At 42.0% G+C, this 56230-nt stretch carries 66 protein-coding genes and 2 pseudogenes (1 of these 68 running past the window's edge); 26 read left to right on the forward strand and 42 right to left on the reverse strand.

The features are described 5' to 3' along the window. Window positions 1–111: the 5' end (the start) of a RadC family protein gene (locus GL182_RS13160; protein ID WP_163380164.1), read on the reverse strand. Its footprint begins 543 nt before the window's first position; only the first 111 of its 654 coding nucleotides appear in the window; it begins with the start codon at window positions 109–111; its stop codon lies beyond the left edge, outside the window. Window positions 112–553: 442 nt separating this feature from the next. Here GL182_RS13160 and GL182_RS24290 point away from each other — a divergent pair, with 442 nt between their 5' ends. The 9 genes from GL182_RS24290 (at window position 554) to GL182_RS13195 (ending at window position 6048) form a co-directional block, all read left to right on the forward strand. After that, on the forward strand, window positions 554–853 hold the full coding sequence (locus tag GL182_RS24290; protein ID WP_240469827.1) for a hypothetical protein: 300 nt from the start codon (window positions 554–556) through the stop codon (window positions 851–853). A 584-nt stretch (window positions 854–1437) separates the two neighbouring features. Then, the gene (locus GL182_RS24295; RefSeq protein WP_240469828.1) at window positions 1438–1605 is read left to right on the forward strand and encodes a hypothetical protein; all 168 of its coding nucleotides are present in this window, start codon (window positions 1438–1440) and stop codon (window positions 1603–1605) included. A 36-nt stretch (window positions 1606–1641) separates the two neighbouring features. Continuing rightward, entirely contained in the window at window positions 1642–2091 is a 450-nt protein-coding gene (locus tag GL182_RS24300; RefSeq protein ID WP_240469829.1) for a transposase, read from the forward strand. A 142-nt stretch (window positions 2092–2233) separates the two neighbouring features. Next, a complete protein-coding gene (locus GL182_RS13170) occupies window positions 2234–2665 on the forward strand; it encodes a hypothetical protein (RefSeq protein ID WP_163380165.1) in 432 nt (143 codons plus the stop codon). A 16-nt stretch (window positions 2666–2681) separates the two neighbouring features. After that, entirely contained in the window at window positions 2682–3215 is a 534-nt protein-coding gene (locus tag GL182_RS13175) for a JmjC domain-containing protein (RefSeq protein WP_163380166.1), read from the forward strand. After that, complete coding sequence (locus GL182_RS13180; RefSeq protein ID WP_163380167.1) at window positions 3212–3676, forward strand: 7-cyano-7-deazaguanine synthase; 465 nt, start codon at window positions 3212–3214, stop codon at window positions 3674–3676. Before GL182_RS13175 ends, GL182_RS13180 begins: the two co-directional genes overlap by 4 nt. 12 nt (window positions 3677–3688) lie before the next feature. Beyond that, the gene (locus tag GL182_RS13185; protein ID WP_163380168.1) at window positions 3689–4651 is read left to right on the forward strand and encodes a hypothetical protein; all 963 of its coding nucleotides are present in this window, start codon (window positions 3689–3691) and stop codon (window positions 4649–4651) included. After that, window positions 4632–5279 carry a PIG-L family deacetylase gene (locus GL182_RS13190; RefSeq protein WP_163380169.1) on the forward strand — a complete coding sequence of 216 codons (648 nt, stop codon included), beginning with the start codon at window positions 4632–4634 and terminating at the stop codon, window positions 5277–5279. Before GL182_RS13185 ends, GL182_RS13190 begins: the two co-directional genes overlap by 20 nt. 109 nt (window positions 5280–5388) lie before the next feature. Beyond that, window positions 5389–6048, forward strand: a complete 660-nt coding sequence (locus GL182_RS13195) for an FkbM family methyltransferase (RefSeq protein ID WP_163380170.1) — start codon at window positions 5389–5391, stop codon at window positions 6046–6048. Here GL182_RS13195 and GL182_RS13200 read toward each other — a convergent pair whose 3' ends face one another. Next, window positions 6049–7182 (reverse strand): hypothetical protein, encoded by a 1134-nt coding sequence (locus GL182_RS13200; RefSeq protein ID WP_163380171.1) that lies wholly within the window; start codon window positions 7180–7182, stop codon window positions 6049–6051. A 98-nt stretch (window positions 7183–7280) separates the two neighbouring features. On the opposite strand from GL182_RS13200, the gene GL182_RS13205 reads away from it, so the two are divergent. Beyond that, window positions 7281–7586: a hypothetical protein gene (locus tag GL182_RS13205; RefSeq protein ID WP_163380117.1), complete on the forward strand. Its 306-nt coding sequence runs from the start codon at window positions 7281–7283 to the stop codon at window positions 7584–7586. Here GL182_RS13205 and GL182_RS13210 read toward each other — a convergent pair. Continuing rightward, a pseudogene (locus tag GL182_RS13210) lies at window positions 7516–7731 on the reverse strand (transposase); the annotation flags it as partial. The gene GL182_RS13205 and the pseudogene GL182_RS13210 overlap by 71 nt on opposite strands. Here GL182_RS13210 and GL182_RS24305 point away from each other — a divergent pair. Beyond that, window positions 7718–7831 (forward strand): ATP-binding protein, encoded by a 114-nt coding sequence (locus GL182_RS24305; RefSeq protein ID WP_240469830.1) that lies wholly within the window; start codon window positions 7718–7720, stop codon window positions 7829–7831. The pseudogene GL182_RS13210 and the gene GL182_RS24305 sit on opposite strands and share 14 nt — an antisense overlap. Window positions 7832–7889: 58 nt before the next feature. Here the strand turns inward: GL182_RS24305 and GL182_RS13220 are convergent, their stop codons facing one another. Beyond that, complete coding sequence (locus GL182_RS13220; protein WP_163380440.1) at window positions 7890–8681, reverse strand: IS4 family transposase; 792 nt, start codon at window positions 8679–8681, stop codon at window positions 7890–7892. A gap of 806 nt (window positions 8682–9487) precedes the next feature. On the opposite strand from GL182_RS13220, the gene GL182_RS24145 reads away from it, so the two are divergent. The 5 genes from GL182_RS24145 to GL182_RS13235 all read left to right on the forward strand — a co-directional run bounded on the left by GL182_RS24145 (window position 9488) and on the right by GL182_RS13235 (window position 12396). After that, window positions 9488–9829 (forward strand): IS110 family transposase, encoded by a 342-nt coding sequence (locus GL182_RS24145; protein ID WP_240469842.1) that lies wholly within the window; start codon window positions 9488–9490, stop codon window positions 9827–9829. A 12-nt stretch (window positions 9830–9841) separates the two neighbouring features. Next, window positions 9842–10213, forward strand: a complete 372-nt coding sequence (locus GL182_RS24150; protein WP_205603653.1) for a transposase — start codon at window positions 9842–9844, stop codon at window positions 10211–10213. Further along, complete coding sequence (locus GL182_RS24495; protein ID WP_410492715.1) at window positions 10150–10335, forward strand: hypothetical protein; 186 nt, start codon at window positions 10150–10152, stop codon at window positions 10333–10335. Before GL182_RS24150 ends, GL182_RS24495 begins: the two co-directional genes overlap by 64 nt. 382 nt (window positions 10336–10717) lie before the next feature. Further along, entirely contained in the window at window positions 10718–11302 is a 585-nt protein-coding gene (locus GL182_RS13230) for a hypothetical protein (protein ID WP_163380173.1), read from the forward strand. Between the two features lie 11 nt (window positions 11303–11313). Then, window positions 11314–12396, forward strand: a complete 1083-nt coding sequence (locus GL182_RS13235) for a papain-like cysteine protease family protein (RefSeq protein ID WP_163380174.1) — start codon at window positions 11314–11316, stop codon at window positions 12394–12396. Between the two features lie 753 nt (window positions 12397–13149). Here GL182_RS13235 and GL182_RS13240 read toward each other — a convergent pair. The 25 genes from GL182_RS13240 to GL182_RS13360 all read right to left on the reverse strand — a co-directional run bounded on the left by GL182_RS13240 (window position 13150) and on the right by GL182_RS13360 (window position 32815). Beyond that, entirely contained in the window at window positions 13150–13641 is a 492-nt protein-coding gene (locus GL182_RS13240; RefSeq protein WP_163380175.1) for a hypothetical protein, read from the reverse strand. A 76-nt stretch (window positions 13642–13717) separates the two neighbouring features. Next, on the reverse strand, window positions 13718–14362 hold the full coding sequence (locus GL182_RS13245; protein WP_163380176.1) for a hypothetical protein: 645 nt from the start codon (window positions 14360–14362) through the stop codon (window positions 13718–13720). Then, a complete protein-coding gene (locus tag GL182_RS13250; RefSeq protein WP_240469831.1) occupies window positions 14337–15245 on the reverse strand; it encodes a DUF4099 domain-containing protein in 909 nt (302 codons plus the stop codon). The genes GL182_RS13245 and GL182_RS13250 overlap by 26 nt, the downstream gene beginning before the upstream one ends. Continuing rightward, window positions 15242–16249 (reverse strand): ArdC family protein, encoded by a 1008-nt coding sequence (locus GL182_RS13255; RefSeq protein ID WP_163380177.1) that lies wholly within the window; start codon window positions 16247–16249, stop codon window positions 15242–15244. Before GL182_RS13255 ends, GL182_RS13250 begins: the two co-directional genes overlap by 4 nt. Next, the gene (locus GL182_RS13260) at window positions 16239–16418 is read right to left on the reverse strand and encodes a hypothetical protein (RefSeq protein WP_163380178.1); all 180 of its coding nucleotides are present in this window, start codon (window positions 16416–16418) and stop codon (window positions 16239–16241) included. The genes GL182_RS13255 and GL182_RS13260 overlap by 11 nt, the downstream gene beginning before the upstream one ends. A gap of 32 nt (window positions 16419–16450) precedes the next feature. After that, window positions 16451–18433 (reverse strand): type IV secretion system DNA-binding domain-containing protein, encoded by a 1983-nt coding sequence (locus GL182_RS13265; protein WP_163380179.1) that lies wholly within the window; start codon window positions 18431–18433, stop codon window positions 16451–16453. After that, the gene (locus GL182_RS13270) at window positions 18434–18898 is read right to left on the reverse strand and encodes a hypothetical protein (protein WP_163380180.1); all 465 of its coding nucleotides are present in this window, start codon (window positions 18896–18898) and stop codon (window positions 18434–18436) included. A gap of 219 nt (window positions 18899–19117) precedes the next feature. Beyond that, window positions 19118–19960, reverse strand: coding sequence for a conjugative transposon protein TraN (gene traN / locus GL182_RS13275; protein ID WP_163380181.1), 843 nt, complete (start codon window positions 19958–19960; stop codon window positions 19118–19120). 1 nt (window position 19961) lies between these two features. Next, the gene (gene traM / locus GL182_RS13280; RefSeq protein WP_240469832.1) at window positions 19962–21173 is read right to left on the reverse strand and encodes a conjugative transposon protein TraM; all 1212 of its coding nucleotides are present in this window, start codon (window positions 21171–21173) and stop codon (window positions 19962–19964) included. Next, window positions 21160–21603 (reverse strand): hypothetical protein, encoded by a 444-nt coding sequence (locus GL182_RS13285; protein ID WP_163380182.1) that lies wholly within the window; start codon window positions 21601–21603, stop codon window positions 21160–21162. The genes traM and GL182_RS13285 overlap by 14 nt, the downstream gene beginning before the upstream one ends. Beyond that, window positions 21581–22192, reverse strand: coding sequence for a conjugative transposon protein TraK (traK, locus tag GL182_RS13290; RefSeq protein WP_163380183.1), 612 nt, complete (start codon window positions 22190–22192; stop codon window positions 21581–21583). Before traK ends, GL182_RS13285 begins: the two co-directional genes overlap by 23 nt. A 12-nt stretch (window positions 22193–22204) precedes the next feature. Beyond that, on the reverse strand, window positions 22205–23380 hold the full coding sequence (locus GL182_RS13295; RefSeq protein WP_163380184.1) for a plasmid transfer protein: 1176 nt from the start codon (window positions 23378–23380) through the stop codon (window positions 22205–22207). After that, window positions 23377–24174, reverse strand: a complete 798-nt coding sequence (locus tag GL182_RS13300) for a hypothetical protein (RefSeq protein ID WP_240469833.1) — start codon at window positions 24172–24174, stop codon at window positions 23377–23379. The genes GL182_RS13295 and GL182_RS13300 overlap by 4 nt, the downstream gene beginning before the upstream one ends. After that, complete coding sequence (locus tag GL182_RS13305; protein WP_163380185.1) at window positions 24171–24830, reverse strand: hypothetical protein; 660 nt, start codon at window positions 24828–24830, stop codon at window positions 24171–24173. The genes GL182_RS13300 and GL182_RS13305 overlap by 4 nt, the downstream gene beginning before the upstream one ends. Further along, on the reverse strand, window positions 24827–25474 hold the full coding sequence (locus tag GL182_RS13310) for a hypothetical protein (RefSeq protein ID WP_163380186.1): 648 nt from the start codon (window positions 25472–25474) through the stop codon (window positions 24827–24829). Before GL182_RS13310 ends, GL182_RS13305 begins: the two co-directional genes overlap by 4 nt. 3 nt (window positions 25475–25477) lie before the next feature. Beyond that, window positions 25478–26140, reverse strand: a complete 663-nt coding sequence (locus GL182_RS13315; RefSeq protein ID WP_240469834.1) for a hypothetical protein — start codon at window positions 26138–26140, stop codon at window positions 25478–25480. Between the two features lie 9 nt (window positions 26141–26149). Then, window positions 26150–28648, reverse strand: coding sequence for a TraG family conjugative transposon ATPase (locus GL182_RS13320; protein WP_163380187.1), 2499 nt, complete (start codon window positions 28646–28648; stop codon window positions 26150–26152). Further along, window positions 28620–28931, reverse strand: a complete 312-nt coding sequence (locus GL182_RS13325; protein ID WP_163380188.1) for a DUF4133 domain-containing protein — start codon at window positions 28929–28931, stop codon at window positions 28620–28622. The genes GL182_RS13320 and GL182_RS13325 overlap by 29 nt, the downstream gene beginning before the upstream one ends. After that, complete coding sequence (locus tag GL182_RS13330) at window positions 28931–29236, reverse strand: DUF4134 domain-containing protein (RefSeq protein WP_163380189.1); 306 nt, start codon at window positions 29234–29236, stop codon at window positions 28931–28933. Before GL182_RS13330 ends, GL182_RS13325 begins: the two co-directional genes overlap by 1 nt. 54 nt (window positions 29237–29290) lie before the next feature. Continuing rightward, window positions 29291–29611: a DUF4134 family protein gene (locus GL182_RS13335; RefSeq protein ID WP_163380190.1), complete on the reverse strand. Its 321-nt coding sequence runs from the start codon at window positions 29609–29611 to the stop codon at window positions 29291–29293. Window position 29612: 1 nt separating this feature from the next. Further along, window positions 29613–29963, reverse strand: a complete 351-nt coding sequence (locus tag GL182_RS13340; RefSeq protein ID WP_163380191.1) for a hypothetical protein — start codon at window positions 29961–29963, stop codon at window positions 29613–29615. Window position 29964: 1 nt separating this feature from the next. Beyond that, a complete protein-coding gene (locus GL182_RS13345) occupies window positions 29965–30225 on the reverse strand; it encodes a hypothetical protein (protein ID WP_240469835.1) in 261 nt (86 codons plus the stop codon). A 59-nt stretch (window positions 30226–30284) separates the two neighbouring features. Continuing rightward, the gene (locus tag GL182_RS13350; protein ID WP_163380193.1) at window positions 30285–30920 is read right to left on the reverse strand and encodes a ParA family protein; all 636 of its coding nucleotides are present in this window, start codon (window positions 30918–30920) and stop codon (window positions 30285–30287) included. 12 nt (window positions 30921–30932) lie between these two features. Then, entirely contained in the window at window positions 30933–32435 is a 1503-nt protein-coding gene (locus tag GL182_RS13355) for a relaxase/mobilization nuclease domain-containing protein (RefSeq protein WP_163380194.1), read from the reverse strand. Beyond that, complete coding sequence (locus GL182_RS13360) at window positions 32435–32815, reverse strand: plasmid mobilization protein (RefSeq protein ID WP_163380195.1); 381 nt, start codon at window positions 32813–32815, stop codon at window positions 32435–32437. Before GL182_RS13360 ends, GL182_RS13355 begins: the two co-directional genes overlap by 1 nt. Window positions 32816–33164: 349 nt before the next feature. On the opposite strand from GL182_RS13360, the gene GL182_RS13365 reads away from it, so the two are divergent. Beyond that, window positions 33165–33746 (forward strand): hypothetical protein, encoded by a 582-nt coding sequence (locus GL182_RS13365; protein WP_163380196.1) that lies wholly within the window; start codon window positions 33165–33167, stop codon window positions 33744–33746. Between the two features lie 622 nt (window positions 33747–34368). Then, window positions 34369–34914, forward strand: coding sequence for a RusA family crossover junction endodeoxyribonuclease (locus GL182_RS13370; protein ID WP_163380197.1), 546 nt, complete (start codon window positions 34369–34371; stop codon window positions 34912–34914). 891 nt (window positions 34915–35805) lie between these two features. On the opposite strand, the gene GL182_RS13375 is transcribed toward GL182_RS13370, so the two are convergent. The 4 genes from GL182_RS13375 to GL182_RS13390 all read right to left on the reverse strand — a co-directional run bounded on the left by GL182_RS13375 (window position 35806) and on the right by GL182_RS13390 (window position 38840). Beyond that, complete coding sequence (locus GL182_RS13375) at window positions 35806–36237, reverse strand: hypothetical protein (RefSeq protein WP_205603654.1); 432 nt, start codon at window positions 36235–36237, stop codon at window positions 35806–35808. Further along, complete coding sequence (locus GL182_RS13380; RefSeq protein WP_163380198.1) at window positions 36218–37453, reverse strand: nucleotidyltransferase; 1236 nt, start codon at window positions 37451–37453, stop codon at window positions 36218–36220. Before GL182_RS13380 ends, GL182_RS13375 begins: the two co-directional genes overlap by 20 nt. Before the next feature lie 5 nt (window positions 37454–37458). Further along, complete coding sequence (locus GL182_RS13385) at window positions 37459–38595, reverse strand: SAVED domain-containing protein (protein ID WP_205603655.1); 1137 nt, start codon at window positions 38593–38595, stop codon at window positions 37459–37461. Window positions 38596–38672: 77 nt separating this feature from the next. Beyond that, window positions 38673–38840 (reverse strand): hypothetical protein, encoded by a 168-nt coding sequence (locus tag GL182_RS13390; RefSeq protein WP_163380199.1) that lies wholly within the window; start codon window positions 38838–38840, stop codon window positions 38673–38675. 362 nt (window positions 38841–39202) lie between these two features. Between GL182_RS13390 and GL182_RS13395 the strand changes: the two genes are divergently transcribed. The 7 genes from GL182_RS13395 to GL182_RS13425 all read left to right on the forward strand — a co-directional run bounded on the left by GL182_RS13395 (window position 39203) and on the right by GL182_RS13425 (window position 47400). Beyond that, window positions 39203–39781, forward strand: coding sequence for a hypothetical protein (locus GL182_RS13395; RefSeq protein WP_163380200.1), 579 nt, complete (start codon window positions 39203–39205; stop codon window positions 39779–39781). 6 nt (window positions 39782–39787) lie between these two features. Further along, complete coding sequence (locus GL182_RS13400; protein WP_163380201.1) at window positions 39788–40204, forward strand: hypothetical protein; 417 nt, start codon at window positions 39788–39790, stop codon at window positions 40202–40204. Next, on the forward strand, window positions 40204–41010 hold the full coding sequence (locus GL182_RS13405; RefSeq protein WP_163380202.1) for an ImmA/IrrE family metallo-endopeptidase: 807 nt from the start codon (window positions 40204–40206) through the stop codon (window positions 41008–41010). Before GL182_RS13400 ends, GL182_RS13405 begins: the two co-directional genes overlap by 1 nt. A gap of 809 nt (window positions 41011–41819) precedes the next feature. Beyond that, window positions 41820–42455 (forward strand): hypothetical protein, encoded by a 636-nt coding sequence (locus GL182_RS13410; RefSeq protein WP_163380203.1) that lies wholly within the window; start codon window positions 41820–41822, stop codon window positions 42453–42455. A 1-nt stretch (window position 42456) separates the two neighbouring features. Then, window positions 42457–42984 carry a VanZ family protein gene (locus tag GL182_RS13415; protein ID WP_163380204.1) on the forward strand — a complete coding sequence of 176 codons (528 nt, stop codon included), beginning with the start codon at window positions 42457–42459 and terminating at the stop codon, window positions 42982–42984. A 370-nt stretch (window positions 42985–43354) separates the two neighbouring features. Further along, window positions 43355–43915, forward strand: coding sequence for a hypothetical protein (locus tag GL182_RS13420; protein ID WP_163380205.1), 561 nt, complete (start codon window positions 43355–43357; stop codon window positions 43913–43915). A gap of 467 nt (window positions 43916–44382) precedes the next feature. After that, entirely contained in the window at window positions 44383–47400 is a 3018-nt protein-coding gene (locus tag GL182_RS13425; protein WP_163380206.1) for a DEAD/DEAH box helicase, read from the forward strand. An 83-nt stretch (window positions 47401–47483) separates the two neighbouring features. On the opposite strand, the gene GL182_RS13430 is transcribed toward GL182_RS13425, so the two are convergent. From GL182_RS13430 to GL182_RS13470, 9 genes and pseudogenes are all read right to left on the reverse strand, one after another. Continuing rightward, window positions 47484–48242, reverse strand: a complete 759-nt coding sequence (locus tag GL182_RS13430) for a nucleotidyl transferase AbiEii/AbiGii toxin family protein (RefSeq protein WP_163380207.1) — start codon at window positions 48240–48242, stop codon at window positions 47484–47486. Further along, the gene (locus GL182_RS13435; RefSeq protein ID WP_163380208.1) at window positions 48239–48526 is read right to left on the reverse strand and encodes a DUF6922 domain-containing protein; all 288 of its coding nucleotides are present in this window, start codon (window positions 48524–48526) and stop codon (window positions 48239–48241) included. The genes GL182_RS13430 and GL182_RS13435 overlap by 4 nt, the downstream gene beginning before the upstream one ends. 131 nt (window positions 48527–48657) lie before the next feature. After that, window positions 48658–49578, reverse strand: a complete 921-nt coding sequence (locus GL182_RS13440) for a helix-turn-helix transcriptional regulator (RefSeq protein ID WP_163380209.1) — start codon at window positions 49576–49578, stop codon at window positions 48658–48660. Between the two features lie 5 nt (window positions 49579–49583). Next, on the reverse strand, window positions 49584–50147 hold the full coding sequence (locus GL182_RS13445) for a GNAT family N-acetyltransferase (protein ID WP_163380210.1): 564 nt from the start codon (window positions 50145–50147) through the stop codon (window positions 49584–49586). 648 nt (window positions 50148–50795) lie between these two features. Beyond that, window positions 50796–51671 (reverse strand): toprim domain-containing protein, encoded by an 876-nt coding sequence (locus tag GL182_RS13450; RefSeq protein WP_163380211.1) that lies wholly within the window; start codon window positions 51669–51671, stop codon window positions 50796–50798. 208 nt (window positions 51672–51879) lie between these two features. Further along, a complete protein-coding gene (locus GL182_RS13455) occupies window positions 51880–53085 on the reverse strand; it encodes a VapE domain-containing protein (protein WP_163380212.1) in 1206 nt (401 codons plus the stop codon). 116 nt (window positions 53086–53201) lie between these two features. Further along, complete coding sequence (locus GL182_RS13460; protein ID WP_163380213.1) at window positions 53202–53483, reverse strand: helix-turn-helix domain-containing protein; 282 nt, start codon at window positions 53481–53483, stop codon at window positions 53202–53204. A gap of 366 nt (window positions 53484–53849) precedes the next feature. Then, window positions 53850–54428 (reverse strand): hypothetical protein, encoded by a 579-nt coding sequence (locus GL182_RS13465; RefSeq protein ID WP_205603657.1) that lies wholly within the window; start codon window positions 54426–54428, stop codon window positions 53850–53852. A gap of 8 nt (window positions 54429–54436) precedes the next feature. Further along, window positions 54437–55285, reverse strand: a pseudogene (locus GL182_RS13470) (RHS repeat domain-containing protein); the annotation flags it as partial. A 247-nt stretch (window positions 55286–55532) separates the two neighbouring features. Between GL182_RS13470 and GL182_RS13475 the strand changes: the two are divergent. Next, window positions 55533–55754 (forward strand): hypothetical protein, encoded by a 222-nt coding sequence (locus GL182_RS13475; RefSeq protein ID WP_163380215.1) that lies wholly within the window; start codon window positions 55533–55535, stop codon window positions 55752–55754. Window positions 55755–56230 lie beyond the last annotated feature (476 nt).

A 56230-nucleotide genomic window follows, 5' to 3' on the forward strand; every position in this document is an offset into this window, starting at 1 on the left:
GTCCACCGGAATATTGGCAATGGCAGCGATGATATGATAGTCTGTCATGGCGGATTTTCCCTGGTTGTAAAGCATCTCGGTGGGTTCTGATAATAAATTGAATCGTTTCATAATGTACTTACCGACTTTAAAACTCCTGGCACTGGAGGGCTAAAGGAATGATAAGCCCATCCCATGGGGAGTTTTTCACTAAGCACAAGGAGGAACGGAATAAATCATCTCTGTCGGTCACCTCCTATTATGCCGTAGTTCCTTGGTATATCTCAGACAGTCAATTCGGATGCATGTGAAAAAATAGCCCATAAATTGGTGAGTCATTGATTTGGTCAATTTATATGTATTGGACTAATCTATGGGTCAGATTTGATTTGAGACAAAAACTAAAAACTGAGGATTCAAAACACCGAAAAAAACCTCCCCTGTCATAAACGAGGGGAGTATTAACCAGGGATAAATACCTATTCTAGGGCCTGCAGATAAAGTGTAAATTGGCTAAAGGATTGGTAATATGAAGGATTTTTCGGAAAGTAATGGGGTACGAGTGCAAGTAATTATGCGAAAGACCCTCGAAAGGCGTGCACCGCGCAGTGAATATACCAGCCCCAGACAGCTTTCTCTCAGCTGGTTTGAGACTCCTTTTTACAATTTGCTTGATCCCAACAACCGCTGCGTATTTCTTTGTACGCAGATTCCAGGGGATAATCTGGTAAGCCTTTTCTACAGGCATAACCCCGCAAAACAGAGTAGTAGACCTGCGTTAAACCTCAGGGTATTGATAGGATCTTTGATCATCAAGCATATTCTTAATCTTGATGACTGGCAAGCGGTCGCCCAAATTACGGAAAACATGTAACTCCAATACTTTTTGGGCGACTGTTCCTATTTCAAAGTAGCTCCCTTCGACGCATCATTGTTTGTCGACATCAGAAAGCGTCTCGGACAGGTGCTCATCGGGGAGATGAATGAAAGGATTCAGGATTTTCCATAGAAAGGGACGTCAAAAGGAAGGAAAAGAAAGGTAAGGGAGGAAAGAACAAATGCGGAGGCCCTCCCGACGGGGAGACGCAAATCAAGTGGGAGCTTATCTATGATTCGACAGTCTGCCCACAGAATATCGCTTATCCTACCGGTCACGGGCTGCTAAATAAAGCCTGGGAGATCACCGAAGAGCTCATAGATGTTCTTCACGGGAAACAGCCGCTGGGAAAAAAGCCGATGACTTATGGGGAAACTGCCAGGAAAGCCTTCCTAAAGGTAGCCCAGAATAAGAACCCATCGAAAAAAACAATCCGAAAAGGGATAAAGTCAAAGCTCCAATACCTAAGGAGAAACTTCAAAACAATTGAAAAACAGCTGGACCGATTTGAGGATTTTCCGCTCGATCATAAACCCCAGCGGAAGTATTAGATCATTTGGACGCTATACAGCCAGCAGTTGATGATGTTTGAAAGCAGGAGCCATCAGGTGGACGATCGGATAGTCAGTATCCACGAACCCCATGCGCGTCCTATCGTGCGGGGAAAAGCGGGGGCAAAAACCGAGTGCGGGGCCAAGATCCATATTAGTATAGTGGACGGTTATTCATTTCTGGACACGGTATCCTAGGACGCTTTCAACGAAGGAAGGCACCTCAGCGATTATGTGGAAAGGTACAGGGAAAGGTTCGGGTTCTATTCGGCCCTGGTTCTGCCGGACAAACTGTACTGCAGCCGAGAGAAACGGAAATGGCTGAAGGAAAAGGGAATCAAGCTGGCGGCCAAACCCTTGGGCAGACCATCGGTGAAGGTACTGGAAAACTACGTAAGTTCCGGCAAGAGGAACCCGGAAGAAGGGAAGTTCGGGCAGGCAAAGAACGGCTTCGGGATAAATCAAATCAGAGCCCGGCTCAGAACTACCAGCCAATCGTGGATCGCCTCCATTATATTAGTGCTAAACCTGGTCAAATTGGCCGGGGACGCACTCCCATGGCTGAGTTTTTCAGCATGGCAACACCTTAAATCCGTACTTACGCAGGCCTTAGAGTCCGTTTTGAGACCTCGGGAACCAAAAAACCAGCTCAGATTACCTTCTGGGGTGGTTCTCGAACATTGAACTGGTTGAGTTTTTCAGCAAGCCCCAAATAAGACTTCAGGTAGCTAAACAAGAAATTATTGTAAAATCATTAAGTTTTTTATAAAATAGTTGGGTTTATATTTGAAAATAAAGTAAATTCAACTAACAAATTTTAAATCATATGGTCAAAGGAAAGTCAGAACACATAAAAAGTTGGAAATTAATCACATTTGAAGATGCTCATATACAAGGTTCAGGAGATAGTTTTTACAGTTCTTTAATTGTAGATGGGATATCTCCTTATCTAAACCTCGAAGTTGATCTCATTCCTTTGGTGTATTCAAAAACTCCTGAATATTGGGGAATAGAGGTTGTCGGATGTTTAAGAAAGTACGCTCTGCCCGGAATACTCCCCTTTGAGAAGGTTTTAACGCTTGATTTTCCTATTGGTACTAAAGGGATTGAGATCATTGGAGCAAATGGACAGGTTGAAAGAATTGATTGTTCATTTGAAGTAAGATTCAATCCGGATGGTGGAGATAAGGTTCTTATTGTCAGTGATAGGCAAATTTCAATCAAAAACAAAAAAGATACGGACGGGGATAAAAAGTAAATTTGGGCATTCAATTTTGAAGGAAACAGACTTTGACCTAGATGTAAGGAATCTGGTCCCATATATTGAGAATATTGATTTGGACTATGTATTCCAAAGATGTAGAGATATCAATAAGGATCAGCTTCGTTTGGTAAAAAATGGAAGGATTTTAGAATATAAGTTACAAGACCTGAACCTCACTTGGATTACAAATCATAAAGTAACCATAGTATTAGATGCTATTGATACTGAAGACACTGTTCTTTGTAAATTGAGGGCTCTGTTAGAAAATTTACTAGAAAGGACGGTACACTTAAACTTGTATTTTACACCTCCCAACTGCCAAGGTTTTAGCGTTCATAGTGATCAGCATGACGTTTTGATTGTTCAGCTTTCTGGGGAAAAGTATTGGTGCATTTATCCTAAAGACATTGAAAGCGGATCATTTGATCAATCATTTCCTTTTCGACTGAAAAAATATGAGTTCCTCAGAATTAGCAAATCAGTAATACATGGGGCGTTCACAAAAGCAGAACATTCCCTACATCTAACAATTGGAATACATTGAGTGCAAGAAAATCACTAAATAAAACTTCTATACTAGTCTGTTTTTCTGGTGGTGTGGATTCTGTTTTAATGCTTTCAAAAGCATTACAAGAGTTTGAGGTAGTAGAATGTCTAACTATTTCATATCCTGAAAGGTCGTTTAATGAAATTGAAATTCTTGAGGAGTTTCGATATAAATATCCGCTGAGATGGATCGAAGTAAATTTAGTAGTCGAACCCACTTACCAAACAATGCTCTCTTTAGCCATTGATATTTGCGCAGAGCGAGGCATTGACAATATTGGGATAGGAGTAATTAAAGATGATTTGAAGTCTAGTTACGGACAAGTCTATACAGGAACTAAAGAGTTTTTTAGACAAATCATTAAGGTGTCCAGGTTGGAAAAGCAAAAAAAGATTGAATTATGGCTGCCATTGCTTAATTACACGAAAGAAGATGTTCTGAGAGAGACCAATAATTAAAATCAATAATGAATGACCTTAGATGCAATTGTCATTATATCGAATGGAGATTCTGTTAAGTGCAATAATCAATTATCTACTTTACCATCAACTTTACGTAATTCTTCTCGGATTGTAATAGTGAACGATGGCAGTAGCTCAATCGAAATCAATAAATCCATTGACCTGTTTGATTTGACTATTGTAAATGATGAATTATGGGAATTACTTAGGGAGCAGAACTTAGATTTTTTGCCAGATTGTTCTAAAAAACTGAGAATAGGTACTGGAACGTGGAATACACCTGTTGCAAGAAGTGTTGCTCAATTAATTTGTAAAATATTTCAATTAGAGAAAATACTTTTTCTTGACGATGATTACATATTTAAAGGTGAAGAAAAGAACCTATTAGAGCTCATCTCCTCTGGTTTGTCAAGAAATATTCCGACTCTTCTACTTTCCAATGGCCATTTGGACAACTCATCCTTGAAGAGGTTCAAAAATAAAATTTCTAAAGTACCAAATAAATATGATGATTATTATGATGGAATAGGAGGCTCAATCTTAATACCCAAATTTAATAAGCCTTTCTATTTTCCAAAACTCTATGGCGAAGATATTTTTTGGATACACTCCTTCGAAGACTTTTTTGCATCAAAATCGAGTTTCTACCATAATTCAACAAAAACTGACTTCTCTAGAATGTTATTTGAGGAGACCGACATAGTCTGCTTCCATGTATTTGATTTTTACTCGAATCATCATGACTTATCATCGCTACCTTTAATAGGTATTAGACGCGATATTAAACGCATTCTTGCATATCGTTTATCCAAATTATCAAGTGTAGCACAAAACGTATCTGCTACAATTGATAAAGAATTTTTGGAAACCTGTAAAACAAACTTGAATGGACAAAATATCGATGATCTGGCTCATAAAGTAATCACCGAATTGACCAACAATAAAGAATGGAATGAGTTTTTTTCTAACTAGCAATAAGATTTTGATTCTTTCTCCTCATATAGATGATGCGTGTCTATCAGCAGGTGGTTTTATTTCCAGATTCAGTAAAGAAAAGGATATCCATATATTAAATATTTTCTCAAAAAGCTCCTTTACACATTTCGGTGTAAATGAATTATCCTTAAACACCAGAATTAGAAAAAGGGAAGAAAAAAATGCTTATCGCCAATTAAAAGTTAACATTTACTTAACAGAAATAGAGGATTGGTTCACATCGGATTTATTGAAAGTTGAAAGAGATCCGATTCTTATCAAGAATAAGATTATCGACTTTATTCAAAATTTGAAACCGGACACTATTCTCTTACCTTCCGATATGTCCTGTGATGATCCAGATCATCAATTTGTGCATTCAATAAAGGATCTTATTTATCCCTTAGCCAAAATCTACTTGTATAACAATCAGCCATACCTATCAAAAGTAGAACAAGGTTTGTACAAAATGACAGGGTACAAAAAAACAATCAAAGTATTGTATGATTTCAGTGTGAAGAGAAATATGTTGCTTGCTTACAAGACTCAATTGCTAAAAAATGAAATAGACGGAGTGATTCAATTTGACAAGAATAATGGGGGGGAATTATTCTATGAAGTTTAAGGATCGACACAAAAATGTTTCAAGATATTTCACCAACGTGGATGATTACATGAGTTTATACTATTGTAACGACTGTGAGAATTCTGAAGTCTTAAGTTTGAAGAGCAAGATGCACAGATCACCATTCTCTTTAAGAAAAAGAAAAAATAAAACGGCTATAGGTGATATTGACATCTTGGATGAAGTATTGATATCTGACTGTTATCACCTGAATGATTTGAAATTTGATAATGAGATTAATGTACTTGATATCGGAGCTAATATAGGTGCCTTTGCCTGGTCTATACAATCAATTTTTGATATTGCTAATCTTATTTGTATAGAGCCTGACGAATCGTTCGATTATTTAGTTGAAAATTCCAAGCCGAAGCAGGTAGAAAAAGTATTTTGCTTAAAAGGCGCTTGTGGTTTTAAGAAACACGGTTACTACACTGCGAATATAAATAATTCAGGGGGAGGTAAATGTTCTAGCATTTACACCTTTGGCGCAGAAAAGGTAAAAAGCATAAATCTTAAAAAGGTACTTCAACATCTAAAAATAAATGATTTGCATGTGGTTAAAATTGACACCGAAGGCATGGAAGTCCCAATTTTGCTTGAGTTGCTGAATATTGACTTACGTATAAGAAATGTCTTAATTGAAACACATTCTGACGAGGAACATGAACTGGTATTATCCTTGATCAAAAAATTTGGTCATAAAGAAATATATTTGTTAAATGAGGTAAAAAGCTCTGAAGGTCATTTTAGAATTCTACATTCTCGGTAACTAGCTCTGCGCATTAAGTAAAAATGAATAGCTTTTACGGTGCTTAACTATTGGGTTCAAATTTAATGTCTCCCTGGTATTCAATAGATATTCTGAAATATAAATTAGCTTTTTTTCCCATTGGGATGACGACAGTTTTGAGCCTTCGTATTTGAGAAATGGATTTCTATTATGAAAATCTATCATTTCCTTGGTTGTGTAAACGTGTGCTGGCGAATAATACTCGGAAGCGAAGAATAAACTAATCGCTGGCGTCTTAGATGCCACATTTTTCTCAACTTGAACGTCGTGCACAACTTCTAGGGGCATGAAATATGCGCCTCCTTCCTCGATTAAAACTCGATGTTCTAAGGTTTTTAAATAGCATTTATTCTTGTTAGTGTGAGGCGGCCAAACACCGTCAACATGTTCAAATCCAAAACCCTTATAGGTGGAAATGGATGAAGAGGCGCTATCTTCATTTTTGCATGGGTAATAAGTACTTTGGTGAACCCTCCCTTTTAGAACAATTGACACAAAATCAAACGGGTGAGAATGTGGGGGTTCAGTAATAATGTTACTTGGAAGATTTCCTTTTACTTTAAATGGTATCGCACTTGAATTAGGCTGCCAAACATGGATGTTAATTCCCCAAACACCCACGGGATATCCCATTTGACGCTGTAACTTCTTTGATTTTATTCCGTAATAGGGTAGAGGTGCAGATGACGTATAAAAAATCTGACAATTACCACACCAACCATACATTGAGTGAAGTGTATCATCTTTTAGTCTATTTATTAACTCTGAATCACCAGATCGATTATCTTGTGAGGCAATTACCAATGCTTCTAAATATTTTGTGATTATCTGGGGGCGACTAAATACTCTAAGGAAAGAGTTCATAAGTTGTAATCGACGGAATGATGGTGGGGTCATTCTTATAGGCTCAACTATGACTCTTAAATCAGATATTGGCGATCCAATGTCTCCTCGATTCCATTTATCTAAACAGGAATGAATTTTTTCCTCAATACCACTATCAATATGCTCTTGGGCAAGTTGAATTATTGCGTCCGATAAACAAAACCTTTGGTCGATTATGTGTGAATCTTTAGGCCTTGTAGGCACAATCGAAAACTGAAGATCATTCATGCTTTGTGAATTTTGCCATTCATTAAATCGTATTACAATTCCTTACTTTTCGGTCACAATACTGATTGAGATAAAAATAGTACTTTTTTACTGAATAATTGCTTTATGAAATTAAGTTTATTGAAAATAAAGGTACTGATGAACTGATTTCATTGGCTCCTACTAGGTTTCTTAATTTGGTCAAAACCCAACATGTGGCAAACCACTTCACAAAACTAACAGATGCAGAATTTGAAGTTCAGAAAAACCGTTTTATCCAATCTATTGATGCCAAGCTGATAATACATTGTGAGCATCTTATTATCGGGAATGAAAATGAAGAAATTTATTTGATTACCGAAGACACTTCTGCAGCTTTTTTGGAAAAAAAGAATAAGCAATCAAGCCTGATATCAAGTTTGTAATGAAATTATTAAAAGAACGATGCGTAGAATGATCAATCTGGCACATGTTTTTCAGTAGGTCATTTACCGTTTCAATTACAGCTCTTTTTCGTAGCAAGATCTTATCCTATAGCTCCACCAGGGTGTTTTTCATGTTGTTTCTAACGGCTGCCCAGGTCGACAGGATCACCCATAAAGCCCACCTTGTAAATCTGAATGGGGAATCCTACCTGTTGAGGGAAACCAAGCAGATTATGGGCAAATGAAAGAACAAACAGCCGGGCACCGCCGGTATACTTTTCAGTTGAAATAAACATTTGTACATCAATTTCCGTTTCTTTTTACTGGACCTTCTTTTTTTTCAAGCTGCTCATTAGTAGCTATACCGGCAAGTGCTAGCATGTTCATGGCCAGGATATGGGCATAAAATTCTTGATAGATTCCCTGCGGCTTTCTACATCCGAACTGCTCTACTTTAATCTTAGGCTTCAAATTTTTTATCCCTTCCTCAACTCCCCATCTCATGCCATAAAGTTCTACAAGCTCTTCATTTTTAAATGATTCCATATCCTGTAGACTGCTTACCAGCAGTTCGGTTTCACCTGAGTCAAGAACGGCTTTGGTTACCCTTACCCGTATCGTTTCCGATGTTTTGGCTGTTTCCCTTTCCGATCTGCTAGGGACCCATTCGGTGATAAAATCCATCCTGCTATCGGCCATTACCGCTTTTGCAAAATTGGAAATCCCGGTGGACATCCGGATGCAGAAGTGTCTTCCTTCGCAGGTCATTTTGTGTGCAATGTGAAAGGTTCCAAAATTCCTATCCAGCACCAGCAGATCATCCGGCCTGGGTGGAATTTTCAACAGGCAGTCATTGAGTAGGCCGGATTCGCCCGTACTCATTCTTCCGAGTCTTGTTTGTAGCGTGAGGCCGGTAAGTACGTCATAGACAGGACGTATCCTAGCCAGTGAGGTCTTTGAACAATTGGATTGAAGCCGAAAATATCCCCTTATCTGCTTGGATGCTGGCAAATTTAGCGTACTTCCATCGCCACCAAAGACCCTGTACCCCTTCCATCTGGCAGTGGTGAACGTGTCATAATCTTTTGAACTGATAGCACAGAGATCAGAGAAAAATTACCATTCAATTTTATAGCGGGCCTGTGAGAAAGAACTCCCGGTGACTTCTCGTTTCTCCAGCTTTGAAAGGACATCTTCGGTATCAGAACCGCCGGATTCTTTGAACAGTTTGAGCACTGAAAGTGCTACAGTTTGGAAGTCGAGCGGGAAAGACCTGTAAAAATGAGCAGCATCCGAACAGTAAATGGACTGATTTTCAGTTGAATGGAATTTTTCAAAGATTATTTTTCGGACAATCGCAAGATATATCCGTCGTGTTTTGGTTGGTATTTTGTGCCTCCGTAGCTATATGTTTAAAACGACATAATTTACCTAAAATAGGCCGGCTTTCATAAGGAAAATCGGCTTATTTTGTCTCCTGAGGCCATTTTTTTCTTAACTTAATAGCATTGAACTCCTATGTTAGCAAACTCAATAAATTAGTATTGTAAAGTGAAAAAAGAATCGGAGCGAATAATCGAACAATTAGCTTATAGAGCATATTCTACCTGAGGTATTGCCACTTCTTTTTTTATCTCTTAGATTTTGGATAGAATGTAAGGAACGGTTAATGTTTGACCATATTTAGAATATCCAACCAGGAGACAAAACGAAGAGGGATAATTCGCTTTATGTTTTTGTTCACCATAAAGCCAAAGAAAGTGAAGATTTTAAAACAAGTACTATGAGTAGATGTATCCCAAAAGGAGTTAGAGGTAAGCTTGGGCAGGTTAAGGGAGGATTTAAGTATTGGACTGTATGCACACTGCGTATACGGCAACAAGAAAAGCGGATTTGCAGCATTGAACAAATGGATAAAAAAGCATACTGACCCTTGTTTCCCTTTCCCTATAGTCATGGAAACCAAGGGCTTGTACCACCAGAAGTTCGCGTGTTATATGCAAGAAATGGACTATGATGTAAGTATCGTCCTTCCCAATAAAATCAGCAATCATAAGCGTACCCTGGATGTCAAAACAGTGACAGACAGGACCTGCTCTGAGGCAAAAGCATGTTTTGGGCTTGAGCGCAAGTTGGATAACTGGCAAAAACCAGATGATACCTTCAGGAGTCTGCAACAACTGACCAGGGAGCGTGACCAGATTGTCGATGAACCGACAATGGTGAAGAACGGACAATGGTGAAGAACCGTCTGCATGCAGAATAAAGTGAATCATACCCTAAAAAACAGTATAGGAAGGATTAGGAAACTAATCAAGTTTCTCAACAAGGAGGAGCAGGAAATTAAAAAAGAAATCAACGGGATCCCGTCTAGCTGGCCGCATATAAAACAAGAGGTAAAGAGGATTTGCACGATCCCTGGAGTGGGGGTATTGACCGCCGTGATCCTTTTGGCAGAAACAAATGGTTTTGAAATGATAAGGAACAAAAAGCAGTTGACCAGCTTTGCAGAAACGGGCTTCAAAAGAAGTTATCCGGTACATCGGTCAAAGTCAAGCCCAAGATATCAAAAAAAGGGAACAGGCATATCAGGAAATCCCTGCACCTCCCAGCTCTGTCGGCTGTAAAGTATAATCCCATTAATAAAGACCTCTACGCAAGATTGGTGGGCAGTGGACATGGAATCAAAATGAAGGGTCTAATGGCTGTACAAAAAAAGATATTAGAATTAGAATTAGAATTAGAATAAGCATACGTTCTATTCAAGAATAAGACAGAGTACTGCCATGATTATGAAAAAGAGAAGAGAGAAGAGAGATGCCCTAGAATAGACACTCTCTTCAGAAACTGGCTCATGACCGATTTATGAAACAAAATTTACCAAAAAGAAAATTTGCACAAAAAGAAATAGATGTTTAATATTTTGACATTCTTTGTGGCAATGACTAAAAAAACTCAAAATTCATTGAATAGAATTTGGTTTGTAACATAGAATCTCAGGTTATTATATTTATATTAGCTTCAGAGAAGTAGAAGCTCATCAATAGATCAACTGAGTACCTTCAGGTTGGTTATTAGAAAAAGGGCTTTTATCGGTTCAAAAAGGCTTTTAAAAACGTATCCTAATCCTCATGAAAAAACTTTTTATTTTTCTAATGATTTGCATTATCATGTCATCATGCGAATCACAAAAATCGCTGACAATCGATAACAAAAACTTACCCAGTCTTCAGGATGTTGTAAGCGAAGTACAGCGACAGTATGAACAGGCGTTGAAGCAACTCGAAAATGAAGGAATAACTAACGTGGAAATTACAAATGCCGATCTGACTCTGAAAATTGCAAAGGCATCTACCGTAGACGCTGAAATTAAAGTGCTCATCTTCAAAATCGGAAAAGAAAGAACCCAAAGCAAGTCAACGAGTGTCACCTATACACTTACTAAAAAGGAAAACAAAGCGGGTTCTGGTAAAATCAAATTTACAGATACTGATATAAAGGATGTAATTATAAGCGCGGCCAAGGAATTTAATTCGCTTGAAGTTTCATTAGGTCACCTTGTAAAGGAGGAATTTGAAATAGATATAGTTTTTTCGATCTACGACAAGAACGCAGGTGGCTTAAGTTTCGAGGTTTGGAACATCGGTGTTGACGGGAGCGCAAACAGGACAAAATCTGCGGAGCATCAGATCAAGCTTACATTTAAAAACAAGTAGGCTGTTGAAATATGCTAAAAGAATTAGAGAACTTCGAAATGCAAAAGCAGCAGACCTCTGATTGGTGTTGGGCTGCTAATGCTGTAAGCGTTGCGTTATTTTACGATGAGAATTCAAACTGGTCGCAACAATGTGCACTTGTTAATGAAGTATTACGCCGTTCAACGTGTTGTCATCAGAAAGATTCCGGTGCATGTAGTGTGCCACTTGAATTGGACGTAGCATTAAAAAAGGTAGGACACTTTTACGGCCATGAAGAAGGACCGCTTTCTATAAGAGAAATCAAGCGAAAGATTGATGGAGGATTTCCAATTGCCATAAGGATTAAGTGGGATACAGGGCACGGACATTTCCTAATGATTACTGGTTATGATGGCAGACAGGGTACACCTCTTGTTTTTGTAAAAGACCCACAATTTGGCGACGCAGTTTGCCCTCTTTCACTTGTGGTGAACAATTACCAGGAATATGGCAGCGAGTGGTCGGATACTTACTTCACAGATAGTCAGACTGCTGGATTAAGTAGTTTCCGTAAATCAAAACGTGACTACATTGTAAAGTCAAGATCAAAAGAATTTCTTCGCGTTAAGCGCAGGCAACGCAAGATAGATTTTTCTATCAATACGTACCGCAACGCCGTATCTTCTCTACCTGTCTACTCTCTTGACTTCAACTCACTTTACGATAAAAAAAGCAACCCAATTACATCGAAATATGCGTTCAGGATACTTGCATCCGACGAGGACAGATACCTTTATGATTTTGAAAAGAGTACCAAAAACGCCCCCCTTCTTCAGGTAATTGTAGATAATGATTATTTGAACAGTTTTCATAAAATCCTTGAGATGATCACCGAAAACATTTATGGCCTGAATGACAAATTCACGCTCAGGGTACTTAGACAAAGCGAACTAGGCATGGAGGCTTTCTGGCTGCATCATTCAAATTCAAAAAGAGATAAGTTTATAATTCTCCGGCAGTCGGCAGGATTAAAAAAAGGAGAACTGTACACAAAGGAAATATTTGTGAAAGCATTGCAAACTGCTGCGACAAGAAAAGTAAATATCAGAGCTGAGTTTTTAAAGCAGAAGTGAAATCAAATCAAAGGTAAATCCGATTTCACATCAAATAAATTTGAAAATTATTTACCTAAACCTAGAAAGACAGACAGGGAATTATATTTAGATATAATACAAATTTATTATAATGATTTGCATAATATCTTAATAGAAGTGCTTTCCCTCTCATTTAAAAAAAATATTGATAAACTTATAAATACTTTTTATTAAACATTGGTACTCAACTGAGATGAAAGAGTATAAATCCTTCAGATAAGGACCGAATTAAACTTTCTAGTTCCGATATTTAAATATTAATTTCCCTTCCAAAACCCACAACATTTCTCAACTCCTCAATAATGCATTTTTCATAATCCCAATAAGAGGTGCCGAAATCTAGTTTTACTGTGGCAATAAACCACATAACCTCCAATTCAACATCAAAAAATTTTCAAGGCAGTCTTGGCAAACCCACCAGGATAAATCAATACTATAAATATGGAGAAAAAAATAACCCCTTAAATATCGACCACGAAAATTAAAGCCCTAAAATAAGGTAAGGAAAAGGTATGCTTTCAATCTGATAAAAGTCTGCATACCGAAACCTAAAAACCAAAAAATCAATTTATGGAGACCGAATTTGTAGCTCACAATGCTTAACTTAATATTATTGGAAGGGGGATTAGGGGGGTATCACCTTTTCAATGTCTTCCAGGAGCCAAGGGTGAATGGGAACATTTACCAGAAAGAAATTCTTTTCCTCAAAATTAAAAACTAAAATTTATATACTTAAAACCTCACCGTCTCACTCAACGGCTCAGAAACCTCCCCTACCGGCCTAGCTACGAACTGGTATGTTTGGACTTCGGTATTGTTTCCAAAAATCCTAATTGTAGCACTTAAATCCTCAAAGTCTTCGTCAGGAATGTCTCCGTTGTGGACCACATTGAAGATAAACCCGAAGGTATGAACGGGTGATGCTGATTCTACGATCAGTTCGGAAAAGGTAAGGGGCGTGGAAATGTTAAAGGTATTGGCCTGTTCGATAATCTGGGTCCATTCCAGTTCACTGGGCTGAACGATGGTGGCACTGACAAAACCGCTTTGGCCGGTATAGAGGGAATGCAGCCCAAAATTAACCAGGTACTGGTCCAGGCTTCCCTCGAACTCGATTTCAATCCGCGCTGTCTTTTCTACTAGTGGCTCTTCATCCGGATCATTACTACAGGAAAATGCCAAAAAGATGCAGGCAAAATATAGGAGGCTTTTAAATCTTTTCATAACAGTGGTTTGGTTAGGTTATTTTAGGGATTTAATTGGGTCTATTTTAATGTTAAATTGGAAATCATACCTAAAATTAACTAAACGAATAAAAATTGTCAATATTTTTATCAATTGGTTTACAGGTGCTTACCGTTTGCCGCAAACCTACCTGCCTGTAATGGTTCCTCAACGAAAACTCCCCCACCTCCATCCAAAATTCCCTGCCTTTAAATAAAGCAACCACCTTATTACCTGCTACCCTAAATGAACCATTCAATCCCTTTACCCAATGCTGCACTTTACAGTCCCTGATCCTTCCAATAAGCGAATGACCAAACAGGGTATATATTTTCACACCCTCAGGAAACTGATCCATTCCTTTCACTATTAATTCCCGGTCCATTTTGGCTCCTGCCATCAGAAAAGCAGCATAAGAGAAATCTATCCTACCGATTTTTCGCTGCACCATAAAAATCAAATGCATTATCGCATCGGAAATATACAATGTGCGAACATTCTCAGGCAGTGCGAATGAAAAGTGAAGGATACCGCAAGAAGACATTTTCTGCATTGAAACAGCAAGAATCTCCTGATCCACCACCCTTCCCTTTTCATCCCGGTAATCCGCAATCAATTTGCCACTGGCATCCTCCCGCAAGCCGGCTGAAAACAGGTGCTGAACTTCTCTGCTAATCCCCAAACTGTCCAGCAATTCAAATCCTTCTTTGACGCTGTTCATCTTCTGATTGATTCTGGGAGTTTATCTCGGTATCCTTCGAGTTAAACCGTTTGACCTCATCTACATCCTTGCTCTGATAGTTGGCCGGATGACCTGCGGAAATTTTTGAAAGTTCCTCCCTGACATTGTTTAGGTCTCTGACTGCATCCCTGTCATTGGGATTAAGGGCAATTCGCCGTTCCATATTTTTCTGCATCGTTTTAAGTCCTTCCTGATAGCCTTTGGAATAGGATTGTTCCTCAGTACTTTTTTTGCCCAACATCCTTCCCAATCCGGTCAGCAATAAATAGGATATTCCTCCGTCCAGCAATATGGATACTACCAGCCCATTTCGGTTGGAGCGGACCCCTTTTCGATCAGTTGTTGAAAATTGAAATTGGGTACCATCTGCCAGGTTCACCGTTTCCCCCTCTTTGAATTTTCTTTTTTGTTCTGCTGTCAGTTTTTCATTGTTCACAGCTTCGGGTGCCTGGACGGACCTGGGATCATGGCTCATAAACTGACGGGTAGTTTTGTCATAGGCAATGATCTCCGTCCGTACGTTTCCATCCCGGTCCACATAATTCTTCCGGATATTGGCCAGATCTTCCCGGAGCAACCTTTTTTTCTCCTCCGTGGAGAGTTGGGGATGGGAGTTGGGGGACCGGTACACCGGATCAATTCTCAGAGAGGGGTTGCCGTCTGTACCCCTTACGATGGATAGCCTGGCAGGTAAACTGTCAATATGCACATCCTTTCCTTTCAAATCTTTCAATTCCACTACGTCGGTCATTTTTCCTTCCTGTAACGCCCGGACCTGGTCTTCCGGGATTGTAAACTTTCCGTCTTTATAAATTCCGAATAGTTTCAAATCCTGCATGGGTAATTTCTTTTCAATAATCATCTTCCAAATTTTAAAGTGGGTTCCAAATCTTCTTGCGGTTCTTTATTTTCCGGTTGCTTTGAAATTTCCGTACCTGTCTGCATTTCTTCCTGCTGCTTCTGCTCTCTTTTTCGGTCAAAGGCCATCAGGTAGTCCATGATTTTTTGGGAATCAGCCGCTGCCTGATGAATTTCAAATGGTTTCTCCGTTAGGATCTTGATCCAGCTGTCCACATAGGCCACATGTTGCCTGGGATCATGGCCGATCTGAAGTTCCGAGCCCAGCATCATGCTGGCTATTTCGGCTCTCAGCTCTTCTCTGGCATATTCCTGTGTGCCAAAGGTGTTCATGATACTCCGGTCCAGCCGATCCTTATGGCCGGTCCAATGCCCCAATTCATGCAAAAGGGTAGCATAATACCTATCGGAGGCCTTGAATTGCGTCCTTTCCGGCATCCTGATTCGATCCGCTAAAGGGGAATAATACGCTCTGTTACCGGGAACATGTTCAATATTGGCTCCGGTGTTTTTTACTAGGTTTTCTACCCGGTTCAATTTTTCCCAGTGGCTGATTGCCTGCTTTTTTTCCAGCGGGGTTACACCATTTATCTGCTCGGCATTAAAAACCCAGGCTTTGGTGACAATGGGAGTATTCAGTTTCTTCCGGATTTTCACGGGTTTGCCTTTTTGATCCAGGACAGGTTTGCCTTGCTCATCTCTTTTGGGAATCAATTGGTGGGTCTTAACGAAATTGATGGCCATTCCCTTCGCTCCTTTTTGCACACTCCAGCCCTGAGATTGGGCCTGTTTGAAGGTGGCCCAGCGTGGGTCTTCAAAGGGGGTGAACAGTTGAAGAAAAAGGGAATTCAATCCCCGGTAGGCCTTGTTGGTTACGGCATTGTAGGGCTTATCGAAGGCCCCGCTTGATTTCTTCCAGGGCAGTTGCCAGGGAGCCGTTCCTTCCTTGAGCTGGGCAATGATCTTCTCAGCTACCAGTTCGTGCATTTTCGGAGTTTCAATCGCCATATCTCAAGTGATTATTGGATTCAACATGATCTTCTTCGGGAAGCTCGTCCATCGTGTCAATCTGGTACAATTCCGCTTCCTCAGAAGTCAATTCTACCTGGCCTTTTCTTTGAAGCCGATCCAATTTTTCCATCAGGGATCGCATGGTTCTTTCATCTTTTGAATTCATTTGGATGGTGTTTAAATGATGGATACATTTTCTTAAGCTGATGCGGTATAGTAGTTGATGATGTTCTCTACCTCTTCCCGGATCCGCATAAAATTCCGGGTGAGGATTCGTTCTTTTGCATCGTTAAATTCATAGCATTTGGGAATGTCCCGGTAGTGTTGTTCTTCTGTTTTTAATGCTTTAGGATCAAGATTTACCCTACAGTGAAAAGCAGCGCTTTTGTATTTTCCATTGAACTTTTCCGCGTCGACTGCTAATAATCCCGCCAGCTCCCCTGTTTGCATTCCGGCTATCTTTCCGGCAGGGATCAGGGGGTCGTATTTTTCATTCATCGAAACAGAGGTCTTCATGCGATCAATGGAAACGCTCTCTCCTAACTGTTTCTTTTTGCCAAACATCCGTTCCAGCCATTCCAGGGTTTCTTTATTCCTAACCGAACCGCTCAGCACATTGCCGATCACAGCAGTCATGGTGGTGGCCGTATCTTTTCCCTGCAATTGCTTCAACTGGGGCAATTCCTGTAGCCCCAATAAAACGGCTACCTTGTTGCTTCGGGCAGTGGAAATCAGGTTTTCCACCCGATGGATATAAAGGGTAGGTGCCTCATCCGCCACAATGGCAACGGGTAAGTTTCCCTTGGTATTGATCAGCCGGGTAAGCCGGTTTACAATCACCGAATAACAGGTAGAGTTGATGTTTTGGGTGGCCGGGCTATTGGCCAGCACCAATATGGCCGGGGACCTTGGGTCGGAAATTCGCAGGTCAAAATCATCCCCGGAAAAAATCCAGGCCGTTTCCTTGGTATTCAGCCTGGAGATAAAGATTTTCAGGGTCCCCACCTGGCCTTCCAATTGCTCAAAGGCCCTTTTTTCCAAAGCACTGCGAAAAGGGCTTAGCAGGGATTCCAATTCCGGAAAAGATGACAGGCAGGTGAAAATCTCCTCATAGGTCCGGTTTAAAAAAGCAAGCAGGTGAGCAAAGGTGGAGTGCTTGCCATCCTGATGCCTGGAAACAAAGTAAATGGAGGACGCCAGAAAATTGACAGCGGATTGGGTGAAGAATTTATCCGAACCTCCGGTAGATTCTGTTTTTTGAAGGGATTCCACGATGGCTTCTGCCGTTTCAGAAGCATCTGCGAGGGTCTGAATGTATTCCCGTTTCAGAGGATTTAGCCTTCTGGAATATTCCACCTGGTCCAAATTAACCACCAGGAACCGGTAATTCGGAATTTTCCCTTTTTGCTTTGCCAACAAATAATGGTAATAGGCAATTTGGCTCAGGTCTGGAAATTTAAAGTCATAGAGACACATGGTATACCCTTTGGCAATCATTTGCCTGATAAAGGGATTTACCACGCTGAACGACTTACCACTTCCCGGAGTGCCAATCAACAGGGTGCCACGGAAAGGATTGACAATATTGATCCAGCCTTTATGAATGCGTTTTTTATAATAAAATTGCATGGGTATATTGACCGAATAAGGGGTCTCCCGCTTTTCCTTTTCCTGCATAAACGATTCCCCTTCAATGTTCCATTCATCTTTCCCCAACCCACTTTTGATCAACTTGGAGACATTGTCCAGAGCGGTATGGATCAGTACTGCTCCCAGCAGAGATGAAATCCCAAAAGCCAGGTCAGGCCAGCTCGTATAGGGTAGTATAATGGCACGAGCCTCCATGGAATAGAAAAACAATGAACCGAAGAAAAAACCAAATCCTAACATCAGGGGAAATACGATTTGATTTTTGGGGTTTAGGCTTAATTCCTTCTTCGACCGGGTGCCTATGGCGGCCAAACAAATCGCCAGTAAAATGGATAGCTTGCTGTAAACCAGATTTTGGTAAATCGGAAATTGCATCAACCTATCCACCAGGGGCAAAACCTGCCTGGATATCCCCTCCCCTGTCAGGACTTTTGGACTGTAGATGAAAAGAAACAGTTCCAGGAATACCATGCCGTACACCAGAAACTGGATCATACCATATAGCTTTTCCAACTGTCTTTTCTGTTCCATTTAATTGAGAGGTATTTTAATGCCCGCATCCAGCACCACACGCCACCGCTCCGCTTTTTTGGCCCAAAGCAATAACTGGCTGCTGCTGCCCAGGCATAGTTCCAATCGCTTGAGTAAAACCCAGGAAAACTCCCAACCCACCAAGGGAGCTATTATTAGCCTAGTAAAATCGGTTCCCAGTGCAGACCCCGCCCTGAACCTTAGGGAAGTGGCATTCCTTCTGAAGATTACCGGTTTGATCAAAAGGCCCAGCAATACCGTTTGGTAATCGGTTTCCCTGGTTTTCATCCACTCCAAAAACACTTCATGTCGTCGGTGGTGTTGGGAATTGAATTCATATCCCAGACGGCCTAAATCCAATAGAGGCACGCCCACTCCCCCTTCAAAACTGAGATGTTGGGTACCGTTTTGGGCCATTAGCCTACCTGCCCACAAAATCAATAGGATGCATAAAAGCCGTTTCATGTGTTTATAATTGTTTCTTAATGGTCACATGGAATCTCGCATGATTAATATTCATCCCACTGTGTGACGATTGCGTCATGCTCGATTTCATTTGTTTATAATTTATTTTCTAAGACCACATAGCCTGTCCCGATCTTAATTTGGGAGAATCTTGCATGACTTATTATCTTCTCTGCATGCCGCCTTCGTCATGCCTGTCAGCCTCCGGCTGGCTCAATTTCATAGTGTGTCAGCCCGTAAAAGGTCGATGTAGTCAATTTCAAGCAATAGGGTTCTTCCGGACAATTGCTTCTCCGCCAGTTCTATGGTCAGCGCCTTGTTGTTAGGAAAGGAAAATTTCTCCAACACGTAAATGTTCCGGTATTTGCGTTTGAAAGATTCCTTTTCAAAAAGAGTGAAAACAGGGTCCATTTCTATGGCCTGTACATTGGTGGCTTTGGCAATCTTCTTGTCTGCCACCCTGAAACTAACCTGGTCGATATCAAATTTCAGATTGGTCTTATTGGTGTAGGTGATGTCCAGGAAAATATAGTCATCCAGCGTATGGATATGATTGACATTACCGGTGATGCCGTATTGGCTGCTGTAAAGGCCTTTTTTGTTGCCTTTTCGCTTATACGCCTGCAATGAAAACTCCCTCAGTTCATTTTGAGTAAGGGGTGCCGCTCCTGTATTCAATGGGCGCATATTTTCAGGCCCAATTTCCAGCAAGGTGGGTAGTTCCCGGTTGCCGGAGGCATACTTAAAATCATATTGGGCAATGAATTTTTCGCCGATAATGGTCACCACCCCAAGGTCATGGGGTTCATTTTCCCCTTCAACAGCACTATCATCCTTAATTTTAATTCGGAACACGTTGTCAACCGGCAGATCCCCTACCAGCTTTTTGCTTGAAATATCCACATATTGGATGGGCTCGGGTGAGGTAAAATGAAGCGTAATGCCTTCCCGGATAAATAGGCTTTGCTTTTCAGGAAAGTGACTGCCTGAGGCAGTATGCTGAGCAAGGGTAGGTATGGTGAAAAGACCATAAAAGCATGTGATTAAGATTATCCTTTGCATATCAGTTAGGGTTTTGGTTTGAATAGTTTTGCGAATTCAATTCTCCCGAATCAATCAAGTAAATAAGGGTGCCGTATTTCAGATTGGCTTTATTTTGCCGGAGTCTTTTGGAGACGGCCTGGGAACTGGAGGTAAAAACCCGTTGGAGCGCAGACAGGTACATCTGGTTCATAGAGGAAGGGTCTTGTTGCATCTGCAGGTTTAGTCCCCCGGTTACATTACCGCCCAGGTCCTTGGAAAATTCCCGAAACGAACTGGCGGGAACATACAGCCCTTCCATGCCATCCTGATCATAAATAGTTAAGGCGATGGGTAGGATTTTATCGCCTACCATCACGCTGCTAATCGTCAATTTAACCCGCTGGGACTCATAGCCGCTGATCCAGGCATAGAGATAGGTTCCATTGGGTAAGACTTCAGCACCTACCTGAATGTCATTCAATAGCCGTATCCTGATCCTTTCTCCCAAGGTTCCGTTGCGAATTTCCTGATCTACAATGGCCTGAATAAAGGATGGCTGGGAAGCTTTCATGACGGTATTAAAATGGGTATCCGGTTGGCTAGCCTTTGAAACTTTCAACCGCTGGGTTGTGGGATCTTTTTCTATAGGTTCAGCTTCCGCCTGTGGGGCTTGATAGGATGGATCATTGGCTTTGGAAATGGAATCCACCAATGACATTTGGGCACGAAAAAGGTCCATGGGATCTTCGTACTTTTCCGGCTCCCGGTTATTTTTTGAGTTTTCTAATTGACTCAACGCCTCAAGAATTAACTCATCCTCTTCGGTAGGTGGGGAAATTCGAGACCTGGTTTCGGTGGATGAGCTTAAAGCGGGTTGCGTTGAAATTTGAGCTTGATCCAATGAATTTTTAAAAGCCAGATCAATGGAATCCAGCATTCTTTTTTCGGCCTCATTGTACTGGGAAAGAATTTCATCTGCCGGTTCCACGTCAATTCTCAGATTTTGGATGGCCGTGTAGCCATCTGCCCTTTTGTACCTGGACCGAAAGGCATCCAATTTCCCATCAATGCCCCGGTTCCTGATCTGATCGGATACTTCTCCTACACTTTCCTGAAGATTTTCCGATTCTTCGTCACGTGGTATTTCATCTTCACTGGTAAATGACTGCATGCCAAAATTCAGCAACAGCATAAAGGGCAACAGGATCAGGGGAAGGATGTATTTCGGTTGCTTGATGTCAATCTTCATCATCTGCAGGGTTTAAATGATTATAATTTTCGAGTTGGCGAAGGGCATTTTCAAGGAAAAGACTATCCCCGGCATCGAGAGGGTCCTTGTCCACGATGCTTTCCACGTCTTTTTTTAGCTTTGCCATCCTTTTTAACTTATCCTGAATTTTAAAAAGTGACCTAACTTCATCTGTCATCCCGGAACCAAGGTTTCTGATTTCATTCATCAGTTGCCGGGGATTGTTTGTCTGTTCGGTCCTAAGATTAACGGGAATCACAAAGGCTAGCATAGCCGACAGCATAAGGCTGATTAACATGCCAGCAAAGCATTGCCGGGGATAGGTTTTCAGCAAGAGTACCAAACGATTTTTGGCCTTGATGGGAAGGTTTCCGAGTTCGTTCCTCAATACTCCGGAAGGGCGCTTATCGCTAGAAGGTGTTTTTCGAAACATGGCTCAGATCTTTGTTTTCAAGTGTTTTCCAATTCGTGATCAATACTCCATGGCTATTATTTTCTGACCTTGGAATATCCATTAAATACCCTTCTGTAATCAGGGACCTGGTGATGGTGGCACTCCTTCTTTCGATCTTCTGTTTTCCATAAAAGGTGAATTTTTTATTGGGCTCCAGAATGATGGAATCAGTCTGGAGAGTCAAAACAGAGCTGGAACTGAGAATGGAGTTGAAAAACCCTTTCTCCTTGAGGTTATTGTATTGCAATACACCGGATTCGTCTGCCAGGTACATGGCCTTTTTCATTTGGTATTCTATATGTTCGTCATCTGGAGTCAGGGAGAAAAAAAGGCTGTGAAAAAGATCCACGGCAGCTCTGTATTCCGCAGGACGATTCATTTCCATATTGGTTTGTTGCGCCAGAATGGGCACATCTTTATCCAGGATGTATATGGATTTCCGGGCATTGACCACCTGCCGGTAGGCAAAGAAGGAAACTGCAATACAGATAATGGTTGCTGCAAGCAAACTACCTATTGATAAAAGGGTAGCGAGTTTGATTTTTGATTCAATGTTTTTGATGATCATTGTCTTTGCATTTTATTTTCCAAGAATTCCTTTTGCCGACATGCGGGACCCGCTACGGCTTAGGGTAGAACCAGTCCTACCTGCCGTTGCTGCGGCTGCCGTGATCCCTGAGGTGCTGATGATCCAGGTAGAAATCGAGGGCACGGTGGTGATAGCAATGGCTCCCACCAAAAAACTAATGATCACCAGGCCAAAAGAGAGGATTCCGTTACCTGCCATCCAGGCCAATTTGGTAAGCACTTCCTCGCCGCCCGATGTATCTAATAAAAGCGCTTCGTATTTCTGAATTTCCTGCAGAAAGGCATATTCCTGCATCAAGCCGCAAACATAGAGTACCAGGTAGGCAATGCCTACGTACAGATTGACGGCCACAAATCGGGCTATCCAGGTAGTGAAGGCATCCCTAAAGGCCGGTAGTATGCTCGCTGCCAGTGAAAAGGGACCCAATATCACCAAAATGGTGGAGTATATGATCTGGATAAAAAAGATGAAATAAACGCATATTCGTAATATCCAGATGGCCAGGAGTTCCAATAACTGGGTAACCAATAGCTGCATGTTGGTCTGCATCCGGATTCTCATTTGGACCAATGGACCGTATACATTATCTGTAAAAAACCCTTTAACCCCATCCACCATGACCGTGCCCAGACCTTTATCTGCCTCCTGAGCTTGTTGCGAGGCCAATTCAGTGGTCGCCTGGTATTCCACCATTTTGTCAGCTACCTCTATGATGTATATTGCCCGGTCTAAACGCAAAGCGTTGATCCGATCATTTTGGGTGGAAAACATGGCCTCTGTTTTGGCAGATATGAGGTCTGTCGGAAAGGCAATGATTCTACAGAAAACACCCCACCACATGGTTAGCATCAATAAGCCGAAGGGTCGCAGAAGGGGCATAATCTCCATCTTTTTATCTCCCACCATCATTTCGTAGGCCTTAATAGAAAAGAAAATCAGCATAAAAACACAGGCCAGTGCCTGGGCATCCTGAATAAAGGGGCCAAAATGACTGTAGGCATAATCCCGCATGCCTTCGAAAAAACGCATGATACCCCGATCATAAACGCCATTTCCCTGAAGAAAAGAAATGGCTTCTTTGTACTCATCAGCAGGTACAGGAGTCTGAGCATTTGCCATAGACAGAATAATCAGAAATAAAGCGAAAGTGATCATTGACTTTTTCATCTTAAAGAGATTCGTCGTTGTAAAATGCCCGAAAGAATTTCGTCGGTTGGATCTGCTTTTTTCACTAACCGGCCACTCCCATTCTGCCTTTTAAGGATCGTTTCCTTTAAGGCAAGGACTTTCCGGGACAGGACCAACTTCCGATCCCAGTCGCTCTGAAGTTTTCGGAGATCTAATAAAATCCGGTGATACATGAGGATTCGTTGGCCTCTTTCCATGTCCTGCGTTTTTGCAAATCCATACCTTTCCGCCAGGCTTTTCATGTTTTCCAGGTACCAGGCATAGGCACCATTTTCTACCAGATAGGCCTTCACCTGAGCGGAATGGTGTTGGAATACCTGAGCTTCAATATTTTCCAGCGGCGCAAGCTCCTTTTTGTAGTAGAGCAGATACAGTGGATCAGCAGACGAAAAGGCTCCGGAAATGCGGGCCATTTCCTTGGTAGCCAGGTTCCGGATGGTATCTGTTTGCTGCTTATAATAGTCCGAGGAAATTTTCATCGCCACTGCTAATGCCATTCGCTGCGTTTGCTCCCCTCTCGCAGAAAGCGGCCTTCTGTCCAATTTGGGATAGTTGGGGTGTAAAGCCCATGTCAAATACCAATTGGAATTGGTGGGAATGCCCAGAAAGCGATTGGGACGAGGCAGGAACCGGTCTTCATCCCATTGTTTGAAAACCATTCTTTCCTGTTGGGCTACCACTGCCCGATCCTGAATGGGTGTTTGTGCCTGGCTACCTGCCATAAACAGCAGCCCGAAAGCCGGAAATAATAGCCAAGATTTTGTGTTCATCATCGCAGCAGGTGTCTATGGACAAGGATTTGGTTAGCCAAATTCTTACTCTGATTGATATAAGCCTGATAGGGATTTAGCTTTTTGAGGACGCCATTGATATTGGCCCAATACATGGCATGGCGGACTGCAAGCAGGTATCCGACTATCCGTTCCAGTTCCATCTGGATTTTCCCTAACAGTTCATCTCTCACATTAGGGTTGATCAGGAGATTTTTTCCTTCGGCCAATACAAAGGCGGAAACCTCCGTTACCAGGGTAAAGCTCCTTTCTTTGGCCTGGCGGATATAGGTTTCGGCAAAAAGGAGCAAAACGGGATTTTGGGAAGCCATGGTAATGGTTTCATCACTTAAGGCATAAATCCGTTGCAGGGTCCTCCCAATCTGTTTTACCTGGATAGCATCTTTTAACCCTTCATTGACTTGATTGAGCGACTGTAGAATCATGGTCTCTACCATGGCCAGGCTGGATACATTCAGTCCAATGTCATCCGTGTTTTTTCGGATACCGTTCAGGCTTTCCTGATAGCCTATCTCAGAAATATTCCTCATGGCTGCATTTTCATTGATGATCAGAAAATGCTCCCGGTCAAACACCACCGTTTGAGCCGACAGCTCAAAGGAGAAAGCCAAAAGGAATATCGTCAGTAGCTGTTTCAATCTTTTATCAGTTGAATGTTTGCCAATATTTCATCTACCATTTCGGTAGTTTCATTTGGGTATTGCGGATTACTGTTTCCCGCTGATCTGCGCCTAATTTCGGAAGCCAGCGTTTGCGAAGTGGCGCTCGCAAGCCGGTTGATCGACCGGAGTTCCTGTAAAACATGCTGCAACAACAGTCGCCTTTCGGAAACCTTCATCTGGTTGAGGTCACCGATGGAGGCCGTTAATCCTATCAGATAATTCATCAGGGAATAGGACTGCTTTACAAAAAGCTTTTCGGTTTCCAGTGCCAGCGGGATCAGCAAGGGGTCCTTTTGGCAATGGAAAATGATTTGTTCCTGGTGGCCGATGATAGACCTGAGCAAAGGATTGGCTGACGCAGCCAGCCCTATTGCCTCTATCAATAAATCCAGCTTAGCAAAGCGCTCCTGCAGGGTACGGTATTTCACCTTTACTTGCCCCATCAAATTCCTGTTCACTTCTTCATTGATGGCATTTTTGGCCTGGTTGCTCTTTGCCTCGGATTGCCTTTCATGCTCATTTTTCGAATCTTCCACCAATTGATGCAATAAGGCAACGTTGACCTGCCCTAAAACAGGAGAAGAGAAAAGTAGGCAAAGGATAACTAGGAGCTTTTGCATGGCTTATCGGGTTAGGACTTCTCTTTTTCTAAGGATGTCATTCATAATGGCCAGGTCCATTTCGACGTATCCCTGGAAGGGGTTCAATGACTTGAATAGTCCCTTCATGCTGGCAAATTGCATGGACCGGTACATTCCATAGGTATAGGACCGCAGGATCAGCAATTCATTCAGAATGGTGTTGATTATTTTTGCCCTTTCCCCTGCATCCATCAGGTTATCCTTGCCTCCCTTCAGGGCAAATTGCTGCACTTCAAGAGCCAGGGCTGTGGCCCTTTGCTGAAACAGGGAGGCATTTTGTTGGGCAAAGACAAGGAATTCAGGGTTGGTATGGGCCAGTTCCACGATATCCCGGACATCACCGGAAATGCCCGTTGCGATCCGGGCAATCTCTTTTACATCGGCGAGATTGGTAAGTATGGCACTCACCTCGGTCAGACCTTCATAAAGTTTCTCCTGCATGTTATTCACCACCGTAAGGTTTCCGGTCACCGCCAATTGCCCCCTTTCTATCAAGGTCAGCCGTTCATTGGTGTTGTTCAGCTGGGTATTGATCACCGCTGCATGGGTGGCTTGGGCTCCCGAAACGGCAGGGTCCACATACACCTGGGCCTGCGCCAGAACGCTGGTAAGCATCAAAACAAGAAATGTGAGGGTTTTCATCATGAATGATTTTTAAGTGGTCAATTCTTTCCTTTCTGAATAGGGAATTCCCAGTTCGTTGATCAAGGAGAAAAAACGGTTCAATTCCGCTCCTGAATCTTTGAAATCCGCCACAAAGCGGTCCAGGCCCTCTTCGTAATTGCCATAGTGATCAATGTAGATTTCCACAGCCGCCTTTTCAGGCTTTTCGGTGGTGTAGGTCAGGTATTGGTGAAGGGAAACCTCTACACCGTACACCTCTCCGGTGGCACCCCTTCGGATATAGACCTCCTTGAACCTGCCCCGACCTTCTGTATTGTCAAACTGGTTGATGGTGAAGATCTTTTTCCTTTCGTGTTCATTGATGGAAAGCAGGGAGGCGATTTCATCGTAGTGGTCTTTGAATTTTGACTGATCCAGCAAAGCAATGGTATCAGAGTTATTTATAATGCTGTCCTTGACCACGGTATTGCCAATGATATCTCCCAATTCCTGGGTCACCACTATGGCTTCTCCCCAGAATTTCCGGACCGTCTTGTACAGGTAAAGGATATAGGTGGCCATTAGCGGGGAGGCAATGGCTTTCCAGGCTTCCTCAATGATCAGTGCTTTTCGTTGCTTACTCCTGAACCGCATCTTTTGGATAAATACATCCATGATGATCAGCGTGACGATCGGGAACAGTACTTTGTGTTCCTTGATGGAATCTATTTCAAAGACAATAAAGGATTCCCCAAAAAGGGACTGGTCCACCTCTTCATTCAGCAGGCTGCCGTACTCCCCTCCCTTATAAAATTTCTTAAGGACGAACTTGAATTCATCGATGTTGAAATGGATGTTTTCCTTCTGGATCATCTCCGGAATAAATACCAAGGCAAATTCATAAAAGCTGTTAAAACAGAGGCGTGGTTTTTCTGCTGGGGCTTTAAAATAGGATTGGTAATAGGCGGCAATGGTATCGGATATCACATCAGATTCTACCTGAGAAATCTGGCCTTCCGCTGATTTCCACAGCACACTGATCAAGGTGAGCAGGGCATCTTTCTTCTCGATGTTGTATTCTTCCCTACTGATGGCAAAGGGATTGGTGGTAATGGGGTTTTTCTCGGAATAGGTAATGTATTTCCCCCCATAATAGGCACAAAGCCCAAAATAAGAATGGCCCGTATCCACGATGACCACATCCATCAGCCACCTGGGTTCCGGGCTTTTGTTGTACATGCAGTACTGTTCGATCAGGGCATTCATGAAAAAAGACTTACCCGATCCCGATGGGCCCAGGACAAATTTATTCCGGTTGTTGATCCGGTTGATCTGCATGGGCAGGTCGGCGGGATCAATCTTTACCGGTATGCCCTGCCGGTCCGTCAGCCTGATCTGAAAATTGCTGACCTCATCCCGGCTCATGGATTCCTTAAAAAAGAAGCACAAAGCGGCATCGGAAGTGGTCAGGAAATAATCATAGGGTTTCAATTCGGCCGTATTGCAGGGCAATGCCGTTCTGAACAATTCCAGTTGGTTGTAGGCATTCTTGGAGGGGATAATTCCCTGCTGAAATAGAGAAGATTCTATGAAATTGGCGGTTCCCTGAATCAGCTCTTTCTCTCCCGACACCAGAATATTAAAATGGGAATTGACCAGCAACTGGTTGTTTCTGGTGATGTCCTCCAACAGTTGGTCAATGTCTTCTACACACATATTGTTGGCGGAATCGGGTATGCCAGAATGTCTTTTCCGTTTCAGTTCCAACTTCCTCTGGGTCATGGCCTGGGGCACGATTTCAATCACCTGATTATAGATAATGGTGTTGAAATGGGGGACTGAAAACAAAAAGCCCATATTGTCAATGGGAAAGCCCTTTAGGGTATCCTTGTCGGTCCTGACCTGATGGGTGCTCACCGTTTGGGGCAGATCAATGGTATCCGTATTGATCAGACTGATGGAGCGTACAGCCGTTTTGCCCATTTCTACTTGCTCATCTCCTGCAAGCAGGTTGTTGAGACAGAATTGGCTTTCGTGGAAATTCATGGATAGGATCCGCCTGATGTAACGGTTGATCTGATTTTTGTTCAAGGCATTTACAGGCAGATGACTTCGGATAAATAGATCAGCTACCTTGTCAATGGATTGTGTGAAATCATGGAGCTGTTTTTGGCTGTAGGTATAGAAACCTGATTTTGCCCTTTTGGTAATGACCAGAAAAGTTTGGTGGAAAGTATAGACCCTGCCCCGGAAATGTTCATCGTATTTCCGTTGCAAATATTCCCGGGAAGGTTCCGGGTTGAACTGCTTCCTGCTCAGGATATCCTGTTTCTGGATCAGGTAACCTTCTCCCAGTATTTTGATGGCATTGACATAGAGTTGGTGGAAATTGTCATAATTCCCCGGATCAGCAGCATACTGCAGGACAGGGTTTTTGATTTCCAATACCACCCCAAAGTCACCTTTTTCATTGAAAAGGATATCATATCCTTTGCAGTGATCCACTCCAAGATAAGGCAATTTAAAGGGTGTTTTTCTCCGCTTTGGCATGGTGATAATGCTTTAGTTCTGTTGGGGGCAGGAATACCCCCAGGTTTCTTGTTTTGTTATGCAGGCCCTTTTTCTGTTGTTGACTGGTAAAATAAAGGCCACCTGTAATAGTGCTTATGGTAAGGATTCCTCCAAAAACCATATCGGTAAGGCTACCGATCAAACCGCCCAGGACCAGGCCCATCACAAGGGAGGTGATGCCCCAACCAATGTATTTGCCCTGAAAACCTTTGTACATCAGGGGTTTTTGAAGCCCTTTGTAGATGGAAAACTGCTTGCCCATCAGACTCCGAAAAAGGCCTTGATGACCACGCTGACCAGGACCATAAACAAGCAGGAACCTCCCCAGCCCATCAGTTCTTTGTTGATGTCCTGATCGCCACTGTTCCATTTGATGTATACCCTTACCCCACCTATGATTCCGACTACCGCACCGATAACCAGACACAGGGAAGCCACCGGATCCACATAGCCGATCAGCGAAGATTCTGCTGCGGTGATGCCCTGCACTCCCTGTGCTTTTGCCTGGGCCAGGGTAAAGACCGCCAGGCCCAGACTTAGAATTGATTTTTTGCTGTTTTTAAACATGATTGAATGATTTAAATGGATTGGTTTTGTTGTTGATTTCGAATTATTCTTTTCTTATGCTATAGGTACCTGATACAAGGCACTCAGAAAGATTCCCAACACGGAAAGGAAAATACAGGCCCCAAGCCAGCCAGCTACTTCCATGTCAATGTTTCTCCTGCCCATTTGCCAATTGTTGTAAATCCTCAATCCTCCCAGTAAACCGAAAAGAGCTCCTAAGACCAGAATCGCAGAGGAAAGGGCCCTGAAGTTTTGGGCCATCAGGCTTTTTCCTTCATTGATCTCCGGAATTCCGGGAGGTGTTTGTGCCATGGACACCGTAATTCCTACCAGGAAAAACAGGGTGACTACGAGGATAAGATAGGAGGCCTTCATATTAGTAAACCAGGTGTTTTTTGACTTCTATCGTTTCGTTTTGAGCCAGCTTAAACAGTTCTGTCATACTACTGACCCCACCGGTGGAAACATTGGTATTTTCGCGGTAAAGTCGCCATTGGTCACTGGCTTCTGGTTTGACCTTCCCCACCCCATAAGCGGAATGGCTGACATCCTGATCGTCCTCCTCCCCGATAATCCTTGTCGGGGCCTCCTCTGGTAGTTCCAGGAGTTCATCTCCTCCGATCAGCAATTCATCGTTTTGAGGTTTTAGCAGATCCAAGACCACCAATACCCCGTAGTACAGCAGGTAGCCGGATGCCAGGTATTTGATAAATTCAGTCCATCCCATGTCATAGTTTTTTAAATGATTCGCGGATCTCCTCTATCAATTCAGGATGATCCTGAAAAAAACGCGTCAGCAGGAAATTGATAAACCGGGTCACGTCTACCGAAAATACCGGATACAACACCTTTAAAATCTCCTCGTGCCGCTCGTCGATTTTTATCAGTCTCTTTTTGCTCCCTTCAATTCTCAAGTCTCTGACATTTTCCAATTGATGGAATATTTCCTTGTCATGGTTGAGCGGGCTCCTTTTGGTTAGCTTTCTCATCTTTCCGCTGGCAGGTTTTGGGGAAGGCCTATCCGGACGGAAATTGCTCATTAGATTTTTTATGTATTCGTCTTGTGCCATGCCGGGTCGATGTATTCGTTGTAAATGGATTCAAATACCGGCTCGATCACCTCAATGATGTTGGCCGGTATGTCATAGGTGGTGATGCGCTGGAAATCTATCCGCTCAGTGATGCTGTTGGTCACCACCCCGAAATTTTTCAGTGCTGCCTGAACCGATTTCATGGTTTCGTATTTGACACTGCTCCGCACCCGGTTGGGAATAAAAATGATTTTAGCCTTTGGATTAATCTTCAGGATCACAAAGGAAAATTCGATGGTAGAAGAAACGGAGTACTCGTCGTAGCTGAAGGGACAGAGGATCAAGTCTGATTTGCGAAACACCGGAACCAGTTCGTCGTCATCCATTTTACCTGCCAGGTCAATGATGCTTACCTGGTTAGAAGCCTTTTTTTGAATGGATGTAAACTGGGAAAGTTCAGCAGCCTCTACCGGATACAGCGGTTCGTTGTCAATCACCTCCGCAGCTTGGGCTTTGTTGTAAAGGGATCGCTGAAAGTCCATGTCATAGACTTTTACTGGTTTGTTTTTGGCCAGGGAGAGGTAATTGGAAAAAAGGACTGACAAGGTGCTTTTTCCGACCCCTCCTTTTTGGTTTGCGAATAGGATAATCATATGCATTGGTTTTTATCTGATGCTTCTTTTTTTGTTGTCTTTCTCTTTGTTCCTTCTCCTGCCATGCAAGGCCTCATCGTCCACATCTTGATGGATATCCAGGCTGATGTTGGAGATCGGGTTTGCTGTCTCCCGGCCAGATTCGACCTGATCATTTGCCTGGGATTCTGAAGTAGGGGTATCTTTGTCCGGATGTACCGGCACCAGCGCTCTGAATGCTGCGCCGGTTCTGGTCAATGGGCTTTGTTCTATTTCATTCCGCTCCGGCACATTCCAGAGGCGAGCAAAGCGATTGTATTCCCCGCTCCTAAGAATGGCTTCCAGGCTAATAAAAAACCGCTCCCGGGTATCCAGCAGGTACAAGCGTTTTTCGTTTACCAGTAGGTGCAACCCGTATTCCTCAAGGCCCCTTTGGAGATTGGCAAAATCCTCCAATACCGAAAGCAATTTTAGCCGATAAGCTGCTTGCCTGGGAAAGCGTTTGAACCGGAATACCGTATCCCTGGTCCCGGTAATATCTTCATAAGCAGTCTTATCTGCCTGGAAAGCGAAATTGATGACTTTTACAGTATCCTTTGTTTCCTCCTTTGTCAGGTTTTTGAGGGGATAAACTTCACTTCCTTTCAAGATAATTTTTCTATTATGGTCAATGATGGTATAGCCATAGGGGGCTTTCCCATCCTTACCGTGAAAAATCAGCTTTACACCAAATTTTTCTTTAAGAAAGTCTGCAAGTTCTGAGCGGTATCCGGTTGGTTTTCCCAGGCGGTTGCCTTTTAACGGTTCGAATACAGGGACGGGGGCACTGTTGTACACCTTTCTGTATTTGTCGAATAAGGCATGGAGCTGTTTTATCCTCGCTTTGTCCGGGGAATAGGAAATGGTTTTGGCATTTAGTTGCTTGAGCGAAATTTCACCCTGCAACAGTCCGAATTTGTACAGGGCCAGGTTGCCCTCTTTTTCATTTAAGCTGTACCCGTGGGTTTCCAGGTACAGCCTGGCCTGGCTGGTTGTGGAAAAAGAATAGGATTTTAGCTGATCAAGCACCTTGTTGCATTCCTGTCCCGGATCCCGATCCATGATCTCCAACATGCATTTTTGCGCCCTGATCCTCTCCATGCTGTCGTTGATTTTCCTGCCATCGTTCCCGATTCGGGAGGAGACCATATGGACATGGTTATTTTTGGTATCCCCGTGGAAGACGATCAGGTAAGGATTGCTGCCATAGCCCATTTTATGCAACCATTTTTCAGCCATGTCAGTAAGCTCCTTTTTGTCAAATTCCCTGCCCTTGCAGGAAATCATCGCATGGAACTGCTGGTTTTTCACCCGTGTATTGCGGTTGGAGTGAACTTTCAGAAAGGTTTTCATTTCATCCGGAGTCACTTTCTGGGCCGATTGCAGGTAACCGAAATTCCTGAATTTCATCAGCTCTCCCCTGGCAGACTGGGTCTTGTTGGTGTTATAGGACACCCCGTTGAAGGTACTGGTCGATGATAGGATTTTGACGGTCATCAGCTGATGGATTTATAGATTTTCCGGAAAGTCCGGTTCATGTCCTCCTGGTAGTCCAGGTACCGGGAAAGGAGGCTGTTGAATTGAGCAAATACCTTCGGGTCCAGCTCTTCCACCCTGGAATACTGATTGGCATGCTTGGCCAGCTGGTTGATATTGTTGTTGACCCTACCCTGCTCAGCGGCCAATTTATTCAGTGTTTGGAGCAATTTATCCTTCTTTATAATGGAAGCATCTCCCTGTATTTTCCTTATCAGGTTCCTCAGCGTATCGCTTCTAGTAATACCCGCACTACTGGAGAATTCATCCAGGAATTTCACTTCCTGCTCATTCAGCCGGAAGGTGATTTTGTGGGTTCTATTTTCCTGGTTGTCCTTCATGGTTATGGGGCCGCTTGGTCCTTGCCAGGCTTTGTTTAACCCAAAGAGAAGGAGAAAAAAAACAGGATAAAATACGTAAAAAGCTATACTTTAGCGGTATACGTGAGTATGCGTATATGGAGGTGGAAGTTTATGCAGGTATATAACTACAGACTTGCAGCGTAATCAGGAATTGGTTGGAAATAAATTCATGAAAACTACAGAAATTCAAAAGCATGTTGCCTAAAATTCTTTTAAAACGAAAAAAAATGGTTAGATTAATGAATTCGAATCAAGTGTATTGGGGACTTTGGCCGTACCTTGGCACGAACTTCACATCAGATAAAAAGCAAAGCAATTTAAAATAAATATGAAACTTGAAATTTTATTCCCAATATTAATATTGAGTGCCGGATTTCTTTATTTTATTATTCCTCGAATTAGCAAGAAATACTTCGCTAGACCTTTACTATTTATGGAGATTAATCCAAATGAAGGAATTACTATGCAAAGGCGACATATTGCAAGAATTGAAAATTCAGAAATTAAATATGGGAACGATCCTGAAGCTGAAAGCTTATATGGTTTAGTATGGAAATTCGATTTGATAATTCGAAATAATTCAGAAAATGCGGCGTATAACATTAAAATGTTTCCGCAAAAAACGACGAAAGGTAAATTGACATTTAATTCTATTGTCAATGAGAATAAAACATTAGCTGCTCATCAGGAATTAGTTATACCTTTTGAATTTTATCAAGAGAAAGAGTCAAAACATAAAGATGTAGATAAATTGGATACAGTAGAGCCAGACTTCTTTGATGAGTTTAAAATCCTTCTAGATTATAAAAATGAAGGAAAAACAAGTTTCAATAGTATATTGGACGTCAAATCGAAACAGGTTTGTTTCAAAAAAATATCGCAAAAAAAAATAAAGAAAAACTGGTGTTAATAGTGGATGGCCGCAGGCCATTAGCTGCGGAGCACCACTCAAAGCACCGTACGCACGGCTCTCGTGTACAGGCTGGCTTACTTCCCTGCATGCCTAACGGAAAACCAGCTTGCCAATCGCTTGACTTCGGGATGTTACCCCACGCCTAAGGACTTTCTTGCGTTGGAACAGTCAACTTTTTGATCTATATTCATCATTCGAGGCACACATCGTGTAGACGGCCCCGCCAGATTCCTCTGACGGGGAGCGCCACACACCTCCAAGGTGCGACAAGAAGTCGCTTAGATAACTGTTTAACGGTCGATGAACGATTAAACCTTGTGCTCCATCAATAGGATGTGTGCATTTCTGATAGCGAAATTGTGCGAAGTCCAGGAATAAAGAAGTGAAAAACTCCCCATATGCTAGTTTTACCACCCATTTACTTGAAGCCAGAACTGGTTTGAGGCACACTAGCGTCTTGCTGGGAAATAACTTCACCAAACTACAGAGATTTATACGCTTGTTGCCATAAAATCCTTCAAAAACATTAAAAAAGTGTTAGATTAAGGTATTATTGTAAGGCAAATAAAGTGCACGGTGCACTTTATTGCTACGTTGGGGGCATTTACCAGAACCAAAAATGGGAATAAAAAAACCTAAATTAAATGAAGGAGAAACTGCAACATATTCTGCAAATCCCTATTACGATCAAGTTTTATTATTTGCTGATACCAAAGTTCCAACTTCTCAAGATAAATATAAGCTAATAGATGCTGATAAACAGTTGTACGAAAAATTAAGCAAACCAAATGTCGACAACTTTAGAGAGGAAATTCGTAAACGTCTTACAAAAAATCCAAAACCATGGTGGCCATTTGTAGGCAAATTATATGTTGATATAAATATAGGAGGGCCAAAAAATTATATAGAATTTAAAGATCTCGATAACTATTTGAAAACTGTTTTTGATGCAATAAAAGGGATTGTAATTAAAGATGATCATCAAATTGTACGAGTAACAATAGACAAACAAGAGAATCAATTCACCAGTGGATTCACCATTGCAATTCATGAAGTACAGCAGGAAGCAAACGCCTATATATACGGACAAGATGTCCATAATTGGGAGAACGACCGCCAACTAAAAATAAGTAGAGGTGGAATCTGTAGTATGGATGCATATTAGAAAAATCGTCCCCTAATGAGTAGCCCGACCTGATCCAATTGACTCAGGTTGGGGCTCTTACACGGCCGAGGCGCGACTAGAAGTCGCTTAGATAACTGTATAACGTTCAAAGTTCGATTAAACTTTGTGTTCCATCAATTGGATACGTGCATTTTCTGGTAACGGAATTGTGCGAAGCTATCCTGACAATATAGCCCGTAACAGGATTCTGTGAAGTTTACCTGTTGCGCACCAATGTTAGGTGCAGGGGAGTTTGGCTCGATGGGTATGATCAACATATGTGACCTGCTGATAAATGTCGTGACGTGTAGTGTAGACAGCGAAAGACGTTGGCATGCTGATCAAAACGGTCTAGTAAGCAGGCTTTTCGGTTTCTGCTACATGGATTTCGATTCCCCAGGCAAAGAGGTAGGACCTAACCCCTTCCGTTATCTAAGTGGAACTTGGTAATCCCGCAAGCCTTCCCAGGATTCCGGGATTAGCCTACTGCAAAGCAGGCCAAAGGGGATGCGGGTAAAGGAAAGACGGAGGAAGCAAATGAAGACATTCAATGTGGTGGATAGGCCCGCTTCCGTCATGGTACTCTTTTACGAGAAACTTTCAGTAAGACTTCAATGAGGAAAACGCAAATGAATCCGACAAATGCCGGATGTGCATCCTACGGACACCGATAGACATCTGCATGGGCTACCGAAATACTTCGGCACAGGTTTTCACCTGCTGGAATAATATGGTATCTTCGATACCTGATGCTCCTGCTGGGCCGGCACATTATTGTATGAAATTATAGGCGCGCAAACGAGACACAGATACCAAAGCTACGATTCAATTTACCGTGTGTGACCAATAAAAGTTGATAGTACGAAAAAAAGCCAAGCGCTTCTAATTAGTCTACTCATCTTCATCGTGTTCAATACCTCCTCCTTTCCATTCGCCAGTACCTACCCATATCTCATAGTGCATTAACCATTCACAGGCCCAAGGGATTAGACTTTTGACATAATACATCGAAGTATCCCACTCATTAGCCTTTGGATAATGCAGACAAAGCCGTTGTTCTTTATGGTTGTAAACATGGGGAAGCCTTGTTTTACCTTTAGCTAATGGCAATGGTTTAGGGGAGACAACATAAACGCCTGCTCCTCTGCCTCTTTTATAGTGTAAAAGAAGCTTGTAAGAGCCACTCAAAGGAGTAGGCTTAACCATTTGCGTCCAACGGATTTCATTATCACCATTTCGAGTGATTTTCGAGTTGGGAAAGTAAGACTTCAGCGCCCCTTCCTGTTGGAATAACGGTATGCGCTTACTGGTCTTTCTTTGCACCGAAATTTGTGTGTTTAGGGATTGATGTTCTGCCCACCGAGCCAATAGCACCTGTAACGCCTGCCATTTTCATTCCTCCGCTCTCACGTAGCAATAGTTGCTTGTCCCCATAGTTTGAAAAGGCTTTGGTTACTGCTTTCTCACCAAATGGGGTTTTTAAGGCTTCTATTACCCACTGAAGACCTCTGTCCTTTTGGTCGAATACATGTCTCACATCCGCTTGTACAGCCTCCAACCACTTGTAAAAGATGATCTTTTTTTGAGGAGTCTCTTCCCATTTATCCGCAAAATTTTCTTCTTCATTTACAGGATTCCCTATCCATTTGATCATTCTACCTGTTTTTGGATTAAACTTTTCTTGAATAAACAGATGCATACGGTTTATTACATTCAATAAAGCATCTAAAGTAGAAACCTCCTTCTGATAGGCCCTTGCGGCCAAAGTAGTTATGATAATTGAAATTGGTTTGTCCTCATCTCCATTGAACATAAGGTCACGATGTCTTTTAAGAATTTGTACTACTCGCTGTAGGGGCAACTTATCCTTTTGATATTGGGGAACCGGCTTTATCGATTCACTTAAAGTGATTCGTTTGCCTAAGTCTAATGAGGCCTGAACAGAGAACCACTTGCCATAACCAAAAGGATTGCATTTTAGCCATAGCTTATGATTATTTTCAAAATAGTAGTCATCCCTCTGTTTGTCTGTTATCCTAATGGCCAGTTCATTCAAATCAGTCAATTCAGCTGATAAAAATGCCTTTTCCAATATCATTTGATATCCTGTATCTACAACAGATGGCAAAATGTCCATGTGATAATTAGCTGAGTTCGCATACACGAGCGTCCAACACCTACGCCCCTCTTCTTTCAACATTTTACGGTACAGCTCATTTTCTTTTAGCTGATCCCCAACTTTTTGCTTCAAGTTGTATTGTGTCCATGATGGCTGCTTACCTGTTAGTTTGCACACTAGATCTATATCAAGATCGTCATTCTCGTTTACGGGCTTTACCATCGTTCCAAGCAAAAACGATCCTTGTGGAAGTATCTCTGGTTTATAAGGTGCCAGTGTAGAACCTTCTTTTGAGAGTTGATTACCTACCGCTTGATAGCTTTTTACCGCTGCATCATATTGGCCTTCACTAATATCCAGGGATTGCCCAAGCTCCTCTAAGAGCTCGCTAAACTGCTTTTTTTGATCTGTTGTTAACATACTTTTTATTCAATTATTAATGTCTGAAAAAAACCTCCATTCTTCCTGTTTTGGTCATATAATATCATTGGCAGGTCTGCCTTAGGCATCCAAACCCTACCTAGTTCAATGGCTGTAGAAACCGGCATAGCAGGAAACACATGGATGGTAGCATCCTCTCCGTGCTGTGCTTTTATTTGGTCAAACGTCTTACGCGCTTGGCATCTAAAATCTTGTAGATGAAGGGGAGACTTCAAATAATCATTATTGGGGTTATCGTGGGTTATGGACCAGATATTGCATTTCTTGCCTAGCGTCCTCCTTATGCGATCATCGGTTATAGTAGCACTCAGCTCAAACTTGAGGGCAACAACTTTGCTATCTCCAGAAGCAGGCACAATTTGATGTACAACATCATGCTCGTGTTCCAACCACTTCCAGGTGTCAGGCTCTCTATGAAGTTGATAGACATCAGCGTCATAAAGGTCGCTCAACAAAGAACCAAGCTTAATGAGCAAGGGCTGTGGAGCCAGGCCGAAGATGGAGAAGTGTTGGGTTTCGTGCTTCCCCTTTAAATACTGAACTTCTGATTTAAAGCGAGCCAGCAAGTTTTCCTCCTCTGCTCGCCAATAACTTACACTATGATCTTCTAACGCGGCCTGCAAACCTATTTCCAATGGTCGGGGCATTGACGGATAGTAACTTGGTAGTATAGCCTCTGTGGCACTATGAAATTGTAGAGGAGAAGCGTGTTGTCCAATACGCGCACCAAAAAGTAGTACATGACTTCTCATATTAGGAACAATTCCTGTGAGAAGCTCTATTCGCTCTTCATGAGCCTTTTTCATCGCTATAAGGCGATCCGCTGAATATTCTTTCTCCTTAGACTTGTCGTCAAACGTGCGGTGGCATTCATCGCATACCAACATAAGGTTCGAAAAATCCTTCGCCAGCAATGGAGACTTCACTTTATCATATCTAGGACCGCCCTCTGAAAAAGCGTAAATGTGAGCGATGTATGATTTGTCCATTTGATTCATAGTGGCATTATGCACCCACAACGGGGTGTTGCAATTTTTGAACTGACATCGACCGCCAGAAGCCCTCCATAGGTTTGTTTTTACTTTGGTTGGTATGCTTGGGCGTTTGTCTTTCTTCATCATCTTATTTCATTCGAAACATTCAGTTATCACTGAAGTCCTTAAATATGGCTCCGGCACTATACTGGAGCCACCTGCCATCATCGTGTTACACCGGCAATAGCGGCAATACCAACAACCACCAGCATGATAGCTACTGCACTTGCAAACCGGTCTGCATTTTTGCCTTTGGCTTTTTTGCATTTGTCTTTCTTGCGCACCCTCACGGCGTTTCGATCTTTAGAGTATTTATTAACAGAATGATTCAAGATTTATATTCTTTAAACATCCGCATTAATCTCCGCCTGACAGCTTTGTAGGAAAGATACCCTTTTAAGCGGTATCTATTTCTCTTTCTTGACTCCCTTAAAAGGTTTCGGACTGGATGTCTTCACATCCATAAATTGCCCTGTAATTGAGTCTCTCTTTGTCCAGAGACCAGTTTTAGGGTTCTGTACTTGTGAGCGTTTTCTTACTGCTCCTTTGCGAGTATTGTCGCCAGTTGGTTTGTTTACAGCCATCGATTTTGTACTTTAGACGTTATATAATTGTATGCTACTGGCAGGAAGAAAATTGCCATGAATGCGGCAATTTTTTTTTATTGAATAGCATATCATTTTAAGCGCACGAATTGAAACGACTTGAAATTACATCTGATTACAGTAATGTTGACTGGGATGAAGTCATTCCAGTACTGATGTCGTATGCTTATGTCTTAGTTGGGGCAAGCAACCAAAGGATGGCCAGGTCTAGAGAAGAACTGGCTTACGATTTTGCAGTTGATGCAATCACCAAATATTTAGACGAACCAGAAAAATTTGACCCCTCGCGGAACCCTGATTTAATTAAATATCTGAAATATAACATACTACGTCAGTTAATTTCTAACGCTAAGAAAAAAGCATCAAATGTTAATGAGGTCGTTCAAGGCGATGATGAGAGCGAGAAGTTTGATTCAGAAATTGTTGATGATTTGTTTGCCGAGGAGTTTGAACTGGATGAGGCTATAGATGTAGCTTCAGTCGTTGTGAAAATTGAGCAAGAAATAGAAGATGATGAGGAGTTATACGAAATTTTTGTTGGGCGTTATTGCTATGAGTCAAAGAGAGGAGAAATCTGCAAAGATTTGAAGATTTCCACAGATGAATATGATAATAGAATTCGCAGACTGAGGCGACTGTCTAGAAAGATATTAGACTCAGTTAAATAGATAATTATGGCAAAGAAAAAGAACTACAATGGCTATAAGTTGCTACTTCATGATTATGCAGAAGCAGTCAGCTCAAATCATGAGGTCGCGACTGATTTTCTAACAAGCGAAGGTGTTGATGTCAGTAAATATGTTACCGCTGGTATTAAGAGCATTCGTAAAGCAGAGTTTTTGAAAAAAGCTCAAGCAAATAAGGAAAAAGACGAAAGTTTAATGGAAAAAGCCCTTGTATTGCTTAAACAAAAGATAGAAGAAAACTTAACCAAATCAGGTGAAGTATTAATCGGACTGTTAAGGCAAAACGCCCCAAATGTTCAATTTAGAAGCCTTGACAATTTAGATGATGATGAAATTCGCGAGATATTAACAGATGTCGATCTTGCCAAACTTATGGAAAAACTAGAAGAAAATAATGACGATTAATGGGGCTTTCAAAAGGGGCTAGGGTAGCACAACAAATGTTAGGAGATTGCGGGATTGATGATCCAACAGAAATACCAATTGAGTTGATTGTTTCAGGAAGGGGAGCCACATTACGGTATGAACCACTTAAAAACTCAGATGGTAGAATTGTATTCGGTGAAAAAAAGAGTATCATTTCTGTGAACTCAAACTTACTGTTTGAAGGAAGAAGAAGATTTGCTACCGCTCATGAATTGGGGCATTATGAAATGCACCGTGATTCTTTTGAGGTGCATAACGAAAATGAGAGCACCTTAAGCTGGTTTGATGATAAAGTAAATCGTTCAAAGAAAGGAATTCAAGAGGCTGAGGCTAACCAGTTTGCATCTGAGCTGCTAATGCCATCCAAGGTTTTCTTGGAGGAATGCTCTAGTTATCGTTTCAGTCCCGATTTGGTTAGGCACCTTTCAGATAGATTTCAGACGAGCAGAACATCAACGGTTTTTAAATACATGGAGCTTGGTTCTCATCCAATTTGTGTGTTTTACTGCTTCAATAATAAGCTCAGGTATTGGAAAAAATCAGATGAGTTTAAAAACTTTATAGTAGATCGCATCAATCTATCGCCACCAGAAGACTCAGTGGCAGCGGAATATTTTAATGAGGGCAAGATTTACTCTAAAAGTCAATCCAAGCAGCAGATATGGAAATCAACCTGGTTCGATTTGAAAGAATGGGAAGATGATATGAACTACAATTTCTATGAATATTGTATCGTTACCCCAAGGCATAATACGGTAATATCTGTCGTATGGGAAGAGATGTAAATTGTAAATACTGGCCACAGTCGAGTAAATATTTGGAAATCACACCCTTAAACTGAACTGAACCTAAACCTATCACAGAAAGCTTCGACAAGCCCAGTGAACCGTCGTATCCCGTTTGACTGGACAGGGTCCTGCTGAGGCGGGACAATTTATGAACCTCTCAATTGTTCAGGTACTTAATTTTTTTTTAGCAGAATTCACGAATGCTAGCGCATTTCATACGGCTCTAATTATGCCGTCGGTTAATAGTCCATTATGTGAGACTAATTTGTATCCCACCAGCTGGATATACCGGACTAAACTGATCCCCCAATCCAGAAACTAAAAAAATAGCGAAAAAGTAACTGTCAATCCGGCAGATGCTGACCCCTTGTTTTGAATAATCCGGAGCATACTGACCCCTTAGGGTCGACAATCCGGAGTATGCTGACCCCCTAAATGGATTTTGGTTAATTAGCGGTTTTACCAAATCGTTAATCCGTACTTCAGATGGCTGGAAAACCAAAACCCATGAGTCAGATCAAACAGCGTCTTCGACTAAACGGGCAGGCCCCAGAGATGCTTTGACCTGAACTATCTTCCGTTGGAACGGTAAACTTTTTGGTCTATCTTCACCATTCAAGTCATACGCCTGGGCTTGGGTGCAGCAGGCAATTCCCGGTTAAAATATTTTTAGTACATTTAAGAATGTTTGCGAAAAACGGCAAGAAAAAAAGCTCCGGAAGTGCTCGCCGCCCACATGCTTCGAAGGGTCGTTCAAATTCAAAACCTAATTAGGTATTCTCAACATCCCAATAAAGAGTAAATCAATGAGTACCATCACTTTGATTAGCACCGTTCACGAGGAAATGGGGAAATGTAATGCTGATGAACTGTGTGCTATTTTGGAGAAACTTCGTCCTGAAATTGTGTTTTTAGAAGCTCTTGAAAAAACTTATTCAAACTATGATAAGGTTCGTTTTACCGCATTTGGAGAATATCATCAAAAGCTCGAGTTAAAAGCTATTCAGAAATACAGCCATAGCTCCTCGTTTGAATATGTTCCTGTGCTTGACCATGGACTATCTGATTCATTTGAAAAGAAAAAAGACCTCGTTTGCAGGAATAATCAGCACCAAAAGATGGTACATAATTTTAATTTGTTAGCCAAGGAGCAAGGCTTTTTATTTCTCAATAGTGCAAAAAGTATAGATTTACAAGCGGAAATGCGAAGGTTTGAATACCGTCTATTGCTTGAAAACAAGCTAAATGACGTTGTTGACGATGATATTGATGCTTATGAGCATTCGATGATGCGAAATATTTATTCGTATTGCAGAAAAAACCAATTTGATAAGGCTGTCTTTTTGTGTGGTGTGGCGCACAGGCGTTCAATTATTAAAAAGATTGAAAGCTATAGCAGCAACAAAAAAATAGATCTTAATTGGGTAATTTACGGGAATTAAAATGTCTGAAAACGACTTGCATTCAGGTTTGGCAGCAAACAGGTTGACTACCGCCCTATTCATAATCTACGGAATTGCCCTGGTCTGGATTATGCTTTTAAAGTTAGGAGTGCAATTCTCCTATATGGAAAATAGAAATACCAACTTCATTCCGTTTAATGAACCGGTAATCCTTACCAGCGAAAACTTTTTGAACGTACTGATTTTTATGCCGCTTGGCATCTATGCCGGCGCCCTATTCACCAAATGGATTTTCGGTAAAAAATTCTTCTTCCTTTTCCTGCTTAGTTTGTTGGTTGAGGGACTTCAATACCTATTGAGGATTGGGGCTTTTGATGTAACCGATCTAATGACCAATACTTTAGGCGGACTAATTGGGCTACTGGCTTTTTCAGGACTGGAAAGAGCATTCCAAAATGGAATTAGGGCACAAAAGTTCATCAACTTCCTTGCTGTCCCGGCAACAGCTCTGTTAATTTTATTTTTGGTTTTACTGAAAATGAACCTGCTTCCGGTGAGGTATCAGTAATGCAGCTAGGTGTGATGTGGCACCTCTACGATCTCATGGCCTCAGTATATGGCACTACATGCACCCTCTTCACACTCCTGTGTTCGGGCCGGTTCATCAGTACACACACCATAGTATAGGTTACTTCCCTGCATGCCTCACTGCAAACCAGCCCCGCTTTGGCGGGACGGGCTTTGCCACTTGCTTTGCTTGGGGTAACAGCCTGTCCTGAAATTCATCGGGAACTCCCGCACATGTGGACTTTCACCCGTTGGAATAGTGAATTTTTTGACCTATATTCACCATTCAAGAAACTTTAATCAAAATATTTCAGTAAAGGTGTCCAATTTTACCCGAAATGTCTGAACCAGAATTGAACATGTAAAAATCTATGAAACTGTATCCATATGTAATGTTAACGTGCTTAGCGTTTATACTGCATTTACCAAGAAATTACTGTTTTGACCAAGGAAGTATCAACTTAGTTTTAGACAGTATAGAGGTGGTATTATTTGGTGAAGTTATTGACGTTTCTGATTTGAATATTGAAAATAGATATAAGATCGTTACAGTAGTTGATGGTGATGACCCTAATTTTATGGCTCAATTAAAAGAAATAGGTAAGGCTATAGATAAGATTGGTAGCCATAATCCATATACTTTTATGATTTATGTCCGGGGGGATAATATTGATCCTGCTAGTTACGGCATCGGAGATAAGGGGTTGTTTTTTAAATATCCGCTATTATATGATTCCCAAGATGCTTTCCGGAAAGCTAATCCTACTGTTTCCAAATTGGACGGCTATAGTGTTTTTCTCTTAGATTCTGATTCTAAAATATTATTGAAAAATTATTCATTTAGTGATGAATTTGTTAGTACAGTGATTGAACATTCTCAAAATCATCCCAAATTTATTGATTCGCCACTTCCAAGGCCCAAGCCCCTGTGAGATGCAAACTAATTTTTTGCATAGATCCCAATGGTAAAAAAAGTCGGTAAGTTCCTCAGTACAGGTACCACAGTCTGGGTTATAGTATTTCCTGAGCCTTCTGGCGGTCCCCTTCCTTTCAGCCTGGCTCCTCACTAAAAAAAATACAGGTTTTATTAAACGTTCTGAACTCTCCCGGCAAAGCCCCGGAGCGGCGGGACTGGCTTTCCACTTACTTTGTTTCGGATAACGACCTTCGTGCGCAAGCCCATTTCACTCGTTGAAACAGTCAACTTTTTGACCTATATTCACAATCCAAGGTTCACACATCCAACATAAGTCGTGGCATACTAACAAAGCGTTAAAGGAAGGCGGTTAATTGACAGATATAAAGTGGTTATTTGGCACTTAAACAGAATTTTTGGTCAAATAAGTTCGAAATGGATTCAATAACATTCCCGGTACCAACAAAATAAATAACGAAACAGATGAACCAATATTCAGAAAATGAAAAACTGAATCTGTTCAAAAGCCTCTTCAAAGGTAGGGAAGATGTCTTTGCCATACGTTGGGAAAAAGCTGCCCAATCCGCTGGTGGAAGGATTAAAAGCGGATACATGCCTGCATATCAATATGACCCCTACATGTATAGGCTCCATAAAATGAAGGGGGGATCCTTCAAAGACTATAAAGACAAAACCTACCGTCCACTTACTGATCAGCAACTTCTAAAGCATTTCAATGGGAAACAATTAATCGGTATTTATCCATTGCTACAGAACAATACATCCTGGTTCATTGCTGCAGATTTTGATAAAGAGAAATGGGCAGAGGAATGCCGTGAATTTCTCAATATTTGCAAAGAACATGCTATTCCGGCTTATCTGGAACGATCCCGTTCCGGTAAAGGAGGTCACGTCTGGATATTTTTCGACAAGCCCTATCCTGCCATTAAAAGTCGTAAAATTTTAATCTCTCTTTTGGAACAGGCAGGTATCTTCTCTGTTTTTGACAAAAGTTCCAGCTTCGACAGACTTTTCCCCAATCAGGATTTCCTTACGGGAGAAAAGTTAGGCAATTTGATTGCATTGCCACTATATAAACCGACCATGGAAGAAGGTAACAGTTGTTTTGTAGATGAACAATTTAACCCATATCAGGATCAATGGGAATTTTTGTCGTCAATCCAGAGGGTGACTGTATCTCATCTTGATACGATCTTTCATTCACTCCACCCGAAGAACGATCAGGTTCCAAACAACGTCAATTCAGGTAAGCTGCATATACAACTCAACAATTTAATTCACCTTAATCGGTCAGGTATGACACCCAAACTGATCAATTTTCTAAAAGAGGAATTAAATTTTGCCAATTCGGAATATTTCATTAAAAAGAAAAGTGGCAGAAACACATGGGGAACCGAGCGGTATTTCCGGTTTGTAGAGGAAACAACGCATGAGATAATTCTTCCGAGAGGATTTATAGGTAGATTGATCCGGTACTGCAAACAGCAAAACATTGATTTCGAATTTCAGGATGAACGGAAGAAGCAGGATCCTGTTTTATTCACAACAAATTTCAGTCTAAAGTCACACCAGAAATCCGCAATAGAAGTTACCTCCCGCAAAGAATTTGGTGTCATTACCGCACCTCCGGGTTCCGGTAAAACAGTAATCGGCCTAAAGATCATTGCTGAAAAACAGCAACCTGCTCTAATTATTGTGCATCGTAAACAGCTTTTGGAACAATGGGTTGAACGGATTCAGGGTTTTCTGGGCATACCGAAAAACGAGATTGGTAGGATAGGACAAGGAAATGCCAAAACCGGAAAAGCGATTACGGTAGCAATGATCCAGAGTTTGGGTAAGTATCTTGACAAACAGGAAACAAATGAATTTGCCCTGTCTTTCGGGATTATTATCGTTGATGAATGCCACCATATCCCAGCAGAAACATTCCGAAATACCATTTCAAACTTTCCGTCTTACTACCAATATGGGTTAACGGCAACTCCTTTTCGGAAAGGAAATGATGGCAAAATAATTTTTACCCATTTGGGCGACATCATTGCAGACATTAGACCGCAGGAAATTGAACAATACAAGCAGGCAAGGATAATCGTAAGAGAAACGGCTTTAGATATTCCCTTCAATTCAAAAACAGACCCGTTCGAAAACTTATCAAAGGTATTGGTTCACGATTCTGCCAGAAACAAGTTAATTCTTGGGGACATTACTACCGAACTGGATAAAGGAAGAAAGGTTGTTATCATTACAGAAAGAAAAGAGCATATTAATGCGCTTTATCAGTTTCTGAAACAGTCTTTTGAAGTGGTAACACTTTCTGGGGATGATTCGGAAAGCAACCGTAAAGCAAAATGGCAAATACTAAACAGCGGAAATTACCAGGCACTAATCACAACCGGACAGTTTTTCGGAGAAGGAACTGACTTGCAAAATGCTTCCTGTCTTTTCCTTGTTTATCCATTCTCTTTTAAAGGTAAACTGATTCAATATATTGGTCGTGTTCAGCGATCTGAAATCAGTCCGGTTATTTATGATTACAGAGATCATAAAATTGAATACCTGAACCGGTTATTCCTGAAAAGGAATACCTATTACCGACAGCTTAATCGGCAGGCCACCCTGTTTGATGACACAGAGATTGCCGGGACCTCCTTCGGGGAAACATTTACAGTTGACAAAAAGATCAAGTTGCTTATTGACCAATTGGATTTTCGTTATGGTGCAATTGCTTTCCGGTATCGAGTTTCTGAGATGAAGACGGAAGTGGAGTTTGAGATAGAAAATGAGGAGGTAAGGCCTGAATTTGATGTTTTAAAGCCATACTTCTCCAAAGTATTAAAGTCAAAATACGTGGAAGCTGAAGTTTTTGCGGAGTTTGAAAATAACTTGTTGGTTTCACAAAAAGCGAGTTCGACTAGTCTGGAAAGTATCAACCGGGAGATCATTGAAAGCGTAAAATTCCGATTTATTGAACAGGGAATTCTGGGTAAGCAATATGTTCCAGGTATGGAAGAAAATTTACTCGGGCTAGACAAGATACAGGAAGGACAAAATGGTAAACCGTTCTATGGATCAGAAGAACAGTTGCTAAGTGATCTTTTGAAAAATGAGAAAGTGAGGCATTACAGGCAACTACGGTATCTGGCATCCAGGCATGACGGTACTACATTAAAACTCAGGTTTGTCTTAAATCCATTCTCATTCGTGTTCCTTCTTTCCGGCACAGAACAATATCATGTTGTTTTAGAAACACTGGACTCCGAAGAAGCAACTTATATCTGGCATGTTGAGAAAAACAGGCAACTGCTCCCACAAAAGCTACGAACAATTGACAAGGATCTGAATATTATCCGAAACAAAGGCAGACAAGTGTTTCTGGAAAAGCAACCGGAAAATTTCAGCCGAATCTTCCATGACTATACGGACGAAAGAAAAGGATTTGTCATTTGGAAAGATAACTTAGAAGAAAGATTATTTTGAAACCGAGGGGACAAAAAATCGGCTTCCAAATCGTCATTATCCTCTGAACTGAACGAATAAAAAGAGACTGTTTAAAGATTGAATCACTCTCTTACAGAAGACGGGAATTCCAATCCCAAATCTTGGAACAATTTCCGCACCTTAAACCTCCAACTGATCCTGGCTTCTTGCCAGGACTTGCTCCCCTCAATGATATCAATTCTGTCGTTGGAATGGAAGGGCTTGTTTTTTGAATATTTCCTTTTGTCAAATTCCAATAATAGCTCAGGCCTGGTTAGTGGGCTGATTTCATTGTCCAGGTCAAATATATTCCGGTGTTGAGGTTTATTGTACTTCTCTGATTTTATTTGAAGTAAACTGAATAGTTCTCCAAGAGGGATTTCATCGGTAATGTAATCCAGATCATAAGTATCCTTTTTGGCGAAACGGTTGGAGGCACTCATCAACTTTAGCAGTCCGATGTCCTGTTTGGATAAAATTCTCATTCCATCAAATTCATCAGGTTCGGTTAGGTATTGGATGTTTTGAAGAAATTCTATTTTTATGATAGTTTCTGATTTGGTAATAAATAGTCTTAAAAAAATGAACTGTCCATCCAATTCCGTGTTGATCTTGTTTACTATAATATTCTTTGAGCCGTATATGCCAGCTACTTCTGTTATTATTTTTTCAAAGCCCTCATTCCCGATAATGTTGCTTGATACCAGGTCTATGTCATAAGATACCCGATGGTTGTACAAAAGTGCCAGGTTGGTTCCCCCAGCCAGCATAAAGCTGTTAAGGGATGGGAGTTGCTGTAGTTCTTTGATTGTTGAAACCAATAAAGGGTCAACAGCTTTCATTGTTTAAAACGAAAGAAAATATCCACATCATATCTGTGGGCAACCATCCTGCAGACCTCATTGCTTATTCTTTCTTTTGTGGTCTTGAGATGTTTTAGGATCTGCTTTCTGGAATAAAGGTTTTCCAGAGTGACAATATCTGTATCAAAAGTTTCCGGAGTAGTTGCAAAGAGGGCACGGGGAATAATAATATCCTTGTCCCTTTCAAAGTCAAGCGCACTATGATCCATATCCCAAAATAGATGTTTGGGGAAGACTTTGGCTATGTTGATTTTTTCCTTCACAGTACAAAGTTAACGATATTTTATAAAAAAAGATGCGTAACCGAGCGGTGGTGTTTGTCGTCGACCCTCTGGTAATTTTACTTTTTCTTACGATTGTAAGTCGGTCCGGAGTAATTTAATCATTCATTTTGTCACGCCGACTTCACCCTTCTGCTAATCTTATTCAACAGGTCAAGTTTATTATTACTTCCAGCCTTTTTGAAAATATTCTGTATGTGCTTGTTGACGGTCCTTTCGGAGATATTCATCGTATCGCCGATTTCCTTGTAAATGTAGCCATCCCTGACCAATTGGCAGATCTCCGTTTCCCTTTTGGTAAGTCCCAAATTCTTACACCGGATGGCGAAAATTTCCTCTTCATTTTTGGTTTGGATCAGGTCCAGTGTTTCCAGATCCTTGCGGTTTTCCTCTATCATGTTCCGGAAAAAAAGAAAGGTGATGATCAGGAATCCGCCGTTGGTAAAGAGCACCTCTGTAAGTTGGGTTACCTGCAAGTAGGCCAATAAGGGCATCAGGGCCCAGGGGGCTACGGCAATGTAGGATAAAATGGCATCGAAAGAGGCTTTTCTATTTTTATATCGCTGCCGAATGCCCCATAGGATGTTGTATACCATGTAAAACGCATAGGCAAACGGAATAATCATTCCCACATAGATGACCGTCATCAAATCCAACCCAAGGGGATAGAGTATGCAGAAGAAAATGATAAAGGGCAAAATCAGGAAGATCAGCACGCCATATTTGGCATGAAATTCCAGATGGGTGATGTTGTAGGACTGGTAAAAATAATAGGGAAAATAGGCGCCCATGGAAAAACCGGCCCCATAGGCCAGGATGTATTGAAATACTACCGACAGGGGAAGGTTTTCGTCGGGAAAGAGACCTCCGGCAATATTATAAATGATCAGTAAGAATAGCAGGATCAGGTAATATTTTCTCTTTTTCTCTTTGGGCTTTTGCAGGTAAAAGACCAGTTGGTGGGAAAACATTAACGTTTCCAGAATTACAAACAGAAGGGTTACAATATGTATTTCAGTATTGAGAACGGTCATGGCGTTCAGGCAGTTTTTAGAAAATAGAACGGAAACCCAAACCGCTCTGAAACGGTATAAATCTCCATGCCGTGTTTTTGGTACCAGGGCAGGTTTCGCTGGGTAGAGGTTTCTAGGTAGACCGGCCGGTCGAGCGTCCTGGAGTAATCCAATACATGCTTCAGCACAGCCGTCCCAAAGCCATTCCCTTGCCGCTCCGGATTTACACCAATAAACCAGAGGTAGGTAAACGGTTCGCTGGGGTAATGCTTTTTGATAAAGGATTCCCTGGCCAAGGCCTTGGGAATGTTGCCCAGGCCGATAGTTTTAAGTATCAACTGTATATCCAGATAGGTGCTTTTCCAGGAGAACTTTTTCCGATCCTGAAACTGGATCATGGCGCAAGCATCGCCATCATCCGAAATAAATACCTCACCGGTATCCATGCAGTTGTCAAAGGAATACTCCATCAAATAGCGGATCTTTTTCTCTTGCTTCCCGGCAATGTAGTTGACGCTCTTGTTTTTTTTGAATGCTTCCAGCAGGATGGTTACCACTTTCTCCCGATCATTTTGGGTTGCTCTTCTCATAATTTTAATTTTTAAATCCGAGTTGCGAGGATTTTCCTCCCCTCCTCCCCCACAAATCCGTATGGAAAAAGGAGGGGCAAGTTCGTTTTTGGCAGAAAAAAACCGGGAGGTTTTTTGTCGGTCAAAGACACAACTTGCAAGGACCGCGCACAGCGGGTTTTAGGGTTAATTCAAAGTGCGTTTTTGGACGTTCTTTCATCCTACAGAGATGTAAATAAGAACGGTTTTACTATAGTATACTAAATGAATAATCCTATTTTTACCAACTAATATAAATTTATATCTAAATAAAAGCAAATATATTTAACTATTTTTTCATATATACGGATGCAGGAATAGCTATAAATCCGGCTATTTGAATAGCCGCATACAGGAAAATACAGCTACCGATAGCATTTGAAGCAACCATCTGACAGGTCCAGTGGATCGCTATGCTTATTGAATATTGGTATATCCGTATAAATTGCTAATCAGATAACTATATATCTACATATAGAACTATTTGCTTTGGAAAGCTAGCAAAGGCTGTCCACTTTTAAGACCCCCGTCTACGTTAAGCCAGGACCCGGCCAGGAAAGGCTGCTGTTAAAAGAAAAAGCACCCATTTAGGAAAGCAGGCAAATTTTCTTCAAAATTTACCAGGCTGCGTTATCTTTTTGGACCATGATTTTTCCTACTCATCCAGTACTCATTTAGGTCCTTAAACGAACCAATGATCCCGGAACAATCCTGGCTTTGGGGAAGGGATTGCGTCAATTTCTCCGTTGCTGCCCTTCCCGCCTGATCCCTGTCCAGAAACAGATTTACCTGCCGGTATTTCTGTATTTCAGGCATGGCCGATTTTAAACTGGACAGGGAGTTAAGCACCATAAAATCCATTCGGTACCGTTCCGCCTTCCTCATTTCCACATAACTCATCAGGTCGAATATGCCCTCGAACAGGCAGAGATCGGCTGCATTGTTCCGGTAATGCGAAACCCCCTGAGCGGTGCAGCCCTTCCAGTATTTGTTCCGTATTGACCAGCCATTTTCATTTTCGTTGCCCAACCCAAAATACCTTTTGTTCCCAATGCGGTAGTATACCTCCCGGCAGAAGTCGCTTGCCGCCTCCAATGATATGCCCCTGGAGTGCAGGTAATCCGTAATGGCACGATTGTTTCCAAGAGGCTTGGTTTTAATGATGGTAATCCCAGGTGGTTCCTTTTCGGAAGGCTTCGCGTTGGATAGAATTGGCGGGTGAAGAAAAAAAGAGGATCCGCTTATGGTGGCGATTTCCTGGATGGCCTCCGAAATGGTAAAATTTGGGTTCATTTTCAAAACCAGGTCAATCAGGGTGCCACCAGCATTCCCATCGCCGAAATCTACCCAGAGATTCTTGATGGGGTGAACTTTAAATGAAGGCGTCTTTTCCTCCCGGTAAGGAGACAAGTAAAAACAGTAGCCTGCTTTTACTTTGCTTGGTTTTATTCCCAGTTGATCCAGATAAGTTACTATGGATATCTTATTGGCTTCTTTGGCATTCATGGTCTTAAAGTTTAATTTTTTTAAAAACCACCTACTACACCTACTACCTTACTACATTTCGCTGTTTATAAATTGATATTCAGTCATTTATGACTATTAGAAATTAAAAGGCATCTTACTACAAAAATCCTTTTTGTAGTAGGTTGTAGTAACTTGATATATTTTATCCTACTACACTTTATTTAATTGATTATCAATTGTTTAAATGTTATTTGTAGTAAGTAGTAGGTTGATTATGTTTAATGTAATACCCCTTTTCGGGGAAGGTTTGGGCTTCGCTTCTCCGCACCTGGGTCTGAATGTGGCCGAGCAGTTTCAGGGCCTTGCCGATTTCTACCGGGCTGATCCTTAGGTTTCCGGAAAGGTTCAAGGTCAGCTGGTGACAAATCTCAGTGGCCGTCATGAATTTGTCATGGTCCTCTTTGGTACCAGGGGAAAAGAACTTCTGCACCAGTTCCACTTCGGGCGAAATGGTTTTGTACTGATTGTTCATCAGTTCATTTTCCTGGATTTCAGCAGCCGTCATCTCGTATTGGAAATCCGACTGAAACAACTGATAGGCTTGAGCCCAAACCCGGTCGATATCGATATCTGTTTTATAGTCCCAGTTGATCGCCCTTACCGTAAAGCAGAGCCAGCGTACACTACCCGTCACATCGGTCAGGAACTCGGCCTTATTGGTGGATCCCCAGATGGATGCCCTTCTAGGTTCCATTTTGGGTTTTTTATCATAAGGGTGCCGGACCTTGACATGCGATTTGCTCATCAAGGTTTTCTGTGCGTTGATCTCGGTTTTGGAAAGGGTGGAAAGTTCGTCCTGGATAATCCCGAAATTCTGGCTCAAAGCGATCAGGCTGTCCTTGTCCACAGAGATATTTTCTGCATGGTATGCCATTAAGTGATTCGGTATCAGAAAACGGGTCAGAGTAGTCTTGCCGCTGTTCTGTTGCTCTTGGACAAAGATCAGGGCCTGCTTATTAAAGAAGTCATCCCGTAAGCAACAAGCCACACAGCGGACCAACCATTTTTTGAACTGCAGCTCGAAGCGCTGCTGACCAAATACCTGGACATAGCCGCTGAATTTTTGGATATAGTCTCCATGGAGGGTTTGATCCCATTTGTTCCGGACCTGTTTAAAATACTCCACAAAAGGGTTGGTTTTGGGAATAAAGTCCGAACAAAGGAAGGTGTTGATTTCACCTACAGACGTGCGGTACCCGGCTTGCCGGCATTCTATGTAAAGGGTATTGGGATTGACTGGGCTGTAGCTGTTCCCTTCTTTCTCTCTGGCAAAGACTTCGTTTAGTACCAGGTTATTCTTAAAGTCGTATTTTGACATCAGGAATTTAATCATCCGGATGGTCGGGCTGGAAGATTTCTCATCTATCTTCCTGATAGGGTTTTCCTCGTCCATTATTCTGTAGGTTTTGGGTTGGTAAATCCACACAGAAATGGTATATTTGACTCATTCAAAGAGGGATACCATTTCCTACATGAAATTATAGCAAGCGGATCGGGCATGATCCGCTTTTATTTTTTCCGGCCATTTTTCTGGTGACCTGCATTGAGTATATCCGACTTTTTGAAATATACCCTGGTGTTGATCACCTGCTCTTTGAGGAAACCTTCCCTGCGCCAGTTATTGATGGTGGTACGGGAGCGGCCCAGCAGCTTCATGGCTTCGGGGATCTGTATCAGTTCGTCTTCCTGTACCGGTGGCTTCAGTTCGGGGATTATTCTGGCGGCCACTTCCTCGGCAATCTCCTGGATGAGTTGCCTTTTGTCGATGGGGGAAAAGATCAAGTCGTTCATATTCGGTTTGTGTTTGATTGATGGCCGAATATGGTCAGAAGTTGGCAGGGGTAGTTAGCTGGGGTAGTACCCCAACTTTTCAGAAACCGTCATAGCTGGCGATTATAGCTGATTTTTAAATGAAAAAATTCTGGGGTAGGTTTGGATCGGGGAATATTTGTTGGGGCTTTTCCTATTTAGGCATGAAAAAACTGGGTTACTTTGTGAAAATTAGAATGCCTGCGCCGTTAGGGCTTTGAGGCTATACTTCCCCACCAATGAAACAAAAAAAATGGCGTACAATACGAAGTTGTTTCGAGGTATTTTAGGGAGTATTGTTTAATTTAATGAGAAGTACCCTGGCTACTTCTCATTAAACCAACGGTGTTAATTACAATAAAATCCATAGGGACTTAGGGACCCAAACTTTGGGCTCGTCGATTTAGGCAATTTTTCTACATATTCCAAAAACTTCTCATACAGTTCCGGAGGAGGCTCCGATTCATGGATATTAACTGATGGGATGTAAGCAATGAAATATCCCCAGCAATCCGTGTTGAAAACATAGGCTTTTACTACTTCATTATTGAGGTCACCTGGTTTGATATATAACTTAGTTTTTACACCTACATATTTCAAATGAATTGGTACCGGGATTGGTGATAAATATAGTATATCATCGCCTCTAATAAATATTTCTCTTTCAACATCTTTTAAATCATGATTCAATTTATAATAATAATCTGCTATTTTACCTCCCTCATTTTGATTTTTTCCTACCAATGTTTGAGTAATCCCATTAGATCTTTCTTCATATCCGTATCTTACAACAAACTCGTTTTGTGCCTTTTCAAATAGATTTTTCGTTTTAAGTTTCCAAAACCCAACGTAAACATACCATAGTATTGGAGCTGTAACCGAGATCACCACCATAGATATTAGGAATTTTTTGACGCTAAATCTCATATCCACTACTACTTATTGTATTCATTTTCTTTTTCAGAATAGGATTGAGACTTCCAAATCCCATCAGATTTAAAGTCATTTCCAGATTCAACAACTCCACTAAAAACCTGTATTCCTGTATTTTTACCATCTACCATAATTTCACTAATTGCTTCTACAGGATTTAAACCATCCGATTCAAGTATTTTTGGAGTACTTACATACCAATCTTTTCCTCTCTCGATGGCATTTGCCTCTGAATTTGAAATCGATATGGATTCAAAAATTATGGATTGATCACCGGTTTTTATACTTCCTCCAATCCCTGCGCCGAACCTTATTCCAAAAAGATTCTCGCCGATTTGTACGCTTGCCCCCAAGCCCCATTTAGCACTCACTGTACTCATTGACACACCAATAGCTTCCATCGCCTTGGAAAAAGTAGGTTTATTAAATGCAAAGCTGAATCCACCGTCCATGCTCACCTCCGCACCGGCAATCAATCTTGGATTATGACTACTTTCTTCCAGGTTTTGATTTCCGGGCCACACGGCCGAATAAGTCTTAAATTGGGTTTTACCAATCATATCCCAGGCAGTACCCTTTGAAATCCCTAAATTTCCACCGAAAAAGTTTCCGACTGCAACATTTAGCCCCTCGGAATAAATACTGGTGGAATTCCAATATTCTAACCCATCTAGGTCAATCCCATCAATTGGCCTATTACTCGCAAACTGATAAGGGGTTAACTCAGGATAGCTTGATGTCAACGGATCCACACTCAAAAACTTCGCTATGGAGGGGTTGTAGATCCTAAAGCCGTAGTCGTAATGGCTCTTAGAACCCCATTCTCCGGATGAATCTTCCTCCTTGCCATTGAACCCATATCGGTACGCTCCTGCACAACATTTTCAGTTGGTTTTCAACTCTCTTTCACAACTTCTAAAGAACGTTTCGCCTATATGGACAACCATAAAGATAGTTTTTTTCTTTCAGTTGAAAAGTTTTTCAGTTGAAAAAAAAAGAAGGTGTGCGCGGGCTGCCTTTTTGTAAAACATTCCTTAAAAGAAAAAACGAAAAAAAAGAAAGCCCCCAATCCGGCGGGTATGGGTAAAAAGCAAGGGAGTGGAGCGGTTTAAGGTGCGCCTGCCTGCCGTAGGCAGGGTGGGTTGCGTGCGGGTAAATAGCGCAACGGACTTGTTTTTTAAAGGCGGGCAGGCTGTGCGTACCTGCCTAACTTTGCTCTTCCTTTTTGTTGTTTTTTCCTGCACGCAACAGCTTTCGGAGACGGTACCCGGCATCGTGGGCGGGGAAAGCCCCCGGTTGATCCCGGGGGTTGGGGGTTAGACCTTTAGGCGGCGGCCTTTTCGTGCATTGGGCTGCGGGCCGCCTGCGGGTGCCGCCGACAGCCTGCCGGAAAAAGCCTGGCGATGGAATGCGACTGGCAGTGATCCCGACAGGCTATGCCACTAAAAGTTTAAGACCATAATGGCCTGTCGGGAGGTCTGTCGGTGGCCCGCGGGCCCGCCATAACCCTGGCTGTGGTCCCGATGTTGGCGGTATGAGCGTAGCGTCCCGAAGGGCATACGGCCATAAATCGGGAGGGAACAGCCGTGAGGAAGAGGAAGGAGCGCAAAAGGCATGACAGGCTCGGAGCGTAGCGAAGACCCGGAGGGTGGTGCAGCTGCCTGGAACATCCTGTTTTTTTAAACTATTCGTGGAAGGCTGCCGCGCCGGGCTGGCGTGGCTTTTTGCCGGATGACGATGACGAACGCCGCTTTACCTGTGAACGTTGTCGCTACTCCAGGCGTCATTTCGGAGCG

The organism is Cyclobacterium sp. SYSU L10401 (assembly GCF_010993705.1).
In the GTDB taxonomy this organism is placed as follows: domain Bacteria; phylum Bacteroidota; class Bacteroidia; order Cytophagales; family Cyclobacteriaceae; genus Cyclobacterium.

Bases quoted from the DNA above. Each gene is read 5' to 3' on its own strand.
- GL182_RS24290 (WP_240469827.1), top strand. From the start codon at position 554: ATGCGAAAGACCCTCGAAAGGCGTGCACCGCGCAGTGAATATACCAGC.
- GL182_RS24295 (WP_240469828.1), top strand. From the start codon at position 1,438: ATGATGTTTGAAAGCAGGAGCCATCAGGTGGACGATCGGATAGTCAGT.
- GL182_RS13170 (WP_163380165.1), top strand. From the start codon at position 2,234: ATGGTCAAAGGAAAGTCAGAACACATAAAAAGTTGGAAATTAATCACA.
- GL182_RS13185 (WP_163380168.1), top strand. From the start codon at position 3,689: ATGACCTTAGATGCAATTGTCATTATATCGAATGGAGATTCTGTTAAG.
- GL182_RS13190 (WP_163380169.1), top strand. From the start codon at position 4,632: ATGAGTTTTTTTCTAACTAGCAATAAGATTTTGATTCTTTCTCCTCAT.
- GL182_RS13195 (WP_163380170.1), top strand. From the start codon at position 5,389: ATGCACAGATCACCATTCTCTTTAAGAAAAAGAAAAAATAAAACGGCT.
- GL182_RS13200 (WP_163380171.1), bottom strand. From the start codon at position 7,182: ATGAATGATCTTCAGTTTTCGATTGTGCCTACAAGGCCTAAAGATTCA.
- GL182_RS24305 (WP_240469830.1), top strand. From the start codon at position 7,718: ATGTTGTTTCTAACGGCTGCCCAGGTCGACAGGATCACCCATAAAGCC.
- GL182_RS24150 (WP_205603653.1), top strand. From the start codon at position 9,842: ATGCAGAATAAAGTGAATCATACCCTAAAAAACAGTATAGGAAGGATT.
- GL182_RS13230 (WP_163380173.1), top strand. From the start codon at position 10,718: ATGAAAAAACTTTTTATTTTTCTAATGATTTGCATTATCATGTCATCA.
- GL182_RS13235 (WP_163380174.1), top strand. From the start codon at position 11,314: ATGCTAAAAGAATTAGAGAACTTCGAAATGCAAAAGCAGCAGACCTCT.
- GL182_RS13240 (WP_163380175.1), bottom strand. From the start codon at position 13,641: ATGAAAAGATTTAAAAGCCTCCTATATTTTGCCTGCATCTTTTTGGCA.
- GL182_RS13245 (WP_163380176.1), bottom strand. From the start codon at position 14,362: ATGAACAGCGTCAAAGAAGGATTTGAATTGCTGGACAGTTTGGGGATT.
- GL182_RS13250 (WP_240469831.1), bottom strand. From the start codon at position 15,245: ATGATTATTGAAAAGAAATTACCCATGCAGGATTTGAAACTATTCGGA.
- GL182_RS13255 (WP_163380177.1), bottom strand. From the start codon at position 16,249: ATGGCGATTGAAACTCCGAAAATGCACGAACTGGTAGCTGAGAAGATC.
- GL182_RS13260 (WP_163380178.1), bottom strand. From the start codon at position 16,418: ATGAATTCAAAAGATGAAAGAACCATGCGATCCCTGATGGAAAAATTG.
- GL182_RS13265 (WP_163380179.1), bottom strand. From the start codon at position 18,433: ATGGAACAGAAAAGACAGTTGGAAAAGCTATATGGTATGATCCAGTTT.
- GL182_RS13270 (WP_163380180.1), bottom strand. From the start codon at position 18,898: ATGAAACGGCTTTTATGCATCCTATTGATTTTGTGGGCAGGTAGGCTA.
- traN (WP_163380181.1), bottom strand. From the start codon at position 19,960: ATGCAAAGGATAATCTTAATCACATGCTTTTATGGTCTTTTCACCATA.
- traM (WP_240469832.1), bottom strand. From the start codon at position 21,173: ATGATGAAGATTGACATCAAGCAACCGAAATACATCCTTCCCCTGATC.
- GL182_RS13285 (WP_163380182.1), bottom strand. From the start codon at position 21,603: ATGTTTCGAAAAACACCTTCTAGCGATAAGCGCCCTTCCGGAGTATTG.
- traK (WP_163380183.1), bottom strand. From the start codon at position 22,192: ATGATCATCAAAAACATTGAATCAAAAATCAAACTCGCTACCCTTTTA.
- GL182_RS13295 (WP_163380184.1), bottom strand. From the start codon at position 23,380: ATGAAAAAGTCAATGATCACTTTCGCTTTATTTCTGATTATTCTGTCT.
- GL182_RS13300 (WP_240469833.1), bottom strand. From the start codon at position 24,174: ATGATGAACACAAAATCTTGGCTATTATTTCCGGCTTTCGGGCTGCTG.
- GL182_RS13310 (WP_163380186.1), bottom strand. From the start codon at position 25,474: ATGCAAAAGCTCCTAGTTATCCTTTGCCTACTTTTCTCTTCTCCTGTT.
- GL182_RS13315 (WP_240469834.1), bottom strand. From the start codon at position 26,140: ATGATGAAAACCCTCACATTTCTTGTTTTGATGCTTACCAGCGTTCTG.
- GL182_RS13320 (WP_163380187.1), bottom strand. From the start codon at position 28,648: ATGCCAAAGCGGAGAAAAACACCCTTTAAATTGCCTTATCTTGGAGTG.
- GL182_RS13325 (WP_163380188.1), bottom strand. From the start codon at position 28,931: ATGGGCAAGCAGTTTTCCATCTACAAAGGGCTTCAAAAACCCCTGATG.
- GL182_RS13330 (WP_163380189.1), bottom strand. From the start codon at position 29,236: ATGTTTAAAAACAGCAAAAAATCAATTCTAAGTCTGGGCCTGGCGGTC.
- GL182_RS13335 (WP_163380190.1), bottom strand. From the start codon at position 29,611: ATGAAGGCCTCCTATCTTATCCTCGTAGTCACCCTGTTTTTCCTGGTA.
- GL182_RS13340 (WP_163380191.1), bottom strand. From the start codon at position 29,963: ATGGGATGGACTGAATTTATCAAATACCTGGCATCCGGCTACCTGCTG.
- GL182_RS13345 (WP_240469835.1), bottom strand. From the start codon at position 30,225: ATGAGAAAGCTAACCAAAAGGAGCCCGCTCAACCATGACAAGGAAATA.
- GL182_RS13350 (WP_163380193.1), bottom strand. From the start codon at position 30,920: ATGATTATCCTATTCGCAAACCAAAAAGGAGGGGTCGGAAAAAGCACC.
- GL182_RS13355 (WP_163380194.1), bottom strand. From the start codon at position 32,435: ATGACCGTCAAAATCCTATCATCGACCAGTACCTTCAACGGGGTGTCC.
- GL182_RS13360 (WP_163380195.1), bottom strand. From the start codon at position 32,815: ATGAAGGACAACCAGGAAAATAGAACCCACAAAATCACCTTCCGGCTG.
- GL182_RS13365 (WP_163380196.1), top strand. From the start codon at position 33,165: ATGAAACTTGAAATTTTATTCCCAATATTAATATTGAGTGCCGGATTT.
- GL182_RS13370 (WP_163380197.1), top strand. From the start codon at position 34,369: ATGGGAATAAAAAAACCTAAATTAAATGAAGGAGAAACTGCAACATAT.
- GL182_RS13380 (WP_163380198.1), bottom strand. From the start codon at position 37,453: ATGTTAACAACAGATCAAAAAAAGCAGTTTAGCGAGCTCTTAGAGGAG.
- GL182_RS13385 (WP_205603655.1), bottom strand. From the start codon at position 38,595: ATGATGAAGAAAGACAAACGCCCAAGCATACCAACCAAAGTAAAAACA.
- GL182_RS13400 (WP_163380201.1), top strand. From the start codon at position 39,788: ATGGCAAAGAAAAAGAACTACAATGGCTATAAGTTGCTACTTCATGAT.
- GL182_RS13405 (WP_163380202.1), top strand. From the start codon at position 40,204: ATGGGGCTTTCAAAAGGGGCTAGGGTAGCACAACAAATGTTAGGAGAT.
- GL182_RS13410 (WP_163380203.1), top strand. From the start codon at position 41,820: ATGAGTACCATCACTTTGATTAGCACCGTTCACGAGGAAATGGGGAAA.
- GL182_RS13415 (WP_163380204.1), top strand. From the start codon at position 42,457: ATGTCTGAAAACGACTTGCATTCAGGTTTGGCAGCAAACAGGTTGACT.
- GL182_RS13420 (WP_163380205.1), top strand. From the start codon at position 43,355: ATGAAACTGTATCCATATGTAATGTTAACGTGCTTAGCGTTTATACTG.
- GL182_RS13425 (WP_163380206.1), top strand. From the start codon at position 44,383: ATGAACCAATATTCAGAAAATGAAAAACTGAATCTGTTCAAAAGCCTC.
- GL182_RS13430 (WP_163380207.1), bottom strand. From the start codon at position 48,242: ATGAAAGCTGTTGACCCTTTATTGGTTTCAACAATCAAAGAACTACAG.
- GL182_RS13440 (WP_163380209.1), bottom strand. From the start codon at position 49,578: ATGACCGTTCTCAATACTGAAATACATATTGTAACCCTTCTGTTTGTA.
- GL182_RS13445 (WP_163380210.1), bottom strand. From the start codon at position 50,147: ATGAGAAGAGCAACCCAAAATGATCGGGAGAAAGTGGTAACCATCCTG.
- GL182_RS13450 (WP_163380211.1), bottom strand. From the start codon at position 51,671: ATGAATGCCAAAGAAGCCAATAAGATATCCATAGTAACTTATCTGGAT.
- GL182_RS13455 (WP_163380212.1), bottom strand. From the start codon at position 53,085: ATGGACGAGGAAAACCCTATCAGGAAGATAGATGAGAAATCTTCCAGC.
- GL182_RS13460 (WP_163380213.1), bottom strand. From the start codon at position 53,483: ATGAACGACTTGATCTTTTCCCCCATCGACAAAAGGCAACTCATCCAG.
- GL182_RS13465 (WP_205603657.1), bottom strand. From the start codon at position 54,428: ATGAGATTTAGCGTCAAAAAATTCCTAATATCTATGGTGGTGATCTCG.